The following is a 57,439-nucleotide window of genomic DNA, read 5'->3' on the forward strand; positions in this document are numbered from 1 at the left end:
GCTAAGATCATTATCTCGGGCGGGCGATCGCTGGGTTCGGCCGATGCCTTCAAGCAGTACATCGAGCCGATCGCCGACAAGCTCGGCGCCGCCATGGGCGCCTCGCGCGCCGCGGTCGATGCGGGCTATGCTCCCAACGACTGGCAGGTGGGCCAGACCGGCAAGGTGGTGGCGCCCGACCTCTACATCGCGGTCGGCATTTCAGGCGCCATTCAGCACCTCGCCGGTATGAAGGACTCCAAGGTGATCGTGGCGATCAACAAGGACGAGGAAGCCCCGATCTTCCAGGTGGCCGATTACGGCCTCGTCGGCGATCTCTTCACCATCCTCCCTGAACTCAAGGACGAGTTGACCAAAGCCGGTCACGGGCAAGCGGTGTAAGGCTGGGTGGACAACGAGATGTCCGATCTGCCGGCTCGTGAATCGATGGAGTTCGACGTCGTCGTCGTGGGCGCGGGTCCGGCAGGTTTGGCGACCGCCATCCGGCTCAAGCAGCAGGCTGCCGAGGCGGGCTCGGACATTTCCGTCGTGGTGGTGGAGAAGGGCTCCGAAGTCGGCGCGCATATCCTCTCCGGCGCGGTGATCGACCCGATCGGCCTCGACGGCCTCCTGCCGGAATGGCGCTCCGATCCCGACCGTCCGCTGAAGACCGAAGTGACGGCCGACGAGTTCATGTATCTGGGCCATGCCGGCGGTGTGACGCTGCCCAACATGTTCATGCCCAAGCTTATGAACAACCACGGCAACTTCGTGGGCTCCCTGGGCAACGTCGCCCGCTATCTCGGCCGCAAGGCCGAGGAGCTCGGCGTCGAGATCTATCCCGGCTTCCCGGCGGCCGAGGTGCTGATCGAGGACGGCAAGGTGGTGGGTGTGGCGACCGGCGACATGGGGATCAGCCGCAACGGCGAGCCCAACGCCAACTTCACCCGCGGCATGGAGCTGCGCGCCAAGTACACAATCTTCGGCGAGGGCGCCCGCGGCAACCTGACGAAGCAGATGGTCGAGCGCTTCGGGCTCAACCAGGGCCGCGACCACCAGAAATACGGCATCGGCATCAAGGAGCTGTGGCAGGTCAGACCTGAGCACTTCCGGCCGGGCCTCGTGCGCCATTCCATGGGCTGGCCGCTGCCGAACAATTCCGGCGGCGGCTCCTGGCTCTACCATTTCGACGACAACCTGGTGTCGGTCGGCTTCGTGGTGCATCTCAACTACAAGAACCCGACCCTGTCGCCCTTCGACGAGTTCCAGCGCTTCAAGACGCACCCGATGGTGCGCGACGTGTTCGAGGGCGCAAAGCGCATCGGCTACGGGGCCCGGGCCATCATCGAAGGCGGCTGGCAGTCGGTGCCGCGCCTCTCGTTCCCGGGCGGCTGCCTCGTGGGCGACTCGGCCGGCTTCGTGAACGTGCCGCGCATCAAAGGCAGCCACAACGCGATCCTGTCGGGCATGCTCTGCGCCGACCATGTGTTCGCGGCGCTCCAGGCGGGCCGGGCCCATGACGAGGTCGCCGCTTACGAAGAGTCCTGGCGCTCCTCGCCCATCGGCTACGACCTCAAGCGCGTGCGCAACGTGAAGCCACTCTGGTCGAGATACGGCACGGCGGCAGGCGTGGCGCTCGGCGGGCTCGACATGTGGCTGACCGAGATCTTCAACTGGTCGCCCTTCGGCACCATGAGCCACGGCAAGCCCGACCACAGGTGCCTGCTGCCGGTCTCCCAGGTGAAGCCGATCCGGTACGACAAGCCCGACGGCGTGCTCACCTTCGACAAGCTCTCCTCGGTGTTCCTGTCCAACACCAACCACGAGGAGGACCAGCCGGCCCATCTCAAGGTCAAGGACATGAGCCTGCAGAAGGGCTCCGAGCACGATGTCTTCGGCGGTCCCTCGCAGCGCTACTGCCCTGCCGGTGTCTATACGTAGCCTGATACAGAATTCTTCTTGGAGTGACCTAAATGACCCTCTCGTTTGACCTGTTTTGGTCTTTTCGAAGCTCCTATTGCTACTTGGCCTTAGATCGCATTTTGGATATGACGGCGACGTACGATCTCGAAGTGAACGTGCGTCCGGTCTGGCCGCTCGCGATCAGGAATCCGGAGTTCTTCACACAGGTGCATCCAAATCACCTGCGCTATCACCTCCTAGACAGCAAACGTATTGCCGAATCTCTGGGCATTCCTTACCGACGGCCGAATCCAGATCCGATCATTCAGGACATGGAGACCGGTCGAATTGCACCGGATCAGCCCTACATTTTCCGCCTGACGCGGCTGGGGATGGCCGCAGTGCTGGCGGGGCGCGGACTGCCCTTTATCGACCAAGTCTCCCGCATTCTATGGGATGGCTCCACCGATGGCTGGAATGAAGGCCCGCATCTTATCGCTGCGGCCGCACGTGCTGGATTGGATCTAGGCAGGCTGGAGCAAGTAATCGCGTCCGATCCATCCCGATTTGATGCACTGATCGAGGCCAACCAGAAGGCATTGGAGGCGGCCGGACACTGGGGCGTGCCGACCATGGTCTTCGATGGCGAGCCGTTCTTCGGTCAGGATCGCCTCAATGTGCTCACCTGGCGGATGCGACAGAATGGGCTCCGGGAGCGAGTCCTGGCCTGACGGACCGGAACTTTGCAAACTTTTCAGTAACTCAGTTCAGCATACGCCTCCGATAACCTCCAGAGGTGCATGATGTTCAAAGGTCGCCATTTTGATCTATCAGTGATCCTGCTGCGCGTGCGGTGGTACCTAGCCTATGGTCTCAGCCTGCGGAACTTGGAAGAGATGATGGCCGAGCGGGGCATCTCTGCCACCCGCGCCACTATCCATCGTTGGACCGTCTACTATGCTCTGGCACTTGGACGGGGCAGTCATCAGCATCGCTGGCAAGAAACATTAGCTGCGGCGGGCCGTCCCGACCAGGATGGGTCCGTGCTCAACGAGTTAGTCAAAGCCACCGCAACGCCAATGCGGCTAAGCGTCTGCTGGGTAGGCTAATGAAGATGCAAGGTATGGCGCCCACACACAACATCACGGACAAACTACCCTCGTCCAGTGCCGCCAGGACCGGTCCTACAAGGACCTGAACATCAGGGCCGTGAACTCGCATGTGCCACTGAGGAAGCGGGAGCGGACGATGCAGGCATTCGGTCCCTGGGAGGCCTGCAGCGATTCACCTCTGTCTTTTCAGCCGTCAGAAACTTGCTCGTTCCGCCCCGCTCGCACCGGATTGCCCTCGCCACGCACCTTCACCGCCCCAAGCCATGGCGGAATGGTAGGCTGCATCAGGCTCACACGTATCAAAGAACCACGACAGGGCTGACTGCCGCCTTCTCAGGTTAACGTAACTTCCCTCATTTGAGGGATCATGGATCCGAGCGCCCGACAAGTTCATTCAGCAGTTCCTGACGCCGCGCGCGGCCGACAATCCAGCGGTGAAACTCCCGCGCGCCCTTCTTGCTGAACACAGGACCGTTCCAAGCAAGGAAGTAGGGCGAGGATAGCCGAAGCTTTTGGGAGAATGGCGCGACGAGACGTCCCGCGCGCAGATCTTCGGCAATCATCGCACACTGGCCCAGGGTAATGCCTCGCCCCTCGACGGCCGCCTCGATGGCGACGCTGGAGAGCGAGAACACGAACGAATGGCGGAGGTCGTTGCAGTCGACGCCGAATTGCTTCAGCCAATCCTTCCATGTCGGCGGGGACTGGAACTGAGGCTGCCAATCGATGCTCAAAAGAGGGTAGGCCAGGAGATCTGCCGGAGCCCTCAGTGGTGGGCCGGATTCCAATAGTTTCGGGCTACAGACGGGAATCACGCTGTCGGTGAACAGCATAACCGAGCTGTCGTAACTCCTCACCCGATCCCCATAGGTGATACGGAAATCCGTACAATCCTCCTCTAAACGGGGTTCGAGGTGGGTCCCCTCGAGGTGAACGCTCAGATCAGGGTGCTCGTGTTGCCACTCAAAAATAAGGGTAGCCAACCACTTGCTGGCAAGCGACGGCAGGGCACTGATAACCAGTCCGCTGGACCAGCGCGCCCGTTCCATCTCGGCCTGGGCCCGGCGGAACTCCTCAAACCCCTTCGTAATCGTTCTATAGTAGCGCCTCCCGACGTCGGTCAGCGCCAGACTGGTGGTGCTCCGGACGACAAGCTGCAGACCAAGCTTTTCTTCAAGAAGGCGGATCTGCTGGCTGATGGCGCCGGGAGAAACGTTCAGCTCACGGGAAGCCTTGGTCATGTTCCCGCAACGGCCGACAGCCTCGAAAGCCTGGAGGGCACGAAGAGGGGGCAATTCAACCATTCGCATCACCGGATTCTAGTTCCGCCTGGCGCGGCTTCCTTCAGGTTAATGTTTAATTTTTCTAAAAACAATCACAGCAGGCGCCCGATTGCTGGCGGGTCTCCTCACGTTCATTCTCTGCGACATAGCAAGGGTTCAGCACAAAGGGATGACGCCGCGATGTTTCTTAGGAATTCTTGGTACGTTGCCGCATGGGACCATGAGGTAGCCCGCTCGTTGCAGCGGGTCGAGATGCTCGGCGTGAAGATCGTTCTCTACCGCAAGGAGAATGGAAAGCCGGCCGCGCTTGAAGATGCCCGCCGTCAATTGTAGCTTCCATTGTCCATGGCCCGGATGAGGGCGATCAGGCTGATTGCGGCTATCACCGCTTGACCTTGGGCTACACTTGCACCAGCGCGCCCGGCGCCGAACGCATTCCGTACGTTGCACAGGTCTGCAGCCGCTGGACCGTCGAGCGCTAAGGATTGCTCTGGGCAGGCGCAGAATAGAGAAGAACATTACTTCACGCCAGACAGGGTCGCTTTCTGAACCTTCCACTGTCTATATGGTCCGTTCTTCTTTACAGAGGGCGGATAATCTTGCTCGTATCTTTATTGCAGCGACACGTCACAAGGAGTTTGCATGCCTAGGATCAACGGAGATCGCATGCTGCGAGATCTGCGCCGGCTCGCCGAGTTTGATGGATACAAAACGGGCGTGCATCGGCCCACGTTTTCGCAACCTGATCTAGAAAGCCGTCGGTGGCTTGCTGACCAGTTCGCATCCATAGGCCTCGATCCGATGATCGACGGGGTCGGCAATGTGTTTGGACGTAGCAGTGCACCCGGGCCGAAGCTGCTGATCGGTTCTCACTCTGAGTCTCAGAACTATGCCGGATGGCTCGACGGAGCTCTTGGCGTGATCTATGGCCTTGAGATCGCCCGCGCGTTTCGTGAGAGCCCGGATTGCGGGGGGCACGTTATCGAGCCTGTTGCCTGGTCGGATGAGGAAAGCCATTTTACCCCGTTTCTCGGGAGCCGCTCCTTTATTGGTGATGTCACGGATGCTGAGATCGATGCCGCGGCGGACAGCACAACCGGGCAGCCGCTGCGCGAGGCAATCCGACAGGCAGGTCTCATCGGTTGCCCGCGAGCGGAGATCGATCCGAGACGCTATATTGGCTACCTTGAGGCACATATAGAACAGGGCGACTCGCTGGAAGCATCTGGTCTTCGCATCGGTGTTGTCACCAGCATCGTCGCAATCTGGCAATATCGCATCACTTTCAAAGGTGTACAGAACCATGCGGGTACAACTCGTATGGCGATCCGTAAGGATGCCGGTGTGGCGCTCGTTGATCTCTGCTCTGCCATCAAGCGTGAGTTCCCCGCTGTTGCTGGCCCGCGTTCAGTTTGGACGACTGGCCGAATTGTGCTTGACCCAGGTGCCCCGAGCATTGTGCCAGGTGGTGCCGAGATGCTTTTTCAGTTTCGTGATGATGACCCAGAACGCCTGAGCGCAATAGAGGCTAGGCTAAAGGAGCTCGTTGAGGCGGCGAACCGCTCCGGGTTGTGCGAGGTTGAGCTTGAAGTCCTCGCAAAGTCTACACCATCCATGATGGACAGCGCGTTCCAAGCGGCGATTGAAGCGGCGGCAGAGCGTCACGCGCCCCATAGCCATGTCCGAATGCCGAGCGGGGCCGGCCATGACGCCCAAATTATCGCCCAGAGGGTCAGGGCAGGGATGCTATTCGTGCCGAGCATTGGCGGAATCAGCCATCATTGGACTGAGAATACGCTCGATGCTGACATTGTATTGGGGTGCCAAGTTCTTGCCGATGCGGCGGAAGTCATACTCCAACAGGTATCCGCACAATAGGCCTTGGGGTCGGCAATTGCCGCACCTCATTGGCGGCATTCGGGCTCCCTTTCGATGATCGCTGTTTCCAAGTGGCGACAAAAGGGCTGGTAGGCCTCCTCGACCCAGTCGACCATCTCCCATTCCGCCTGGCGATTACCTTGTAGTTGTAGGCCGCTGCTGTCAGGAACGAGGTTGCAATCGTTCTTTGATCGCGATGCTTATCGCGAGCGCAACAAGGTCAAGCGGCTAATCAGCTCGCCGCGTCGCGACTTGTATTGAACTCTCTCATCGCTGGTCGTGAAGGCGTGCGGCATCGTAAATGATCCGAGCGCGCCTGAGCTTTGGAACATGCGAGCAGGAGTAGACCTGTGCATCGGCTTGACTTTGGGTGGCAAAAAACTAGCCTTACCGCACCATGTTTGGACACTGGTTGCATCATCGGCGGGAGTTCCCGTTCATCAAACCGGGACTGTAGCCCGGACACGACGCATGCTCTCGGCTCCGCGTCCGGGACGGTTGTATGTCTCCGAGACCATCTCTTCACCTTTTCGTTCAGCGGCAGCGATCAGCCCTGCATGTGCTCGATCATGCGGAACGCGGACCAACACTGACTTCAGTTTCCGAAAGGCGCTCAAACCATGTCCACAGGCATGTCCTATGCTCGAGTCCCAGCTCACCCGTCATACGTCTCCAGTCAAGATACAGCGGCTTGGGACATGTTCTTGGAGCAGGTCACCCGAGTTGAGCCCCACCTTGGCCCACTAGCCCGCTGGGCCGAAACGCTTCGCCGGCCAAGGCGGATTCTGACGGTTGATGTACCGATCCACATGGATAACGGCCAGATCATGCATTTTGAGGGCTTCAGGGTCCACCATAATACGAGCCGGGGCCCGGCAAAGGGTGGCATACGCTTTCATCCCGAGGCGACAATGGCGGAAGTGATGGCGCTCAGCGCGTGGATGACAATCAAGACGGCCCTCGTGAATGTTCCGTTCGGTGGAGGCAAAGGAGCTGTTCGCGTAGATCCAAGCCAACTGTCAATGTCAGAGCTTGAGCGCTTAACGCGTCGCTACACTGCGGAAATCAGCTTGATCCTCGGTCCTGACCGTGACATCCCCGCGCCTGATGTGAATACCAACCCGCAGATTATGGCTTGGATCATGGACACCTACTCGATGACTGTAGGGTCTCTTACCACCGGCGTCGTAACAGGAAAGCCGGTCAATCTCGGCGGCTCCCTGGGCCGAGCCGATGCGACAGGACAAGGCGTCTTCATTGTGGCGAGCCGGACTGCCCAGAAACTCGGAATGGACATAGCTGGTGCCCGCGTTGCGGTGCAAGGGTTTGGCAACGTCGGTGGATCCGCTGCTCGCTTTCTCCACTCTGCAGGAGCCCGGATTGTGGCCGTGCAGGATGTGGGTGGCACATTGTACTGTGAGAAAGGAATAAATCCATTTGCTCTCACGCAGCATCTGAAAGCAGGTTTGAGCCTCACCGATTTCCGAGGTCCTGGCGTTCTGGGAAGAGCTGACTTCTGGGACATCGAATCGGACATTCTCGTACCGGCGGCCCTTGAGAACCAGATCGACGATGTGGTGGCGCGGCGGCTTCGGACGCGGATCATTGTCGAGGGCGCCAACGGCCCGACGACTCCGGCCGGTGATGACGTTTTGCGCGAGCGCAATATCGTCGTTGTCCCGGATGTGCTGGCCAATGCTGGCGGCGTCATCGTATCGTACTTCGAATGGGTCCAAGATATCAGCGCGCTATTCTGGGACGAGCATGAGGTCAGTGTGCGACTGAGGAGACTTCTCGAAGCGGCCTTTGAGGCGACCTGGGACACACATCTCGAGAAGCGGATTGACTTGCGCCGGGCGGCATATGTGTTGGCCTGTCGGCGGGTGCTGGAGGCGCGAGAGCTACGCGGCCTTTATCCGTGAACTGCATTGCACGGAGGGCCGGCGAGCTACGGTTGGCTTTGCAGCGCTAATTAGGCAAGCAATTTTAATGCTCGCACGGGAGTTGCGACCAAGGAGCGGGCAGGCACTGCGGCAAGGCGGTTGCGATCCGGCTCGTCAAGCCACGTCCTAGGAGAGTGACTATATCGTCGCATGCTCCCGAGGGAGCACCCGCAGCTCTCGCCTTCCTTACGGCGATCCCTTGAGTATTTAGTTTTTCTAAAAACAATCGCAGCGGGCGCCTAATTGCTAGTCGGTCCTCTCATGTCCATCCTCTGCGGTGCAGCAAGGGTTCAGCACAAAGGGATGACCTCGCGATGTTTCTTAGGAATTCTTGGTACGTTGCCGCATGGGACCATGAGGTAACCCGCTCGTTGCAGCAGGTCGAGATGCTCGGCGAGAAGATCGTTCTCTACCGCAAGGAGAATGGAGAGCCGGTCGCGCTTGAGGATGCTTGTCCTCACCGGAAGCTTCCGCTCTCGATGGGGCGCTTGAAAGGTGACCAGGTCGAGTGCGGGTATCACGGGCTCACCTTCGATTGCACCGGCACCTGCACGCGCGTACCGGGCGCGGAGCGTGTCCCTCACGTCGCCCAGGTCAGCAGCTACCCGATCGTCGAGCGCTACGGGCTGCTCTGGGTCTGGATGGGCCAGCCGGAGCTCGCAGATCCGACGACGATCTTCCAGGTTGAGCATTGGGGCGACCTTGCTTGGGGCGTAAACCGTGGTGAGTCCATGGTCATAAACTGCAACTATCTCTACATGACCGATAATCTCCTGGATCCGTCTCACGTCGCCTGGGTCCATCAGTCATCGTTCGGAAGCTCCGCCTGCGAGGAAACACCGCTTCAGACGGAAGTGACCAACGACGGCGTGATCGTCTCCCGCTGGATGACGGACGTGGAGGTTGCTCCCTTCTACGCCAAGTTTGTGAAGTTCAAAGGGAACTGCGACCGCAAGCAACACTACGAAGTCAGATACCCGAGCAACGCCATCATCAGGGCGATCTTCACACCCGCTGGCACGGGTGGCCCGAATGGGCCGCTCCATGAGGACGTGTTCCTGATGGACTCGTACAACTTCATGACCCCCGTCGACGAGAACCGGACGCGTTACTTCTGGTTCCAGATGCGCAACTTCGATGCCGGCAATGAGGAAACCTCGCGGGAGTTCGCCAAGTCCGTGCGTGGCGCCTTCGAAGAGGATCGTGCCGTCCTGACAGCTGTCCACGAAGGCATGGCGAATAAACGCACTCCTAACCTTGACCTCAAAATCGACGTAGGGCCGCTGCGCTTCCGCAAGCGCCTCGATCAGCTAATCAGCGCCGAGGCGGTACAACCAATGGCCGCTGAGTAGAGATCCACAAGCATTCTGACCACGGCGGGTGCATCCGCGCCTTCCGTGGTCGCTCGGCACCTGATCGTTCCTCCACACCTGGCTGACCTGATGATTCCTGACTCGGCAGAGAAGTCCTTCTCCAACTACAAAATCGTTGGCAAGCATCGCGAAAGCGAAACGATCATGTCGCTTGAACTCATGCCTGTGTGCGGATCGGAGGTCACGCCCTTTACCCCCGGGCAGTTCGTCATTTTGCGCTTACCCGACCCAAGCGGCTCGGGGTCCCTGCTTCGCCATTACAGCATCTCCAGCAGTTCCAGGCTCACGCAAAGCCTCCGGATCAGCGTGAAACGTGAGATGCCGCCGCCGCACCTGCCGAACGTACCGGAGGGTGCAGGATCAAGCTATCTCCACAAAGCAGAAGTCGGAACCATCCTATCGCTCCATGGACCACGTGGTGAATTCATCCTGGATCGCACGAGCCCCAGACCGGTGCTCCTGTTGAGCGGTGGCGTCGGTCTGACGCCGCTGGTCAGCATGCTGCACGAGCTTGCGCACGGCACCGAGAGGCGCGTGTTCTTCGTTCACGCGTGCGAGAACGGCAAGGTTCACGCTCTTAGGGATGAGGTGCTCACCCTGGCATCGAGACGCCCGGGGATCACAACTCACTTCTGCTATCGGGTGCCAACCGACGCGGATGAGGACGTCCGCGCCTACGACAGCAAGGGCCTGATCACAAGGGACACGTTACAGGCCCTCCTTCCGCTGGACGACTATGACGTCTACATGTGCGGCCCCACCGGTTTTATGCAGGCAAACTACTCAGTGCTGCGAGGCCTCGGAATTCCAAAGCACCGCATTCACTACGAGTTCTTTGGGCCAGCCACGGTTCTCGTCACCGACGATGATCGTGCCGCCCCAGCCAAGACCATCGTCCAGGAGGCTCCGCCTCTTCCGAAGCCTGAGTCCGTCGAACGCGGCCAAAGTGCGGGAGTGACCGTAAGCTTCAACGGTGCTGCCGCGCCCACAACATGGCCGCATGACGCACGCTCACTCCTAGAACTCGCGGAATCCATGGGGCTTGAGCCGCCTTTCAGCTGCCGTGCGGGCGTCTGTAGTACGTGCACGAGCCGCCTCATAAGCGGGGAGGTGGAGTACTTCGAGGAACCCTTAACCCCCCCCGCGCCCGGGGAGCTTCTCCTGTGCTGCTCCAGACCGAGAACGTCCGTCGAGATCGCTTTCCCTTGACGGAGTTTACTGGCCGCCTGAAAGGCCCGTTATCGAAGTCTCGGTTTCCTACAATCGGAGGATCTAACGCCGACCGCTGCCGTCGGAATACTCAACGAACAACAGACAGTTCGCCTAAAAAGAACTGCGTCAGACTGCAAATGTCTATTCAAATGGGAGGAAAGAGAATGCAAGATCACTGCGGAATCAACAGGCGTGGATTGCTCCTGGGGGCGAGCGCCCTGGGACTGGCAAGCTCATTACCATTACGTGCCAGCGCCCAAACCCCTCGTAAAGGCGGCACCCTGCGCATCGGCATGGCGGACTTCTCGACGTCGGAGACGCTCGATCCAACCCTGATGGACTCACAGTTCCAGCAGAACCTGCATTGGCAGCTTCGGAACAACCTCATCGAAGTCGGGCCTGGGGGCGTCCTAATCCCGGAGCTTGCGGAGAGCTGGGAAGGCTCGAAGGACGCAAAGACCTGGACGTTTAGGCTTCGGAAAGGGGTGACGTTTCACAACGGAAAGCCCTTTACCGCGGATGATGTCATCTACTCGTTCAACCTGCACCTGAAGGAGGGATCCAAGTCGCAGGCCCGACCGCTCCTGGCGCAGGTCGAGTCAATGAAGGCGGACGGCCCCGAGGTTGTGGTCTTCGAACTGAAGGACGCGAACGTCGGGTTTCCGGCGATCACGAGCGCCGTTGGGCTCTACATTGTGCCGAATGGTGAGACGGACTTCGACAAAGGCATTGGTACCGGCGGCTACATTCTTGAGCACTTCCAGCCAGGCGTGAGGTCGGTCGTGAGACGCAATCCAAATTACTGGAAGGCAGGTCGCGCACATTTCGATACGGTCGAGATGATCTGCATGAAGGACGCCACTGCCCGCGCCAACGCGCTTCTGACAGGCCAGATTGACGCGTATAACTCGGTCGATGCGAAAACAGTTTCCTTGCTCCAGCGTGGCAACGCGATCCGGATCAACCGGGTCAAGAGCAAGGCTCATTTCGCATTCCCGATGATGGTGAATCAGGCACCCTTCACGAGCAACGACGTTCGACTAGCGATGAAACTCGCCATTGACCGGGAGGATATCGTCAAGCGCGTTCTCAGCGGCTTCGGCTCAGTCGGCAACGATCATCCGCTGTCTCCGGCTTATCAAATGTATAGCGCGGACATCCCGCAGCGCGCGTACGACCCGGACAAGGCGAAGTTCCACCTGAAGAAGGCTGGCGCTTCGGATCTGAGAGTTCAGCTGCACGTCTCCGATACCCCATTCACGGGCGCGACGGACGCTGCCGTGCTTTACAAGGCCCATGCGGCCAAGGCGGGCATCACGATCGATGTGGTCAAGGAGCCCGAGGACGGATACTGGAGCTCCGTCTGGTCGAAGAAGCCATTCTGCGCGACCCGGTGGAGCGGGCGCGTCAACGAGGATGTCATATTCAGCCTCGTCTATTCGGCAGACGGGATCAAGGCAGGCTGGAACGAGACCAGGCTGAACGATGATCGCGTCAACCGCCTCGTCGCGGATGCCCGCCGCGAGTTCGACACTGAAAAGCGTCGTGCGCTTTATGGGGAGCTCCAGAGGATCGTGCACGACGATGGAGGATCGAACATCTTCGCCTTCTCCGACTTTATTGACGCTGTCAGCAACAAGGTAACACACGGCGAGTTGTCGGGTGAATACATGCTTGATGGCAGCCGGGCCGCCGAGCGCTGGTGGTTCGCCTGACCCGCCGGGTCTTTCGCGCCACCGCGTCGGCTGATGCCTGCGGTGGCGCGATTTCTCGGAACGCAGTCGAGGTGGATGACACCTGCTCCGAAGGGGTGGCGTAGATGCACGTAGTACTGTCTATTTCAGCCAAGCGACTGGCCCTCGGGCTGGCGACGCTGCTGGCTATTTCGCTGATCGTGTTCTTTTCTGTAGAGCTTTTGCCCGGCGACCTCGCTGAGGCCGTCCTTGGGCAGGGTGCGACGCCGGAGGCCGTAGCCGCGCTGCGTCACGAACTCGGCTTGGACCGTCCCGCTGCAGTGCGCTATATGGCATGGGTGCTAGACCTGCTCCACGGTGACCTCGGGCGCTCTCTGGCGACTGGCCGCTCCGTGGCAGAGCTGGTTGCCGACCGACTGGGCAACACAGTCGTGCTCGCCCTTGCCGCTGCGGCCATCGCGATGCCGCTTGGGGTCGGACTCGGCATCCTTTCCACGGTGTATCGCGGCCGTGCCTTCGATCGCGTGGCGTCGACGGCATCGCTGGCCGGCATTTCCTTCCCGGAGTTCTTTACCGCCTACATGCTCGTGGCCATCTTCTCGGTCAAGCTCGGATGGCTGCCGGCTGTCGCATTGGTCGGGACCGGGGAGAGCTGGCTGCAGAGGCTCGTGGTCCTGACCTTGCCGGCCTTGACCTTGGCCCTGGCCGTGGTTGCCTACGTGCTGCGCATGACCCGGGCGGCTATCGTCGGCGTCATGGCTGCGCCGTATATCGAGATGGCCCAACTGAAAGGCATTTCACCGGTTTCCATCGTTATTCGGCATGCCCTGCCGAATGCGCTGTCGCCTATCATCAACGTGGTCATCCTGAACCTGGCCTATCTCGTTGTCGGGGTGGTCGTCGTCGAGGTGGTGTTTGTCTATCCGGGACTGGGACAGCTTCTGGTCGACTCGGTCTCCAAGCGGGACATCCCGGTTGTCCAGGCCTGCTGCATCATCTTTGCGGCGACCTATGTCCTTCTGAATCTGCTCGCCGACGTTCTGTCGGTTCTGTCCAACCCCAGGCTGAAACGGCCCCGACAGCAGGTGTGAGATGAACATTCTTGGCAAGCTCAATCGTGCGCCACTGTCGGCCAAGATCGGCATCGGCATACTAGCGATCAACGTGATATGCGTCCTGTTCGCACCATGGATCGCTCCTTATGCGGAGGGACAGGTCGTGGGCGACCCCTGGGCGCCGGGTCTCGTGGGAGCACCAGAAGGCGATCTGGCTCCGACCACTTTGCTCGGAACCGACCACCTGGGGCGCGATGTGCTGTCCCGGTTGATCTTCGGAGCGCGGAACTCAATCCTGATTGCCCTTCTGACGACAACGATCTCGTTTTCGATCGGCATCACCTGTGGCCTTCTCGCGGCAACGATGCGCGGCACCGTCGATCAGGTACTCAGTCGGATCGTCGACGTGATGATGGGCTTCCCGACGCTGATCTTCGCCTTGATGGTTCTGGCGATCCTTGGATCGTCGATCCCGGTCCTCATCGGGGTCATCGCCCTTCTTGACGCCACGCGTGTCTTTCGGATCACTCGGGCCGTCGCCATGGATCTCGAGGCTCAGGACTTCGTCGAGGTCGCCAGACTTCGCGGCGAGAGCATCGGCTGGATCATGCGCCGGGAGTTGCTGCCAAACGCTGTTTCTCCACTGGCGGCGGAATTCGGCCTGCGGTTCTGCTTCGTGTTCCTCTTCATTGCGACGCTGAGCTTCGTCGGATTGGGGATTCAGCCGCCCACGGCGGATTGGGGATCCATGGTGCGGGAGAATGCGGCCGCGATCTCGTTCGGCATCCTCATGCCGCTGTTTCCAGCGTCCGCCATCGCGCTGCTGACAGTCGCCGTCAACATGATCGTGGATTGGGCCGTGGCGTCGACGAGTGGAGTGCGCAATGACAATTGAACAACGAGTCATTTCGATGCACCCAGCCGTGAATCGCGAAGTCATTCTCGATATCCGTGGACTCGAGATGGAAGGCTTCAGCGGCGGCTCCTGGCATAAGATCGTGCATGGGCTCGACCTGACGCTACAACGGGGCGAAGTCCTCGGGCTTATCGGCGAGTCGGGCGCCGGCAAGTCGACGGTTGGCTTAGCCGCCATGGGTTACGCCCGTTCCGGCTGCCGTGTCACCGGTGGAACGGTCCTCTTCAAAGGGCAAGACCTCCTGCGCATGCCCGCCGCGGAACGGCGTAGGCTGAGAGGCTTAAAGATAGCGTACGTCGCGCAAAGCGCGGCTGCGTCCTTCAATCCCGCACGGCGGCTCATGGATCAGGTTATCGAGGTCGCCGTGACCCGGGGAGGGCGCTCCCGGGACGAGGCCGTCCGGGACGCCCAGGACCTGTTCCACCGCCTGGCCCTCCCGAATCCCGAAACAATCGGCTTCCGGTATCCTCACGAGGTGTCAGGCGGCCAGCTCCAGCGGGTCATGACCGCCATGGCAATGGCATGCCGCCCCGACATCATTATTTTCGATGAACCGACGACGGCCCTCGACGTCACGACACAGGTGGAGGTCTTGGCCGCGATCCGCAGGATCGTGGAGGAGTTCCAGACCGCAGCGATCTATATTACCCATGATCTTGCCGTCGTCGCCCAGCTCGCCCACAGGATCATGGTGCTGCGGCACGGCCGCCTGATCGAAGAGGCTCCCACGCGGGTGATGCTGGCGCATCCGCAGCATGAGTATACCCGGTCCCTGTGGGCCGTGAGGAAGCTCGCGAAGGATCCCGAGCCGAGAGGCGACGAGCTTCTGAAGGTGAGGGGGCTCCTGGCTCATTACGGCACGGTTCCTGTCCTCGAGGACGTCACGGTGGAGGTCGAACGCGGCCGAACGGTCGCCGTCGTTGGGGAGTCCGGCTCCGGAAAGTCGACACTTGCCCGGGTCATCACCGGTCTCCTCAAGCCCGCCTCGGGCGAGATTACGTTCTTCGGCGAACAGCTCCCGCGTGCTGTCAAGGACCGGAGCAAGGAGCAGCTGCGCCGCCTGCAGATGATCCATCAGAGCCCGGACGCCTCACTCAATCCCCGCCATACCGTCCGCGAGGTCATCGGCCGGCCTCTTGAGTTCTATTTCGGGCTGAGCGGACAAAGGCGCGAGCAGCGCATCGTCCAACTGCTCGACATGATCGAACTGAGCTCGAAGTACCTCGATCGCTTGCCTTCTGCGCTTTCCGGCGGGCAGAAGCAGCGTGTTTGCATTGCCCGCGCGCTCGCAGCGAATCCGGAGTTGATCATCTGCGACGAGGTGACCTCTGCGCTCGATCAACTCGTCCAAGAGGAAATCCTGAAGCTCCTGCTGAGACTGCAGGGTGAGCTGTCGCTCTCTTACCTTTTCATCACTCATGACATTGCGACCGTCAAAGCCATCGCGGACCGGGTTGTCGTGATGCACAAGGGAAGGGTCGTTCAGCAAGGCACGAAGGCTGAGGTCCTCACCCCGCCTCATCCTGCCTATACGAAGCTCCTGCTATCGTCGGTTCCGGACGTCGATCCGGATTGGCTGAACCGACTTCTGGCCGCGCGTCAGCCCGCAGTCTCCAGTGTCGCATCATGACAAGGCATTCTCATAACCAAACAACCGGGGCCCTCGCATGACGCGCGCACAAGACATCGTTGAATTGCGACGCATGACCGGCTTACGCTCTGTCCAAGGACGATGTGAATTTGCCGAGCGGGATCCGGGATGGGATGCTGGAAACCTTGAGGCATTTGCTGCCGTTCGGCCCGATTCGCCTGCTGCTGTTGCGGCACTCCTACGCTGGTGCCATTCGAGGGGTATTCCGGTGGTCCCACAGGGCGGGCGAACAGGCTTGGTCGGCGGCGCCATCACGGACCCAGACTCGCTGATCTGCGACCTGGGCGCACTCGACCGGATCGAAGAGATCGATCCTGTAACGGGCGTCGCTGTTGTCCAAGCAGGCGTAACGCTGAGCGCGCTGCAAGAAGCCGCACGGGCGTTCGGGCTGGATCCCGCCATTGACCTCGCAGCGCGCGGCTCGGCGACGGTCGGCGGCCTCATCTCGACCAATGCCGGGGGCATCATGGCATTCCGAGCCGGCGTCATGCGTCACCGCGTGCTTGGGCTTGAGGTCGTGCTCCCGGATGGAAGTATCTTCTGCGATCTGACACGGGTTATGAAGACGAGCGCCGGATACGATCTCAAACACCTGTTCATCGGCGCGGAGGGAACGCTGGGAATAGCGACCCGTGCGGTTATTAAGCTGGAGCCGTTGGTCCCCGCGCGCGCAACCGCTCTGGTGGGCGTGGACAACGCGGCTGCAGCCCAGAGGGTGGTGCAATACTTCTTGTCGCGCGGCGGCATGAGCCTGCGAGCCGCGGAAATCATGTGGCGCAGGTACGCGCAGACGACCAGCGCGGCGCTGGGATTCGATCACGACCAGCTCCCTCTCGGCGCCAACTGCCTTCTGGCGCTCGAAGTCGGAGGGGATACTTTCGAGGCCGCTTCCGCGGCATTGGAAAGCGGATTGGCGGAGATTTACGACGAAGACGGGCTCAAAGACGGCGTTGTTGCCAGCTCCATGCAACAGGCTGATCGGATCTGGCGGGTTCGCGAGGACACCGAAATCCTCTACCGCCTCCACCCGCAGGCGCCGTCGTTCGACGTCTCCGTCCCAGGAGGAGCGATCGACGGCTATGTCGAGCGTCTCGGACCAACGCTCAAGGCCATCGACCCGCAACTGGATCCGTACATCTTCGGGCACCTCGCGGATGGCAATCTCCACATCGTTCTCAATGTCCAAGGTCCGTTGCCGACGCCTGTCCAGCAGCGCGTCGAGGACGTACTGTATGCACCTCTCGGAGAGCTCGGAGGGTGCTTCTCGGCGGAGCATGGAATTGGGCTCAAAAAACGGGCGGCCTTCGAACGTTATGCGGATCCCGTCAAGCAGACGCTCTCACGTGCCGTCAAAGGCCTTCTCGATCCGAAAGGCTTGCTCAACCCCGGGAAGGTGGTCGATCCGTTCTGAAACCGGCTCATTTCGGTGCGTCTTCCGTCATGCGGGCTTCGATTGGTCCGGAAACTGGCCTGCCCCGGCAGGTGAGAACCGTCCGACAAGCCGGTGGCGCTCGCCGGGGTAGCTGATGCGGGCCTCCGTCATGAAGATGCCAGCCTGCCATGTCCGGCGTTCCAGGAGCAGGCACGCCGTACCGGAAGGGACTTGAAGATGCTTGTGAAGCTTGGCGTCGGCGCTCACCGCCCGGATGACATGCTCCGCGTCCGTCCAAGGCACCCGATTCAGCAGCCATGTTCCCGGGGGCATCTGCTTGAACGGCTCCTTGCGGGCTTCCGGCACGGCCGCGAGATTGATGATGCGCTCCTCGTATGCTTCCGGCTGTCCCTCCACGAGGTGCAAGGTCGTGACGCAGAGGACCTTCGATCCAGTTCGGGCGCCGGTCCGGGTTGCGGTGGCGGCATCAATCGCCTCGACGGCCCGGTGCAAGACGCGGTGCTGGTAGGTCTTGCCGGCACGCTTGGCTTCGAGCGCGAAGTCCTGGATTTCGAGAACGGCGCGATCGGCCCTTGGGGCGGCGACAACGGAACCGGCGCGACGCTTCCTGATGATCAGTCCTTGGTTGGCGAGGGCAGAGAGGACCTTATTGACGGTCATGCGTGAGCAGCCGTACTGCTCCGCCAGTTCCGTTTCGAAGGGCACGCGGTCTCCCGGCGCCCATTCACCTGACATGATCCGACTTTCGATATCGTCCCGGATCCGCTCATAGATATGCATAACAAACTCGTCCCGTACGCCGGATTGTCCTTGTGGGACCTTCTTTACTCGCGAATCCGGCATCGGGATATAGTGTCCGACCGCGTAGCCCAGATCAGGAGCCTAATGTCTCCCGCGGTCGGGTGGCTATCCGCATGGGCGGCTTAGACTGGAGGAGCCGTGCCGACCGTCAGGGTCCGCAAGGCAAGGAGCAGCCGATCGTTTTCGTCGGGATGACCGATCGTGACACGCAGGAAGCGCTCGTAACCCTCTTCCCGCCACGGCTTGACGACGACACCCTCTTTCAGAAGGCGATCGGCGGCGATGGTGCTGTCGCAATGACACTGGAAGAACAAGAAGTTGGTCTGCGACGCCGCAGGCCCATAGCCCATGTCCCGCAGGGATGACGCGACCCGCTCTCGCTCGGCACGGGTGCGCGCCACCGACGCCTTCATCCATGCTTGGTCGCCCAACGCGGCGATTGCGGCCGTTTGAGCGGCAACGTTGACGTTGAAAGGTGTCTTCGCCTTCCGGATTCCGTCCGCAATCTGGAGATCGGAGCAGACGGCATACCCGACCCTGAGCCCCGCCAAGCCATAGGCCTTCGAGAAAGTCCGGAGCACGACGTAACGGACATCCGTCGCGGCGAGGGTCGCAACGCCGTCCACACGCGTTGCCTCGTCGGCGTATTCGAAATACGCCTCATCGAACACGAGCACGGTTTCGCGTCCCATGGTTGCGAGAATGGCGTCCAAACCCGCAGGGGACAAAGCGGGGCCGACAGGGTTCCAGGGAGAGCTGAGCATCAGGAGCTTTGGTCGCCGGGACAGGGCTTCGAGGATCGCAGGCAGGTCGAAGTTCAGATCCGAGGTCATGGGGATTTTTAGCACCGGCGCTCCCATCGCACGCGGCTCGATCTCGTGGAGGCCGAAGCTTGGCGTTACGGTCACCACGTGCTCCCCCGGCAGCAAAAGGGCGCGCGAAAGGGCCCCGATCATCTCCTCCGACCCATTCCCGACGACGATACGGTGGGGATCGGTCGCAAGATGCTCGCCCAATGCCTCGCGGAGAACGGTGCACGCCGGGTCCGAGTACCGCCACGGCTCCAGCATGGCCGGGGCAAGGGCAGCCAGAACCGCGGGGGAACAGCCGTCAGGATTCTCGTTGCTGGCCAGTCGGGCGATAGAGTGATGGCCGCTGGCACGGCGTGCCGCACCAATACTCATGCCGGCATTGTACGGCGGCAGCGCAACAATGTGAGGGTTAAGGCTGATCGAGTCTGTCACGTTAAGTCCGCCATATGTCAATGATGTTGAGATTCAGAATTCCCTGCGGAGTGACGCGGAGGAACGCTGCCTCCGCTGCGTCAGGGGCGATGATCGTGTCACCGTTCCTGGCTTCGATCGTCACGTCGGTCGCACACACCGTCGCGTCGGACCCGGTCACGAGCATGAGCGTGATGTCACCACGTCTGATCACATCGGCTTGCTCTGTGATTCTCATCCGCGTCATGGCATGCCCATAACGCCCCCGCCGGGTCATCACGTTCAAATCCATAACAGGGTCATCCACCAAGCTCGCCTCGGCCGGGACATCGCCCGGGAACGCAACGGGACCAGTGTCACGGCTGACGAGAGCCTCAGCCCTCCCTGCGATAGAAAGTCGGATCCCGTTGCCGTCGAGCACGGCGAGCGTACGGTCAATCTCCGGGAACATAGAGAAGGGGCCGGATGATGCGACCTTGGCCATGCTGACCCGCCACTCGAAGGTGTCGAGGGTGGAGCCCTCGGGCGAGACGAGGATCTCGATGGTCTCGCCACCGCCGTTTTTCCACGGCATGCGGCGATAGCTGGTCGAGGGTACGACGCGCATTGCCGTCGGCCTAGCCGAGGCTCGGGAGGTTGAGCCCGTGTTCGCGGGCGCAGTCAATGGCGATGTCGTAACCGGCATCCGCGTGGCGCATCACGCCGGTCGCCGGGTCGTTCCAGAGCACGCGCTCGATGCGCTTGGCCGCTTCCGGCGTGCCGTCGCATACGATCACCATGCCCGAATGCTGCGAGAAGCCCATGCCGACGCCACCGCCATGGTGGAGCGAGACCCAGGTGGCGCCGGACGCGCAGTTGAGGAGCGCGTTCAGCAGCGGCCAGTCCGAGACTGCATCCGAACCATCCTTCATCGCCTCCGTCTCGCGGTTGGGCGACGAGACAGAGCCTGAGTCAAGGTGATCGCGGCCGATGACGATGGGCGCCTTGAGTTCGCCTTTGGCAACCATTTCGTTGAAGGCGAGGCCGAGGCGGTGGCGGTCGCCCAAGCCCACCCAGCAGATGCGGGCGGGCAGGCCTTGGAACTTGATGCGCTCCTTCGCCATGTCGAGCCAGTTGTGTAGGTGCTTGTTGTCCGGCAGCAGCTCCTTCACCTTGGCGTCGGTCTTAAAAATGTCCTCCGGGTCGCCCGAGAGCGCGCACCAGCGGAACGGCCCGATGCCGCGGCAGAATAGCGGGCGGATATAGGCCGGCACGAACCCGGGGAAAGCGAAAGCATCGGCAACCCCTTCCTCCAGCGCCATCTGGCGAATGTTGTTGCCGTAATCCACAGTGGGAATGCCCATCTTGTGGAAGTCCAGCAGGGCGCGCACGTGCTCCGCCATGGATTGCTTGGCCGCCTTCGCGACAGCCTTGGGGTCGGCCTCACGCTTGGCTTCCCAATCGCCGACACTCCAGCCCTTCGGCAGATAGCCGTTGACGGGATCGTGCGCCGACGTCTGGTCGGTCACGCAGTCAGGGCGGACGCCGCGCCTGACCAGCTCCGGAAAGATTTCCGCTGCATTGCCGAGCAGCGCGACAGAGATCGCCTTCTTCTCCTTGCAGGCTTTGTCGATGATCGCCAGAGCGTCATCGAGGTCTTTGGCCTGAACGTCCACATAGCCGGTGCGCAGGCGGAACTCGATGCGGCTTGCCTGGCACTCGACCGCAAGGCACGAAGCACCCGCCATGGTTGCGGCGAGCGGCTGGGCGCCGCCCATGCCGCCAAGCCCTGCGGTGAGGATCCAGCGGCCCGAGAGATCGCCGTCGTAGTGCTGGCGGCCCATCTCCACGAAGGTCTCATAGGTGCCCTGCACGATGCCTTGGGTGCCGATATAGATCCAGGAACCAGCCGTCATTTGGCCGTACATCATGAGCCCCTTGCGGTCGAGCTCGTTGAAGTGATCCCAAGTGGCCCAGTGCGGCACCAGGTTGGAATTGGCGATCAGCACCCGCGGCGCATCGGCATGGGTGCGGAACACGCCGACCGGCTTGCCGGATTGCACGAGCAAGGTCTCGTCGTCATTCAGGTTCTTCAGCGCCGCCACGATGCGGTCGAAGCTGTCCCAATCGCGGGCGGCACGACCGATGCCGCCATAGACGACGAGCTCGCCCGGTCTTTCGGCCACGTCCGGATCAAGGTTGTTCATCAGCATGCGCAGGGGCGCCTCCGTCAGCCAGCTCTTGGCGGACAGCTCGGTGCCGTGGGCGGCGCGGATCACGCGGGTGTTGTCGATGCGGGTCATAGGACGGATCCTCAAGCTTTGGATTGGGCGAAGGTGAGACAAGTCTGTAGAATGAGGCTGAGCGCAGAACGCATGGGCGCCGCATAGTCCTCGTCGTAAGGTGTCGGCCACTGGCCTTTCGAGACTGGGCCGAGCGGCTCGCGCATGTAGCCGCGGCAGGCGAGTTCCATCTGGACGGCATGGACGCCTGCCTCGGGCTTGCCGAGGCTGCGCGTGATGTAGCCGCCCTTGAAGCGTCCGTTAATCACATGGCTGAAGCCGCTGCCGATGAAGATCTTCTCGATGGCATCGCTCAAAGGTTGAGCGCAGGTCGCGCCGCCGTTGGTGCCGATGTTGAAGTGGGGCAGGGTGCCGTCGAACAGGCGCGGAATGACAGAGCGGATCGAGTGGCAGTCATAGACCACTACATTGGAGTGCTTTGACCGCAGCCGCTCGATTTCGGCACGGAGCGCCGCGTGATAGGGATCGAAGAAGTGGGTGCGGCGCTCGGCGATCTCCGCCGTCGTGGGCTCCGTGCCCGGCTCGTAGAGCGGCTCGCCGTCGAAGGTGGTTGTGGGGCAAAGCTCCGTCGTCGCCTGTCCGGGATAGAGCGACACGCCGGACGGGTCGCGGTTCACGTCGATTACCGTGCGGGAGACGGTCGTGCGGATCACGGTCGCGCCGAGACCGGCGGAGAAGTCGTAAAGCTGCTCGATCCACCAATCGGCGTCCTTGCGCGCGAGCCAGGGCGATACGAGGCCGCGTTCGTACTCGGTCGGGATGTCGATGCCGGTATGCGGCAGGCTCACCACGAGCGGCGCATCCCCCCGGATGATCGTGAGCCATTCCGGCAGCTTCGTGCTCATTACCTCGCCTCATCCGTGACAAGCGGCAGCACATCGTCGCCAACGGCATCCGCCAGAGCGCCCGTGGCGACGAGAGCCGTGGCCACCTCCATCTCGGGGGCCATGTGCCGGTCGTCGTCAAGGTGCGGAATCTGGGCACGCAGCAAGGCCCGGGCGCGTTCCAGGCGCTCGCTCGACGTCATGGGCGCGTGGAAGTCACAGCCCTGGACGGCGGCCAGGTATTCGATGCCGATGACGTTAGCGGTGTTCATCGCCATGGGCAGGAGCCTGCGGGCGCCATGGGTGGCCATGGACACATGGTCCTCTTGGTTGGCGGAAGTCGGGATTGAGTCGACGCTCGCCGGATAGGCGCGCTGCTTGTTCTCAGACACGAGGGCTGCGGCCGTCACCTGCGGGATCATGAAGCCGGAGTTGAGCCCTGGCTTTGGTGTAAGAAACGCGGGCAGGCCAGAGAGCGTTGGATCGACCAGCATGGCGATGCGCCGCTCGGCCAGCGAGCCGATCTCGCACAGCGCCATGGCGATCATGTCGGCGGCGAAGGCCACGGGTTCGGCATGGAAGTTGCCGCCGGAGATGACCTCGCCCGTATCCGCGAACACGAGCGGATTGTCGGAGACGCCGTTCGCTTCGGTGGCGAGGGTCTCACCCGCCTGCCGCAGCAGGTCGAGCACCGCGCCCATCACCTGCGGCTGGCAGCGCAGGCAGTAGGGGTCCTGCACGCGGTCGTCGTTGGTCAGATGCGAGGCGCGGATCGCGCTTCCCGCCATCAGAGTGCGTAAGGAGGCCGCCACCTCGATCTGCCCACGATGACGGCGCAGTTTCTGGATGCGCTCGTCGAACGGGCCGTCCGAACCTTTCGCGGCATCCGTCGCCAACGCTCCGGTGACAAGGGCCGCCTGGAACACGCGCTCGGCCTCGAACAGGCCTGCGAGCGCGAGCGCAGTCGACACCTGCGTGCCGTTGAGAAGTGCGAGACCCTCCTTGGGGCCGAGGACAAGTGGTGTGAGACCGGCGCGAGCAAGGGCCGCCTCCGCCTTCACCCGCACGCCATCGACGAAGAACTCGCCGACGCCCATGAGGGCGGCCGTCATGTGTGCCAGCGGCGCGAGATCGCCCGAGGCTCCCACTGACCCCTGGCCTGGAATGACCGGAACCAGGTTCGCCTTCACGCAGGCCGTGAGATGCTCGATGGTGGACCAGCGCACCCCGGATGCGCCCTGTGCGAGGCTCGCAAGCTTCAGCGCCATCACCAGACGAACCACGGAAACAGGCAGCGGCTCGCCGACGCCAGCGGCGTGCGAGAGCACGATATTACGCTGGAGCGTCGCAAGATCGGCAGCGCCGATGCGCACGCTGGCGAGTTTTCCGAAGCCGGTGTTGATGCCATAGACCGGATCGCCCTTGGCGACGATGTCATCGATGGTTTTCGCGCTCGCCTCGATGGCGGAGCGGCAATCCTGATCAAGCGCAATATCGGCACCGAAATAGACGCGGCGCCAATCGGCGAGCGCAACGGAGCCGGGGTGAAGCATGATGATTTGTGTCATTGTCCTCTCCAGACACGGGCGTGAAGCGGGTTGAAGCCGATGCGGTAGACGAGCTCCGCCGGCCGTTCGATGTTCCAGATGGCGAGATCACAGCACTTGCCGGGTTCCAGCGTGCCGATCTCGTTGAGCTTTCCGAGTGCACGGGCCGCTTCACGGGTTACGCCCGCGATGCATTCCTCGACAGTCAGGCGGAACAGGGTCGCGCCCATGTTCATGGTGAGCAGGAGCGAAGTCAGCGGCGAGGTGCCGGGATTGCAGTCGGTGGCCAGGGCCATGCGCGTGCCGTGCTGGCGAAAGGAGGCGACCGGCGGCACCTTTGTCTCACGCAGCATGTAGAAGGCACCCGGCAGCAGCACGGCTACTGTGCCGGCCTTCGCCATGGCAGCCGCACCCTCTTCGTCCGTGTGTTCGAGATGATCGGCGGAGAGCGCGCCGTAATCGGCAGCGAGCTTCGCGCCGTGCAGGTTGGAGAGCTGGTCGGCATGGAGCTTGATCTTGAGACCCAACGCTTTGGCGGTGTCGAACACGCGGGCGGTCTGCTCAGGCGAGAACGCGATGCCCTCGCAGAAGGCGTCCACTGCATCGGCCAGCCCCTCGCGGGCGAGCACCGGCAGCATCTCCCGGCAGACCTTCTCGATAAAGGCATCCTTGTCGCCGTTCGCCTCCGGCGGCAGGGCATGGGCACCGAGGAAGGTGGTGACGACGGAAATGGGGCGTTCACGCCCCAACCGCCGTGCAGCGCGCAGGGAGCGGGCCTCCGTCTCCCGGTCGAGACCGTAACCCGACTTGATCTCGACGGTCGTGCAGCCCTCGGCGATGAGATGGTCGAGCCGGGGCAGGGCGCTCGCAACGAGGTCATCTTCGCTCGCCGCGCGAGTCGCCTTTACGGTGGAGACGATGCCGCCTCCGGCCCGGGCGATCTCCTCATAGCTCGCGCCCGTGAGGCGCAGCTCGAACTCGTGCGCCCGGTCGCCGCCATAGACGAGATGAGTGTGGCAGTCGATGAGGCCAGGCGTGATCCAGCGCCCGTCGCAGTCAGTGCGCTCGGCGGCATCCCAGCCGGTCGGGAGGTCCTCAATCGATCCAGCAAAGGCAATCCGACCGTTCTTCGCCGCGATAACGCCGTCGTACACGACACCGAGACCGCTTACGGCTGGGTCCAATGTAACGAGGCGTGCGTTGTGCCAGACAGCATCGAAAAGCATGGGTCTACCCCGCTCAGTCCGCAGTTTTCATGACGGCATATACGTCTATACATATTCGGTATAAGATGTCTATACATATTCGTGGTTCTATGTCTATACATAATCTTCAAAGTCGGTATTATCCTGTTGGAGTTGGGCGACTCGGCGAGCGCAGAGAGCAACCGCTCCGTGGCTTGGTGAAGAGTCTCCGGCCGATTTGAAGACAGTAACGCGCTCGCTCCTCGCCGGCGTCCTCTCCGGTCGGGTTCGATCGAACTACCCTGTGGTGGCAAGACGATGGTATCATCAACACGCAAACTAACATTCGACCACGCACTGCTCCCTACTGGATGGGCGACGGATGTCGGGATCGACATCACCGATGGGAGCATCCGCGCCGTCCAGGCAAATGCTCCATCCGAAGGCCGTGAGCGCATAAACGGGATTGCGTTGCCAGGTTTGCCGAATTTGCACAGTCACACTTTTCAGCGCGGCATGGGGGGGCTTGCAGAGACACGGGGGCCACGAGGCGACAGCTTCTGGACATGGCGCCAGGTCATGTATCGATTTCTCGGAAGCCTTACACCTGATGACGTCGAGGTGATCGCCGCAGCGGCGATGGTGGAGATGCTGGAAGGAGGATTTACGGCATTGGCCGAGTTCCACTACGTGCATCATGACGTCGATGGAAAGCCCTACGACAACCCTGCCGAGCTATCGGCGCGTATAGCCGCGGCCGCGCATGAGACAGGCATGGGGCTCACACTCCTTCCGGTGCTGTATTCTTCCGGGGGCTTCGGAGGGGTGGCGCCCACCGACGGCCAAGTCCGATTCGTCAACGATGTTGCGAAGTACGCCACATTATACGACAGGGCGAAGGACGCGGTCGCAAATCTCGACGACGCTGCGATTGGCATCGCGCCCCACAGTCTACGGGCCGTTTCGCCGGAAGCCCTGAAGGAACTACTGGCAATTGCTCCATTAGGGCCTGTCCATATCCACGTCGCGGAGCAGGTCAAAGAGGTCGAGGACTGTCTTGCCTGGTCGGGGCAGCGCCCCGTTGAATGGCTGCTCGACCACGCTCCCGTGGATGAGCGGTGGTGTCTCGTGCACGCGACCCATCTGACGCCGGAGGAAACCCAACGATTGGCCCGGAGCGGCGCCGTGGCCGGTCTTTGCCCGATCACCGAAGCCAATCTCGGGGACGGGATCTTCGACGGAGTGGACTTCCTCAGGGCAGGGGGAGTGTTCGGAGTTGGATCCGACTCCAACATCGAACTCACCGCCCCGGGTGAATTGAAGCAGCTGGAGTACAGCCAGCGTCTCAAGCACAAGGCACGGAATGTGTTGCCAGGTGATGAGGGAGAGTCGACGGGCCGCGTGCTCTACGATGGAGCAGTCGCCGGAGGCGCACGAGCGGTCGGTCGCCGCGTCGGCGCCATCGACACTGGTTATAGAGCCGACTTTGTCATACTTGATCCCAAACACCCTCATCTCTCGATGGTCTCCGGTGATCGCTGGCTCGACTGCTATGTCTTCACGGCCGGGACAGCAGCCATCGACAGTGTCATCGTTGCAGGTCAAACCGTCGTATCGAAGGGCCGTCATCAGAAACGGGAAGCCATCATGGACAAATACGTGGCTACCATGAGGCGGATCCTAGGCTGAAAATCAAGAATCCAATGTAGGGGCCAATCGGCCCGCCTCGGGTCGATGGAACCGAACTTGGTGACTGTCGGCGCTTGTCAGAATGCAACTCATGCCCGGAGGAAACAAATTGATCAATACTCGAGCTGCTGTAGCGTGGGAGGCTGGCAAGCCGCTCACCATCGAGACCATCCGCATCGAGGGCCCCAAGGCCGGCGAGGTGCTCGTGGAGGTGATGGCGACAGGCGTTTGCCACACCGATGCTTATACCCTCTCGGGCCTCGATTCCGAGGGCAAGTTCCCGGCGATCCTCGGCCATGAGGGTGCGGGCATCGTGCGCGAGATCGGCCCCGGCGTGACCACGCTGAAAGTCGGCGACCACGTGATCCCGCTCTACACACCCGAGTGCCGCAACTGCAAATCCTGCCTGTCGCGCCGCACCAATCTCTGCACCGCCATCCGCTCGACTCAAGGTCAGGGCGTGATGCCGGACGGAACCTCACGCTTCCGCTGCGACGGCGAGACCGTGTTCCACTACATGGGCTGCTCGACATTTGCGAACTTCACCGTGCTGCCCGAGATCGCGCTCGCCAAGGTGCGCGAAGACGCGCCGTTCGATAAGATCTGCTACATCGGTTGCGGCGTCACCACCGGCATCGGTGCTGTGATCTACACCGCCAAGGTGTGGCCTGGCGCGAACGTGGTGGTGTTCGGCCTCGGCGGCATCGGCCTCAACGTGATCCAGGGCGCACGCATGGTGGGTGCCGACAAGATCATCGGCGTCGACATCAACCCGGCCAAGATGGAGATGGCGAAGAGATTCGGCATGACCGACTTCATCAACCCGAAGGAGGTCGGCAACGACAAGGTCGTGCAGGCCATCGTCGATCTCACGGGCGGCGGCGCCGACTTTTCGTTCGATGCCACCGGCAACACAGACGTGATGCGCCAAGCGCTCGAATGCTGCCACCGCGGCTGGGGCGAGAGCATCATCATCGGCGTGGCGGAAGCAGGCCGAGAAATCGCCGCCCGGCCGTTCCAGCTCGTCACCGGCCGCGTCTGGAAGGGCACGGCTTTCGGCGGCGCGCGCGGGCGCACGGACGTGCCCAAGATCGTGGACTGGTACATGGAGGGCAAGATCAACATCGACGACCTGATCACCCATAAGATGCCGCTCGACGAGATCAACACGGCCTTCGACCTCATGCACGAGGGCAAGTCGATCCGCTCGGTCATCGTGTACTGATCGGGAGAAGGATGTTGAGCTTCGAGACCGTCTCGCAATCGCGCTGCTTCGGCGGCACACAGTTCGTCTATCGCCATGTTTCCCGTGAAACATCCACGCCCATGCGGCTGGCGGCCTTCGTGCCGCCACAGGCGAAGGACGGCAAGGTGCCGGTGGTGTGGTTCCTCTCCGGCCTCACCTGCACGGAGGAGAACTTCACCGTGAAGGCGGGCGCGCAGCGGGTCGCCTCGGAGCTCGGCCTGATGCTGATCGCGCCCGACACCAGCCCCCGCGGCGAGGGCGTGCCGGATGATCCCGAGGGCGCGTACGACTTCGGCCTCGGGGCCGGCTTCTATGTGGATGCCGTGCAGGAGCCGTGGGCGAAGCATTACCGAATGCGCTCTTATATCGAGCAGGAACTGCCGACGCTCGTGGCCGAGAACCTCCCGGCGGACATGAGCCGCCAGGGCATCACCGGCCATTCTATGGGCGGGCACGGGGCGCTGACCATCGCCTTGCGCAATCCGGATCGCTTCAAGGCCGTTTCGGTCTTCGCGCCCATTGCCTCACCCATGAACTGCCCCTGGGGCGAGAAGGCCCTGTCGGGCTACATCGGCGCCAACCGTTCGGCCTGGCGCGACTACGATGCTTGCGCGCTGATCGAGGGCGGCGCCCGCCTGTCCGACCTTCTGGTCGACCAGGGCACCGCCGACAGTTTTCTCGATACCCAGCTCAAGCCTAGGCTGCTGGAACAAGCCTGCGCCAAGGCAGGTCAGCCCCTGACCCTGCGGATGCAGGAGGGCTACGACCATTCCTACTTCTTCATCGCGACCTTCATTGAGGATCACCTGCGATGGCATGCTCAGCGTCTCGGCGTGTCGAACCGTTCTGAATAGGGGAGGAACGATGATTAGAACTACTGGATCAGGCCTCACGTATTTGATGGATTCCGCAATGTTGAAAGTACCCGTGAGACGCAATAAAGCGCATATCTGCCGCTTTAACCCAAATGTCGGTTGCGATCCTCGCGGCAGAGTTCTTAACTCGTATGGCGCAGAATCTGCAGCCTGATCAACCGAGCGCTTCCGAGCAATATTTGGGTGAGGACATGACCACATACATCCAGTGGAACAACGACCGCGCAAGGGAGATCATAGCAGCTCACGCATTGTTCGACGGCGCTGCACTGCCAATTCTCCACGCACTGCAGTTTGAGTTCGGATTCATCCATGAGGAAGCGATCCCTCTGATAGCGGACGCGCTTAACCTTTCCCGGGCAGAAGTCCACGGAATAGTTACATTCTACCATGATTTCCGCCGTGATCCGGCGGGGCGCCACGTGCTCAAGCTTTGCCGTGCGGAAGCGTGCCAGTCTATGAATGGCACCGGGGTCGCGCAGGACCTCCTCGCAACACTCGGCATCAGCTGGGGTGAGACGACACCGGATGGCAGTCTGACGGTTGAGGGTGTCTACTGCCTGGGTCTTTGCGCTTGCGCCCCGTCGGCCCTTTATGACGGCGAGCCGATCGGGCGGCTTACCCTAGATACCCTCGCTGATGTCGTGCGGGAGGCGAGGGCGCCATGACCAAGGTACTCATCTCCACCGATGCCATGTCGCTTGCGCTTGGCTCTCGTCGGATCTGCGCTCTCCTTGCCGAGGAGGCCTTCCGCCGTGGGCTGGCGCTCGACATTGTCATGATCGGATCCCGGGGCTTGTTCTGGCTCGAGCCACTGGTCGAGGTTGAAACATCCAGTGGGCGGGTCGCCTATGGTCCGCTCAAGCCAAGCGACGTCGGTGGGCTGTTCGAGGCCGGGTTCCTAGAGGGCAAGGATCACCCGCTTCGCCTTGGCCTGTTGAAAGATCAGCCTTATCTCGCACGGCAGACCCGGCTGACTTTTGCCCGTTGCGGCATCGTCGATCCCTTGTCGATCGAGGATTACCGGACCTATGGTGGCTATGTTGGCCTTGAGCGCGCGCTTGGCTCGCAGCCTCAGGAAGTTGTGGACGAGGTCAAGCTCTCTGGTCTGCGCGGTCGCGGCGGAGCAGGCTTTCCGACCGGCATCAAGTGGGACACGGTTCTCCACGCGGAGGCGGACCAGAAGTACATCGTCTGCAACGCGGATGAGGGCGACAGCGGCACCTTTGCCGACCGCATGCTGATGGAGGGCGACCCTTTCACTCTGATTGAAGGCATGACGATCGCGGGCTTGGCGGTGGGGGCCACTAAGGGTTTCATCTATATCCGCTCCGAATACCCGCACGCCTACCACACGATGTCGAAGGCCATCGAGGTGGCCTCGAACGCAGGATACCTGGGTTCGTCCGTCATGGGCTCCGTCCGCGCCTTCACGCTGGAGACCCGCCTTGGCGCGGGGGCCTATATCTGCGGCGAGGAAACCTCTCTTCTGGAAAGCCTCGAGGGCAAGCGCGGAATGGTGCGGGCCAAGCCGCCCTTGCCGGCCCTGAAGGGGCTGTTCGGCAGGCCGACAGTCGTCAACAATGTGCTGTCACTCGCTACCGTCCCGTGGATCTTGGCCAATGGCGGACAGGCCTACGCCGATTTCGGCATGGGCCGCTCGCGGGGAACCCTGCCGATCCAGCTTGCCGGTAACGTCAGGCGTGGAGGCCTCATCGAACTCGCCTTCGGCACGACTCTGCGCGACATCATTGAGGATTTCGGCGGCGGGACAGCGACGGGGCGGCCAGTGAAGGCGGTTCAGATCGGCGGGCCGCTCGGAGCTTATTTCCCGGCGTCGATGCTGGACATCCCATTGGATTACGAGGCGCTCGCCGCCGCCAAAGGCATGCTCGGACACGGCGGCATCGTGGTGTTCGACGACAGCGTCGACCTATCGCGTCAAGCCCGCTTCGCATTCGAGTTCTGCGCGGCGGAGAGCTGCGGCAAGTGCACGCCTTGCCGTGTCGGCGCGGTGCGGGGCGTCGAGGTGATGGATCGGATCATCGCCGGAATCGAGCCGCAAAAGAACTTCGACGTGCTTGAGGATCTCTGCACTCTCATGACCGACGCGTCGCTTTGCGCTATGGGCGGCCTGACGCCTCTGCCGGTGATGAGCGCCCTAACTCACTTCCCCGAAGATTTCGACAAGTCCCCGCGCGTTGCCGCGGCGGCAGAGTGAGGGAGAAGCGGCATGCCTATGATCCAGGAGATCGACTACGGCACTCCCGTTCCGGTTACAGACAAGACAGTGTCTCTGACCATCGACGGCGATCCGGTCACTGTGCCCGCCGGCACCTCGGTCATGGCGGCGGCCATGATGATGGGAACGGCAATCCCGAAGCTCTGTGCCACGGACGCCCTTGACGCTTTCGGCTCCTGTCGGCTCTGTCTCGTGGAGATCGAGGGTCGGCGTGGGACACCTGCTTCCTGCACAACGCCCGTGGAAGAGGGAATGGTCGTTCACACGCAGACGCAGCGCCTTGCTGATCTGCGTCGCGGCGTGATGGAGCTCTACATCTCGGATCACCCCCTCGATTGCCTGACCTGCTCAGCCAACGGTGACTGCGAGTTGCAGGACATGGCGGGCGCAGTCGGGCTGCGTGAGGTGCGATATGGCTATGCGGGCGAGAACCACCTCGAGGCTCCGAAGGACACTTCGAACCCGTACTTCACCTTTGAAGACTCAAAGTGCATCGTCTGCTCGCGCTGTGTGCGGGCCTGCGAGGAGGTCCAGGGTACCTTCGCGCTGACGATCGAGGGCAGGGGATTCGACTCCCGCGTATCGCCAGGCGGCCTGGATTTCTTCGGCTCGGAATGCGTCTCCTGCGGCGCCTGCGTGCAGGCTTGCCCCACGGCGGCACTGAACGAAAACAGCATCATCGAAATGGGCCAGCCGGAGCACTCCGTTGTCACGACTTGTGCCTATTGTGGCGTGGGCTGCTCGTTCAAGGCGGAGATGAAGGGCAGCACGGTGGTGCGAATGGTGCCCTACAAGGGAGGCAAGGCCAACGAGGGCCATTCCTGCGTCAAGGGGCGGTTTGCCTGGGGCTACGCCACGCACAAGGACCGCATCACCAAGCCCATGATCCGCAAGACCATCACGGATCCGTGGCGCGAGGTGTCGTGGAAGGAGGCGCTGGACTACGCCGCGAGCGAGTTCAAGCGCATCCAGGCATCGTATGGCCGCGACGCTATCGGCGGCCTTACGTCCTCTCGCTGCACGAACGAAGAGACGTTTCTGGTCCAGAAGCTCGTTCGCGCGGGTTTCGGCAACAACAATGTCGATACATGCGCCCGCGTCTGCCACTCGCCCACCGGCTATGGTCTAAAGACGACGCTTGGCACCTCGGCGGGCACGCAGGACTTCGCCTCCGTAGACGATACGGATGTAGTCGTCGTCATCGGTGCGAACCCCACCGACGGGCATCCGGTCTTTGCCTCCCGCATGAAGCGGCGGCTGCGCCAAGGCGCCCGCCTCATCGTCATCGATCCGCGCCGGATCGATCTCGTGAAGTCACCCCATATTCAAGCAGATTACCATCTGCCGCTGAAGCCCGGCACGAACGTGGCTATGATCAACGCCCTCGCCCATGTGATCGTCACGGAAGGGCTGGTGGACGAGGACTACGTGCGCGAGCGTTGTGACCTCGGTGACTTCGAGAGCTGGGCCCGCTTCATCGCCGACGAGCGCCATTCGCCAGAAGCCGTGGAGGATTTGACCGGCGTTCCGGCTGCGGATGTGCGTGGCGCCGCTCGGCTCTATGCCACGGGCGGCAACGCGGCGATCTACTATGGGCTGGGCGTCACCGAACACAGCCAGGGTTCCACAATGGTCATGGGCATGGCCAACCTTGCCATGGTGACCGGCAATATCGGCAAAGCCGGCGCCGGGGTAAACCCGCTGCGCGGGCAGAACAATGTGCAGGGCTCCTGCGACATGGGTTCCTTCCCGCACGAGTTCTCCGGCTACCGGCATGTCTCGGACGACGCCACCCGGGAGATGTTCGAGACGTTCTGGGGTGTCCCGCTGCAGAACGAGCCAGGCCTGCGTATTCCCAACATGCTGGATGAAGCTGTGGCCGGAACCTTTAAGGGCTTGTACATCCAAGGTGAGGACATCGCCCAGTCCGATCCCGATACCCAGCATGTGACAGCAGGCCTGAAGGCCATGGAGTGCGTCGTCATCCAGGACATCTTCCTGAATGAGACGGCCAAATACGCCCATGTGTTCCTGCCAGGGGCCTCGTTCCTGGAGAAGGACGGCACCTTCACCAATGCGGAGCGGCGCATCAACCGGGTGCGCAAGGTGATGCCGCCGCTGGGCGGCATGGCGGATTGGGAGGTCACCATCGCGCTCGCGAATGCGCTCGGCTTCCCCATGAACTACGAGCACCCGAGCGAGATCATGGACGAGATTGCCCGGCTCACGCCAAGCTTTGCGGGCGTGTCGTACGAGAAGCTGGAGGTGCTCGGCTCAATCCAGTGGCCGTGCAACGAGGCCGCTCCCACCGGAACGCCGATGATGCACGTGGATCGCTTCGTGCGCGGCAAGGGCAAGTTCATGATCACGGAGTTTGTGCCGACCGAGGAGCGTACGGGACCGCGCTTTCCGTTGATCCTCACAACGGGCCGTATCCTGTCGCAGTACAATGTCGGGGCGCAGACAAGGCGTACGGAGAACAGCCGCTGGCACGAGGAGGACGTGCTGGAGATCCACCCGTTCGATGCGGAGAACCGCGGTATTCTGGATGGCGACCTTGTCTCGCTGGAGAGTCGCTCAGGCGACATCGCCCTGCGGGCCCTGATCAGCGAACGGATGCAGCCGGGGGTGGTCTACACCACCTTCCACCATGCCAAGACCGGCGCCAACGTGATCACGACCGACTACTCCGACTGGGCGACGAACTGTCCGGAGTACAAGGTGACAGCCGTGCAGGTGCGCCGCACGAACCGGCCTTCCGATTGGCAGGCCCGGTTCTATGAGGAAGATGTAGCCCTCAAGCGTATCGAAACCCATGTCAACGCAGCTGAATAGGGGCGCGCCATGCATCTCTGACGCGGAGGATGCACCCGCCACTGTCCTGCCCTTTGCTGGAGGCCAACCTGCCGAAGCGGTGCGGGCCGTGCCGGCCGAGGTGCCGGTGAACCTCACCTATGGCGGGATCCCGTTTGCCGTCATGATGGCGACACCGGCTGACCTGGAAGATTTCGCAATAGGCTTCAGCCTGACCGAGGGCGTGATCCAACGGGCAGCGGACATTCGCAGTGTGCGCCTTGAGACCGATGTCAGGGGATTGAGACTCGCCATTGACTTGACCCCTGACCGGCTCCACGAACATCTAGCGCGCCGGCGGGTCTTGTCGGGTCGTACAGGCTGCGGCGTGTGCGGCATTGACGATCTGAAGGCTCTGCCGCAGGCCTGCCAGACCAGTGAGGCTGCACCGAACATCCCGCTGGCGGCGGTTCACCGGGCACTGACCGCACTTGAAGACCGGCAACCCCTGAACAGGCTCACGCATGCAGTCCATGCGGCGGCTTGGGCAGGCCTCGATGGCACGATCACTGACGTGCGCGAGGATGTCGGTCGCCACAATGCACTCGACAAGCTGATCGGAGCCCTTTGCAGGGCTGGCGCGAGCCCAAATAATGGCTTTGCCATCGTCACGAGCCGCTGCTCGTTCGAGCTTGTCGAAAAGGTTGCCGCATTCGGAGTAAAGACATTGATTGCGATCTCGGCACCGACGTCGCTGGCGCTTGAGCGGGCACGCCATCTTGATATCACCCTCATTGGTGTCGCACGCCACGACAGTATCACTGTGTTTCATGGCTTAGAGCGAATTTGCAGACAGGATGTATCAGCATGAGTACCGAGAAGCTGGTCCGCATGGCCAACCAGATTGCATCCTTCTTCCGGTCCTACCCGGACGATCAGGCGATCCATGGCATTCACGACCACCTAGTTGCATTCTGGACGCCGAACATGCGGGCATCGCTTCTCGCGCTCGTCGATCACGGCAACCAAGAACTTGACCCGCTTGTGACGAAGGCGCTGCTAAGTGTTCCAGGGGGCAAGAGCCCGATCGAGAAGGAAGTCGCTGGTCCTGAGCAGGTTGGCGATCTGGGTAGCGATGCTGGCTAAGGACCTCAAGCGCAAAAATGTTCAGCACCACGGGGTGGTACGGATAGTTCCTCGCGAAGGGACAAGCCATTTGACATTTGAGCCGAACTGAATCATGAACCAGACATCATGCTGAGCTTTGCAACCTTCCGCCGTGGCCTGCACCGAGCAGGGAATCTGATCGCGGGCAATTAGCCCCGAGCTCAACACGCCGTTGCGTCCCGAGCTCGGGGCCAAAGATAACCTGATCCTCACGTCTGTCCGGCACCAATCGTCGCCGAGCGTCCAGCTCGCAAAGATACCCGGCTGCGGTTCGACCCAATCGACATCCCACGTCCGGCGATGAACGTTGCGGCTCCCGAACCGAGCTGACGGTCGATTCCAGAGCGCTCGGTGCTGCGGCACCCTAAAGCGGGGATCTGGTGGCGTATGCCGAAATGGCGATCCAACAAACCATGCCCCGGATGCCCAAACGCAGTCATCCCGCGTGAAATCCTCTTGCCGCCTCCAACAAGGCGCCACTCATTGCGAATGGATATATCTCAAATGAAGAACGACACCTCGCCCGTTCATGGTCGCATCACCGGCCCAATCGTGATGATCGGCTTCGGCTCGATCGGCAAAGGCATGCTGCCCCTGATCGAGCGGCATTTCGAGTTCGACAAGAACCGCTTCACGGTCATCGATCCGGTCGACACCGACCGCTCCATGCTCGATGTGCGCGGCGTGACCCTCATCAACAAGGCGCTGACGCCGGACAATTATCGCGAGATCCTCACGCCGCTCCTGACGGAAGGCGGCGGGCAGGGCTTCTGCGTGAACGTGTCGGTGGACACCTCCTCCCGCGCTATCATCGAGCTGTGCCGGGAACTCGGCGCGCTCTACATCGACACCGTGGCCGAGCCCTGGGCCGGCTTCTACTTCGACAAGAGCGCAGGCCCGGAGGCCCGCACCAACTACGCGTTGCGTGAGATCATCCTGGACGCCCGTCGCAAGAGCCCCGGTGGCCCCACGGCCGTGAACTGCTGCGGCGCCAATCCGGGCATGGTGTCCTGGTTCGTCAAGCAGGCGCTGCTCAACATCGCCAAGGATAGCGGCATCGCGCACGACGAGCCCAAATCCCGCGAGGATTGGGCGCGCCTCATGCAGCGCGTGGGCGTGAAGGGCATCCACATCGCCGAGCGCGACACCCAGCGCGCCGAGAAACCAAAGCCCATGAACGTCTTCGTGAACACCTGGTCCGTGGAAGGCTTCGTGTCGGAGGGCCTGCAGCCGGCGGAGCTCGGCTGGGGTACTCATGAGAAGTGGATGCCCGAGAACGGCCGCACGCACGACAGGGGCTGCGGTGCCGCAATCTATCTGCTCCAGCCTGGCGCCAACACCCGTGTCCGTTCCTGGACGCCAACGGCCCAAGCCCAGCATGCCTTCCTGGTGACCCACAATGAGGCGATCTCGATTGCCGACTACTTCACAGTGCGAGAGGGCGACAAGGTGGTCTACCGGCCGACCTGCCATTACGCCTATCACCCGGCGAACGATGCCGTTCTCTCCCTGCACGAGATGTTCGGCAAGGCTGGCAAGGCGCAGGATGCATTCCACATCCTCACTGAGGACGAGATCGTCGATGGCATTGATGAGCTCGGCGTGCTGCTCTACGGTCATGGCAAGAACGCCTATTGGTACGGTTCGCAGCTCTCCATCGAGGAGACCCGCAAGCTCGCGCCCTACCAGAACGCCACCGGCCTTCAGGTGACCTCCGCCGTGCTCGCCGGCATGGTATGGGCGCTGGAGAACCCGGAGGCCGGCATTGTGGAGGCGGACGATATCGACTTCCGCCGCTGCCTCGAGGTGCAGACGCCCTATCTCGGCCCGGTTGTCGGTGTCTATACGGATTGGACGCCGCTCGACGACCGTCCCGGCTTCTTCCCGGAGAACATCGACACCTCCGATCCGTGGCAGTTCCGGAACGTCTTGGTTTCCTGACACGCACAGCGTCACTTGGCCACCGCATTCATGATCCGGCAGCCGATTATGTCGGTTGCCGGATTACGCCGTCACGGGAACGGCTAATGGGAAACCCGCACGCATTGTTGGTTGATCGGGAATGGGGCAACGCCCGAACACCCTTAGCTGGATTGGGCCCCAGTACAGCTTGACAATGCGGCTAGGCCTAGCGAGGGCGGCCACTGATGCCGAACTGGCAAAGCCACGGATCAGCCGGTGCTCGGGATTTCCTTTGTGCCCGTTCGTCATAGAGAGGAAAGCGATCCCTACGGGATGGGATAGAACGCCCGTCGCGAGGCATCGTCAGTGGACGCGCAGGCTTATCTGCCAGCCTGCGCCTTAGGATTTTGCCAGTAGGATTCGGCAAAGCAGGATGCCACATCCGCAGGGGCGGGAGCTGTGAGACGCGGGGAACTCTCGCACTCCCGGCAAGTTTCCCAGCATTATGACCGGCCGTGCGAAGGAGCGTCTCTGGTTGTGTCTCCCACTCGGGCTGGCTGGAGACGGTAGAGGAGAAAGCCATGGGAGGGCAGATCCCACTCGACCCATCGGGACGTGCGGATGACCCTGGGCACGAGGCAGCGCGGGATGACAGCACTCACGAGATTGCCCCGGACCTCGCCTATCAACGGCTTGCCATTGCCAATGTGGCATTCTTCGGTAGGCCCGGCGCAGGTGATCGGCATTGGGTGCTGATCGATGCGGGGGTTATGGGCCCCGCGGGCCTGATCACCGCAGGAGAGATGGGCAGCTCGGCAGCGATCACCGCCGCTGCCGAGCAGCGCTTCGGGCCGAACGCACGGCCGGCGGCGATTATCATGACACACGCGCACTTCGACCATGTGGGCGCGCTCGAAGAGCTTGCAGAGCAATGGGAGGCTCCAGTCTACGCTCACGAGCTGGAGCGGCCCTATCTTGACGGCAGCGCGTCCTACCCGCCGCCCGATCCGTCAGTCGGCGGCGGCCTGATAGCCCGGCTGTCGCCCCTTTTCCCGCGCGGGCCAGTGAACGTGGCCCGCTGGCTGAAGACACTGCCGGCGGATGGCAGCGTGCCGGAGATGCCAGGATGGCGTTGGCTCCACACGCCGGGGCACAGCCCCGGGCACGTGTCGCTCTGGCGCGAGGCCGACCGGACCATCATCGCAGGAGACGCGTTCATCACGACACGCCAGGAATCGGCCTACGCCGTGGCGGTTCAGAGCCCGGAGATGCATGGGCCGCCCATGTACCTCACAACGGACTGGCAGAAGGCCCGCACCTCGGTCGAGCTGCTGGCAGGGCTCGAACCCGAGCTCGTGATCACCGGGCATGGCAGGGCCATGCAAGGAGCCGAGATGCGAGCAGCGCTCCATGAACTCGCCCGCGACTTCGACCGCATTGCCGTGCCAAAGCAGGGTGAATACGTCGAGAGACCGGCCCGGGCTGAGGATGGCAGCGCGTACAACGATAGCTGAGCTGTCGCAAACAACGCCAGAGCTCCTTCGGCAGGCGAGGAGAGCATAGCCGGGGGCAGAAGGCTGCTTCCCTCGGTTTCTTTGGCCTCATGCCGAATGGACAGGAACTCTATTCCGGCACGTAGCGCGGGTAGGTGGTCTTGCTGGCCCGTGCAAAGGCGAGGTCGATGGCCACGGTGGCGTAGGGCGCCTCCGGGGTGGTCTCTGCCAGCACGTTGCCCTCCGGGTCCACCACCCAGCCGAGCCCGCCGCAATTGGCCTTGTATCCTTCAGGCGCCCAGAGGTTGGACGACAGGCAATAGGCGCCCGAGCAGACTGCCGCCGCCTGGCCGCCGGCCAGCCACTTGCGGGTGGATCCATGCGGCGTCGCCCGCGGAACGCACAGGAGATCGGCCCGACTCGCCGCGTAATGGCGCGCCCACTCGAAGAACCACATCTCGGTGCAGATCTGCACGCCGATGCGCATGCCCAGCGCCCGTGCGATGTCGAAGGTGCCCGGACCGCGCTCGTACCAGGTATGCTCGTAATAGCCCTCCTCGTCGGGAAGGTAGTATTTCTGGTGCACGGGCACGGCGCCCGTCTCCTCCGTCCAGAGATAGGCCTCGTTGCGCCGGCTGCCGTGCGGCATGACGATGGGCCTCGTGCCCATCACAGCCTTGGAGTTCAACGTGGACATGCGCGCGATGCGCGCCTCATGCAGAGCCACGGCCTTCTGCCACTGGTCCGCATCCGGCTCAGGGTCGGCGGCCAGCCACTCGCCGAAAGACATCTCCGGCACCAGCAGGAAATCCGACGCTTCCTGGGCCACATGCGCGGCCAAGCCCTCCAGGGTGGCGTCCAGATGATCCGGGCGACAATCGATTTGGCAGACGGTGACCTTCATGGCGTCTTAAGCCCCTCATTCTCTGAAAGCGGCTGCAAGCTTGACACTGCTGGCTCTCAGCAGAAAGAACCTCTCACTGGACAAATCGTTCAGAAATGGAGCAATTTGTGCAGCCCTCCTGACGATATGCGCCATGCTGGACCGTACTGACCAAGAGCTGCTCCTTCTCCTCGCCGACAATGCCCGCAAGCCAGCGGTCGAACTGGCGCGCAGGCTCAAGATCTCCCGGGCGACGGTTCAGAGCCGGATCGCCAGGTTGGTCGATCTCGGCATCATCCGCCGCTTCACGGTGGAACTGGGAGCAGAGGAGGCCGAACGGCTGATCGAGGCCTTTGTGCTGGTGCGGCTGACGGCGAAGGACAGTGCTCCAACCATCAACGCGATCCGGAGGATCGAGGCCGTGACCTCCATTCACACCCTCAACGGGCGCTTCGACCTGATTGCCGACATTCGCGTCCGGACCATGAGCGAGCTTGATGCGGTCCTGCTGACGATCCGCAAGCTGCCTGACGTGGTGGAGACCGAGAGCAGCGTCAGGATGACAAGGCGCAAGTGAGGAGGCGCCCGCCGAACTTTCCATGCTGCCTCATGGCTTCGGGCCGAGCCGGCAACCAGGTTCCTACGATGAGCCGCATCACGCGGCGGGGCACGGCGCCACACGGAGCACGGACCCGACTGTTGCCAGGATCAGGGATGGGCTCGGCTAGCGGTAATAGAAGTAGAGCACCCACGCCAGCAAGGCGACAACGATCGCCAAACCTGCGTGCCATCGCACCGCCTTTCTGACGTCTTCCGCAGTCGTCCGGGATTGTCGTCGCAAAGCTCGTGGTAGTGGCCGGTAGAGGATCCGGTACATGGATTTCATGGCAGATTTCCAAGGGTTCAAGAGGGTGCGGGCAGGCCGTGCCAGCCCTATGTGCTCGCTTGCGGAACGATGGTGATGCCGCCGCTGACCTCGACGATGGCGTACTTGATCTGCTCCAGACGCTCGATGCCGTGCATGCGACGCGCGGCCTCCATGACGTCGTCCCGGCTCACGCGGGCTGTGCTCATGCGCTCCTGCATGAGACGGCCATGCTCCACGATGATCGTCGGCACGCCGTCCATGAGCTTTTCCATGGTCTTCCAGCGGTTTTTGACCAGCGACATGCCGATGTTGATGAACAGCAGCGTGATGATCACAAGGGCCGCGTGCACGACCGACGGATCATCGCCGAGCAGCACCGGCTCGGTCGCTTCGCCGATGATCAGCAGCAGGACGAAGTCGAACGTCGTCATCTCGGAGAGCGTGCGGCGGCCCGCGATGCGGAACACGACCAGCAGGAAGAAATAGATGAAGGCGGCTCTGAGCACCGAGTCCATGATCGTGGCTCCAGGGCTAAGGATAGATGAACTGGGAGAGGCGGGCCGGCTCGCGCCCACTCAGACGAATCTCGGCGGAGTGGGAGCCGACCTCCCGCAGCTTCAGCGCGAAGCGGATCGTGACCGGCTGGCCCGGTTGCGCCAGCGGGAACACGTACTCGACGTCACCGCCGAGGCTCCTGGCCTCCCGGGGTTCGGGCGCGATCCCCTTCACCTCGACCGCATCGAGGAAAGTGCCGCTCACGCGAAGCGGGATGGCGTTCTCGGCCGTCGCTTCAGGCGCGACGTCCACCCGCAAGGTGAATTCGGAGCCTTGACGCTGGAAGCGCTCGTATTCGATCCTCACCAAGCCGACCGGGTCGCTCGCCTCCTGCCAGCTTACCGGGCCGTAGCCAAAGACGCCGGTCAACGCGGTCAGGACAAGGCCACCCATGGCGAACCAGCCGAAGCGCTGGATGGTCCATGTCCTCCGCTGCCAGGCCATATCCTCGTCAACCTCAATCGAGCGTGGATCTTCTCCGGGCTGACGGCGTGCGTTCTCAGGCTTTGCGTTCCGATTCACGGCGCTTACACGCGCGTTGTCGCTGGCCAGTGAGGCCAGTTCATCATGGCGAGGTTTCATCTGACCCTCACATGGCCTCGCATCGTGCCCGCACGGAAGCGCCGTTAATCAACGACGGCTACCGTACGCCTATGGCGAGGCGCTGGATCAATCGCGGTTGTTGGGGAGAGCATGTCCGCCCGACTGGGAGGGGCCTGTGAGGCGCGCCTCCCCAGCCGGGCTATGAGCCCGTTTGGAGGCTCCCGGCGCGGGTCAGGTATCGTTTCTGCGACAAGGGTCCGAACATGATCCTGATAACATGGAGCCGCGCCCCTGGGTTTCAATCGGAATTGGGGATGGGCTGGCCTTTGGCCGCACGTCGACACCCATGCTATTCCGGCTGCGGCCTTCTTCCTTCGAATTCAGTTGATCTATGTGAATGCTGGCCCTTCCGTCTGGGGGTATGGCCCGATCCATGCTGGACAAGCCCATTCTCTGGCCGCTTTCCTGAATCGATCCCCGGATAATCACTGAGCCTGTCAGCTGTTCCGGGTCTCCAGGGACGAGATCGATGGCGACGCAAACCTCGTAACCCTCCTGCACATGGTCTTGACGGGCAGGGCCAAGGCGGCCGAATGAAGACGTCACCACGTGATCGATGGCATGGGCCGGATGGCGGCGGAGGCTCCAACCACCAAACAGCAAGAATGGGTGAAATGCACCACAGCCAGGATGCAGGCGATACACCGAGCTTCCTCTCCGGGGGCGGAGCTATGGGCGCTCTCATGCGGGCGCACGACTGGTCGGCGACGCCGCTCGGAAACGCCGCCCGATGGCCGCGGGAGCTCAAGGCGCTTGTCGGGGTCGTGCTGAGCTCCAGGCAGCCCATGTATATCGTTTGGGGACCCGAGCGCACATTGCTCTACAACGATGACTTTGCCTACATTCTTGCACGAAAGCATCCTGCCGCGCTGGGCATGCCGATCCTGGAGGCATGGTCCGAGATCCGCGACGTCCTCCTGCCGCTCATTGAGCGGGCCTATGCGGGCGAGCCGGTTCACATTGAGGACCTCGCCCTCAGCCTGGAGCGGCGGGGCTATCCGGAGGAGACACATTTTTCGCTCTCCTACACACCCGTGCGTGACGAGACCGGAGCCGTCGCCGGGTTCTTCTGCCTCTGCACCGAGATCACCGGCCAGGTCATGGCCGAGCAGCGGCTGGCGGCCGAGACCGCGCGGCAGCGGCGCCTGTTCGAGCAGGCGCCGGGCTTCATCGCGATCCTAAGCGGGCCCGAGCATGTGTTCGAGTTCGCCAACCACGCTTATAGGCGCCTGTCCGGCGATCGTGAGCTTGTCGGCAGGACTGCCCTGGAGATTTTTCCAGAGGCTACTGGCCAGGCCTTTCTCGAATGGCTCGACCAGGTCTATGCGAGCGGCGAGCGGGTCGTGGCCCACGATGTTCCGGTCCGCCTGCACCGCTCCGCCGGCGCTATGACGGAGGTGCGATTCCTCAACTTCATCTACGAACCGGTGACCGATAGGGCCGGACGGGTGACCGGAATCTTCGTCCAGGGCCACGACGTCACCGAGACGCATCAGGCCCAAGCCGCCCTTGCGGCGAGCAACGCACGCTACACGAGCGTGCTGGCGGCCATGAGCGAGGGCTTCATCATTCTCGACCAGGACTTCCGCATCACCGAGATCAATGCCGAAGGGTTGCGGCTCGACGGCCGTCCCGCCCGCGAGATCCTCGGGCGCAGCCACTGGGAGGTCTTCCCTGCCGTGGTTGGCACCCCGGTCGAGGCCGCCTACCGCCGCGCCATGAGCGAACGCGTGCCGGTCGAGCTCGAGCACCGCTACGGGGACGAGGCAGGCGGGCAGGAACTCTGGCTGGCGCTGCGGATCTACCCGGTCCCGGGCGGCGTCGCCGCCTTCTACCGGGACATCTGTGACCGCAAGCGGGCCGAGGCGGCCCAGGCCGAGGCCCTGCGCCGGGCCGAGGAGTCATTACGTCAGGCGCAGAAGATGGAGGCGGTGGGCCAGCTCACCGGCGGCATCGCCCATGACTTCAACAACCTGCTCACCGGCATCATCGGCGCGCTCGACCTGATGCAGACCCGCATCAGCCAAGGCCGGATGGAGACGGTCGGACGTTATGCGAACGCGGCGATGGATTCCGCCCGACGCGCTGCGGCACTGACCCATCGCCTGCTCGCTTTCTCGCGCCGCCAGCCGCTCGACCCGAAGCCGGTCGATGCCAACGAGCTCGTTGGGTCGATGGAGGATTTGCTGCGCCGGACCCTCGGCCCGCTCCATGCCCTGGAGATCGTCAGGGCGGACGGGCTCTGGACGACCCGGTGCGATCCCAACCAGCTCGAAACTGCGATCCTCAACCTGGCCATTAATGCCCGGGACGCCATGCCGGACGGCGGCCGGCTGACCATCGAGACCGCGAACGCGCTGGTCGACGGCGCCTCTGCGGCCTCCCTTGGGATCACCCCAGGGCAGTACGTGGCAGTCTCCGTCGCCGACACAGGAACCGGCATGCCGCCGGACGTGATCGCCCATGTCTTCGAGCCGTTCTTCACCACCAAGCCCGAAGGGCAGGGGACGGGGCTGGGACTGCCGATGGTGTACGGCTTTGCCAGACAGAGCGAGGGGCACCTGAAGATCGAGTCGGAGATCGGCAGGGGCACGACGATCAGGATCTACTTGCCGCGGCACCATGGCGCCGCAGCTGAGGAGGTTCCGGACACAACCCTTGCCGCGGTGCCGAGGGCCGGAGCAGGAGAGACCGTGCTGATCGTCGAAGACGAGCCGGTGATCCGGGATCTGATCATCGAGGTGCTCCAAGACCTCGGCTACCGGACGCTTGCGGCCGTGGACGGGCCGGCGGGCCTCAGAATTCTGCGATCCCAGCAGGGACGCATCGACCTGCTGATCACGGACGTTGGTCTGCCTGGAATCAACGGGCGCGATCTCGCCGACGAGGCACGGGAAGCCCGGCCCGATCTCAAGGTACTGTTCATCACCGGATATGCCGAGACCGCGCCGTTGGCGAGCGGCTTCCTGAAACCGGGAATGGAGCTCGTCACCAAGCCGTTCGCGGTTGAGGCATTGGCGGCCCGGATCAGGAGCATAATCGAGGGCATATGAGCAGTCGGGCCGGAGCGGACCCCTCCGGACTGTGGGTCAGCCAGTTCGCTGCGCCCTTTTGCCCGGAGCCTGGTCTCGAACTGACCATCCTCACGACCGTTAGAGCGGTACCATGAACTCACGCGTATCCCTCCAGCGGCTCTTGATTCACGCAGGTCGCGTTCAGACGGGCGGGTAAGCCCGTGACGGCGCGGCACCGCCGCGTCTGTCCGGGCTCGCGTCGCTTCATCTCTTCCATGAAAGCTGTGTGGCGGCCCAGGACTTGGGCTGCAAAGGATGCGTGACCAATGCCGCGCGTAGAGATCGTGTCAGATCACAGGATCAAGAACAGCCAAGGCCCCCTTATCCTCATCGGAGGTGCGGAGGACAAAGAAGGAGACCGGAAGATCCTGCGGGAGGTGGCCCGTCGCCTGAACGGCGGACGGCTTGTCCTTGCCACCGTCGCATCGCACGAACCGAACGGTTACTTCCAGACCTATCAGAAAGCGTTCCAAGGGCTGGGCGTAACGGACGTCATGGAGCTCTATGTGAACGGCCGCTCCGAGACCTTTGACCCGGACAAGCTGCGGACCATTCGACGGAGCGGCCGGGGTCTTCTTCGAGGGCGGTGGCCTGATCGCCGGCACATCGGCGGGAGCATCGGTCATGAGCGAGACGATGCTGGCACAAGGCAAAAGCAGCCAGTCCTACAGGATCGGCGACTTGCGGATGGCACCGGGCCTGGGCTTCCTCCCAGATGCGATCATCGATCAGCACTTTGCCGAACGTGGACGCTTCGGGCGCCTGTTCGGCGCCGTGGCCCACAATCCGCGGGTCCTTAGGATTGGCCTGGATGAGGATACGGCGCTTGTCGTTGAGGGTGGGAGCTTCGAGGTGGTTGGAAGCGGCTGTGCCTATGTGGTCGACGGTGCCGGAATCACCCACTCCAACACCGCGGGGGCGCGGCCCAGCCGGGCGTTCTCCATGTACGACCTGCGCCTGCACGTCCTGTGCCCCGGCGACACGTTCGATGTCTGCAAACGCCGACCGACCGGGGCGCCGGACATCGAGACAAGCCAAAGACTGGAGATGAAGGCCTCGGATCAACCTTAGCGCACAATGGTCCGAAACTTCATGGTCACTTCATCGTCATCGTCCTGGGGAGGGATCTCCCGCCCTCCAGAAGACGGCCACCGAATGCCGGGCTCTTCGAGATGGAGCCGTCGGAAAAGTCTTCACGTCGGGCATCGTTGCGGTGCGAAGAGGTGACCATGGAACGCCTGCGAACACATTGGGAGTTCCTGCGGACGAGCTTCTGGTTCGTCCCCAGCCTCATGGCGGCTGGCGCTGTCGGATTGGTGGCGCTCACCATCACCATCGAGCGGTCGATGACCGCGGTCGGCCCGGACACGCCCTGGTTTCTCTACGTCGGGGATACGGCGGACGCGCGGGCCGTGCTGTCCACGATCCTGTCGTCGATGATCACCATGGCCACCCTGGTGTTCTCCATCACGATGGTGGTGCTGACCCTGGCGGCAAGCCAGTTCGGACCGCGCCTGATCCGCAGCTTCATGGCCAATCCGCAGACACAGGTTGTGCTCGGCACCTTCGTGATGACGATCGTGTACTGCCTGCTCGTCTTTCCGGTGGTCGGATACCGCGAGAGTTCGGGCAAGTTGCCCTTCGTCAGCGTCAGCATCGCCCTGGCGCTGACGGTCCTCAGCACTGGGCTGCTTGTGCTGTTCCTCCATAGTCTGGCCCGCTCCATCGTGTCGGAGACCGTGATCGAGCGGGTCGGCCTCGAACTGGACGAGCTCCTTGATGAGCTCGCTCCCCTCGACGCGGCCGGGCCGAACGAAGTGCCCACCGAGCAGCTGCTTCCCGCCGACTTTGATCGACGGGCAGCGTTCTTCGGCTCGAGGCAGCCGGGATACGTCGAGGCGATCCAGTTCGAGCGGCTCTTGGCCACCGCCGAACAGGCCGACCTGCTGATCGTCCTGTATTTCCGCGCCGGCCATTACGTCGTGCCTGGTTCCCGCGAGTTTGCCGTGTACCCGGGTGAGCGCCTCAACAAGAAGCTCGTGGCCGAGATCCAGGACGCCATCCTCACCGGGATCTACAGAACCCCGGTTCAGGATCCTGACTTCTCGCTTCGCCATCTTGACGAGATCGCCGACCGGGCGCTGTCGGCGGCGGTCAACGATCCGTACACGGCGGTGGCTGTCATTGACCGGCTCTCGGCCTCCCTGTGCAAGCTCATGGGAAGGGCGCTGCCGGAGGGCGTGTTCAGGGGCAAGGACGGGGCCGTACGTCTTGCCTGCACCCAGCCAACCTATGCCGGGCTGATCGCGGCCGGCTTCAACCAGATCCGGCAGAACGGCGCCGGCATGCCCATCATTGTCCTGCACCTCCTGGAGGCTGTCGAGCGGATTGCCGAGCACGTCCGGCTGCCGGAGCAGCAGGAGGCGCTGGCCGAACAGGCCCGGGTGATCGTGGAGGCGGCCCGCTCCCGCATCAGGGATGAATTCGACCGTCAGAAGATTGAGGAGCGCTATACCACCGTTGAGCGCACGCTCGATCGGACGGCCATGGGCCGATCGCGGCGGACGGGCAGCGTCTCGTCCACAGCGCCTGCACCATGATGGTTATCTTGGGCATTCACCGCCAGGAGACCGGACACAGGATCACTTCCGGCTTCGCTTCATTGGACCTGCTCCAGGTCGAAAGCCCCGTTTCAGGCAGCAGGCGAGGGCGCCCCGCCGCTCACGACTCGCCCCAGCACCACTACGTCGATCTATCCGCCTCGCCTGACGGATGATCGCGTCTTTTGGAGAACACCATGGCCGCAACAAGCCCAGCGATGGCAGCGATCAGAGCGGCCGGGCCCGACACCGCCATGAAGCCGAATGCGTCGTACAGAAAGGCTCCCACCGCGGCGCCAGCGGAAAAGGCGCACCACAGCAGGGCATGCGGAGACCAGCCCCGGAGCCCGCCACGTCCGAGAAGGACCCTGCCGAGGCCCTGACCGAGGCTGACGAGGGTGCCGGTCATGAAGGTCACGCCCAAGCGCACGCCGTTGACGGGCCGCAAGGCCGTGTTCTGAACCCCCATGGCCGCCGCAACGGGAAGAATGGCGACGGAGGCGCCCCATCCGGTCCCGGCAAGAACAGCCGCGCCGGCAAGAAGGCTCCCTTCCAGCAACAGCACGGCCGGCAGCGCCCAAATCCCGGTGACATCAGCCAGGATGGTTGCCATGGTCGTGCCTGCAAGAAAGACGGCGATCAGAACAGCCCCCTTGTACACGGCGTCCCAATGGCCCTCGCTGATGCCAACCCCGAGCGAGATGCTGGCGCCGCTCATGAACGAGGCAAAGAGGCCGCCGAGTTCGATGTAGCCGATGGCATCGACATATCCTGCAACGGCGATCAGCACGACACCCAAGCCAACCTGCGCATCTGGACCGATCAACGGCTGGACGATACCGCGCGGCAAAGCCTTCGCCCCGGGGCCGGACGCTCCCTTGACGGGTTCAGGCGTGCTGGTTTTCGGCTCAGGCATGATGTTCCCAGCAAGATGAATTCCTCTAACTCCGAAACCCGCAGCGTGGTTTGCTTCAATCCTCGGGGCTGCTCTTTGAGAGCCCCATACTCGGAACGGCGTCTCGTGCCCGGGATTGGAGGGATATTGAAGGAGTGAAGGAGCAGGGCCTTCGATCTTGCTCCCGCAACATCCTGACGGAGAAGCACCGATGCCGCTCATCCACATCAAGGCCGGCCCCTTCGATTTTGAAGCGAAGCTTGAGCAGGAAGCTGCACCGGAGACCTGCGAACGGTTCCTGAGCCTGCTGCCCTACAACCAGCGGATCATCCACGTGCGCTGGAGCGGGGAAGCCTGCTGGATTCCCCTTGGCAGTACGGATTTCGGCCTCGGCTCCGAGAACGCGACAAGCTATCCGGCGCCTGGTCAGTTCCTGCTCTATCCCGGCGGGTTCAGCGAAACCGAACTGCTTCTGGCCTACGGCGGGGTCCGTTTCGCGAGCAAGATGGGCCAGCTCGCGGGCAACCATTTCCTGACGATCAGCAAGGGGCAGGACAATCTCCTGGCACTCGGCACGAAGACCCTTTGGGAAGGCGCACAGGATATCCTGTTCGAACGTCTAGAATGAATTCTTTTCCTATGGCCGATCTGCGCCCGTGACAGGCACAGCCAGGCGACCTTGTAGTGCTCACCCTTACCGACAACTGCGAAGGAACTCGCTTGCCTCCTGAAGCAGACGTGCTTGCGCCATGAGGTCCGCCAGGGGCCTGTCTCACCGACTTGTTCAGGCCGAGGGAATTCATTGTTTACGCGGCTGTCTCCTGCACCATGATGGCCCGGATGGCGCTCAGGTGGTCGAACATCGCCTGTCGGGCGGCCGCCGGATCCCGGGCTGCGATGGCGTCCACGATGGCCAGATGCATGCGCCCCTGCTGCGCCGCGTATTCCTTCTTGCGTGCTCGGCGAAAGGCGAGGTCATGCTGCCGCTGCCAGCGGGCGCGCCCCCGCACCGATGACAGGACATCAAGAAAGGCGATCAGCAGCGGATTGCCCGTGATCCGCGCGATCCCTTTGTGGAAGGCGTCGTCCGCCTGCTCGTAGGCCTGCCAGTCGGGCGCTACGCTGCTCTGGATCGCATACCTGCGGAGGAGGGTAATCTCGTCGACTGACGCACGGATCGCAGCCTCACCGGCAATTGGGGGCTCGATCAGCAGCCGAGCGGCAAGCACGTCGGCGGGGGAGGCCATCTCGGCCAGCACAGAGGGGCGGATCGGCTCCTGAGCGGGGCGCGGTCCTACGAAGGTGCCCTGGCCGACATGCCGCCAGATCAGGCCTTCCTTCTCCAGCACATCGAGCGCCGCCCGTAGTGTCTCCCGGCTACAGCCGATCTTGGGTGCCAGGACCCGCTCTGGCTCCAACCTGTCCTGCGGACCATAGGCCCATTGCCGCAGATGGGCGCGAAGGCGGCGGATAGCCTCGTGCGCCGTCAGCCGTTCGTGCGGCATCTATCCAGACCAATTTATAGACCAATCGTTGACGGAGGTATGTATCAGGTCTGTGCCCGACACGGAAGCTGTGGGAGCGGCAGGAGAGGAAGGAGAACGTCTGATGAGAGTTACGATGGTCTATCGGCTTTTTGGTGATGGGCCCACTCATGACACGGCTGTCCGCATGGGCCGGCTCATCGGCACCAGCATCGGGCTCGCCCTGTATCCGATGTTCGTCTGGATCGTTCTTGATGGTCTCTTTCGCGTCCTGTGAGCCATGCCAGACAAAGGCGAGCATCAAACCTCGGTCACGTTGCCGGAAGCGATTGTACGGGGAACGCTTCTCACCGGAGTGGCTGGATTTGTTGTCGAAGGCGACGTTCCGGAGATCAAGATCGGCCGTTGGTGCGACCGTACTCCTGACTGCATCCGCACGCACTTCATCACACCGGAATCACCTATGCCTAAGATAGACCTATTTCTCCTGCTGATCACGGCGGCCGTTGCCGTGGCCAGTTTCATCCCGGCTCAAGGCACCAGTGCCGAGGTCCTCGACACTCTGGGGGGCGTCGGCATCGCGCTGCTGTTCTTCGTGCATGGCGCAGCTCTTCCGCGAGAGGTGGTGCTTCAGGGGCTTGTGCAATGGCGCCTGCACCTCTTCATCTTTGCCATTACGTTCGTGGTGTTCCCGATTGTCGTGATGCCATTCGGAGTACTGCCAGCGGCATGGATGCCGGCCGATCTGCTCCTGGGCTTCCTTTACTTGGCGGCGCTGCCCTCGGCGGTGTCGTCTTCCATTGCCTTCACCGCCATGGCGAGGGGCAACGTGCCGGCCGCCATCTGCAGCTCGGCGGCGTCCAACGTCTTTGGCCTGCTGCTGACGCCCGTGCTGCTGTCTCTGATGACCCGAACCTCGGTCGAGGGCGGCTTCGACCTCACCCGGGCCTTGGGCGACGTGGTTCTCCAGCTTCTGGTTCCGTTCGTGGCCGGCCACATCGCCCGTCCGGGGTTAGCGGGGATCATGGCCAAGCACGAGCGCCGGATCGGCCAAATTGATCAAGGGATTATCCTGCTGATCGTCTACACGGCGTTCTCGCAGTCGGTGGTCGACGGCCTCTGGTCCCGGCTCCCGCCCGCCAGCGTAGCCTTAACGGCCGTTCTGTGCCTGGTGCTGCTGGCGGTCGTGCTGGCCGTGACCGCCTTCATTGCTCGCCGCTTTGGCTTCTCCCGAGGAGATGAGATCGCCGCGGTGTTCTGCGGCTCGAAGAAGAGCCTGGCATCCGGCCTGCCGCTGGCCAAGGTGCTGTTCGCGGCCGCGCCAAGTTTCGGGATGATTGTGCTGCCGATCATGTTCTACAACCAGATCCAGATCCTAGTCGGCGCGGTGCTCGCCCGCCGTTATGCCCGGATCGGGACAATGCCGGCTGTTGCCGGATAAGGGGCTGCTTTGACTGCTGTGTCCTGAACTTACCTCGGGTGGCTCTGTTATCCCCGTTTTGTGTGCTCCCTGAGGTAAAGAGAATGGACCAGATTTACGAGAACGTGCGTGTGGCGCTGGGCCTGGGGCTGGAGAGCAAGGATATCAGCGTGCTGCAGATGGGGCTGCGCGCGGCCATTGTGTACGTTGTCACCGTCCTCATGGTCCGGCTCGCCAAGAAGCGCTTCATGGGGCGGGCCACCGCCTTCGACGTGATCCTCGGCATCATGGTCGGGTCTATCGTCAGCCGCGCGGTGACCGGGAACGCGCCCTTCCTACCCGCCCTTGCGGCAACCGCGGTGCTGCTCGCCATGCATTGGCTGTTTTCAGGCATCGCCCTGCGCTGGCATGGGTTCGGGACTATGGTCAAAGGCAAGCCCTGCGTCCTGGTCAGCAAAGGTGGGGTCGATACCTCGGCGTTGCGGGTGACGCACATGACCGAGCATGACCTCTGGGAGGACTTGCGGGCCAAAGGCATCTCGCGCCTGGAGCAGGTGGAAGAGGCTCGCCTGGAGCGCAGCGGCAATCTCAGTGTCATCAAAGCGCATGCGGAGCCTAAGGTGTTGGACGTAACGGTGCAGGATGGCGTGCAGACGGTCCGGATCCAGATCGGCACCTCATGATCGTCGTCCGGTCTGGAGCGGTCGTCGGCTCTTGCCTTGCGACCGAGGAATCCGCCAGAGGGTCAGCAGCACGGCCGCATAGCCCCCATCTCAGCGGCAAAGGTCCCGAAGCGGCTCTGGCGCTAGGCTCAGGACTCGTTAATTGAAGTAGAAGGCGACGGCCGCTGCGATGCAGATGGGTAAGAAGAAGTTGTGGGCGCAGCGGTCATAGCGCGTCGCGATCCGGCGCTAGTTCTTGAGCTTGGCGAACATGTTCTCGACCTTGTGCCGTTGCCGATGCAGCGTCTTGTCATAGGCAACCGGCACCTTGCGGCTCCTGGTCGGCGGAATGCACGGCGTGATGTTCTTCTCGGCAAGAGCCTCCCGGAATCAGTTGCTGTCGTAGCCCGGGCAGCAATCAGCGCTGCGCCCGCTGGCAGCGCCTCCAGGACGAGCCGAGCGCCTTATGGTCGCTCATCTGGCCTTCGGATAAGAGCAGGATGATGGGTCGACCCACCTCGTCGCAGACGGCATGGAGCTTGGAGTTCAGGCCGCCCTTCGGTTGTCTCTTCTGTAAGCCGACAACCGGAACGCGATATTGAGGAGCCCCGGCTTGTCAGCGGGGGCTTCGTCGGGTGTAGACGTCAGATCAACGCACACCCATCCACCCCACCAGGGTCGGTGGCGGCGGCATGGGCCTGATTTTGATTGATCTTGACCATCACCAGCCTGTCAGAGCACATACAATCCAGCTTGTGAATACATTCATTTCGGTATTCTCCGCCGACGACAATGCCAATGGCCGATTCTGGCACTCCTGAGACGTAAGCGGTCGGTTCGCTTTGGATCGGAACATCGGACTTTCCCGTCAGTGAGCAAAGTTCACTACCTGACCCAGACCTAACAAGCATGCTACGGTGCTGAACCCGGCCACTCCGCCAAAGAGTCCTGACCGATTTTCCCTATAAGGGCACCCTGCATCTGATGTGATGACCCGGTCTGCCCGACGACATCCCAGGAAATCGACCATCGTTATGACGAACTCACAGAACATGGATGCGGCCCTGACCTCTCCATCGGTGGCGCGGAACCGGGATCCAATCCTGGCCGCCCTGCAGCCGGTTCTTCCAGCCAGCGGACTGGTTCTGGAGATTGCCAGCGGGACCGGCGAGCACGCTCTTTATTTCGCCTCCGCTCTGCCGCACCTGATGTGGCAGCCCACCGATCAGGACGAGCAGGCCCTGAACAGCATCGCCGCTCATCGCGCAGCTTCAGGGCTGCCCAATCTTCTTGCGCCGTTGAGGCTCGATGCCTCTGCCCCGGACTGGCCCGTCGAGCGGGCTGACGCTCTCGTCGCCATCAACATGGTCCATATCTCCCCCTGGCGGGCGACGCACGGGCTCATGGCCGGGGCGGGACGGGTGCTTCCGCCCGGCGGCGTGCTCTTTCTCTACGGGGCCTACAAGGAGAAAGGCGCCCACACGGCTCCCAGCAATGAGGCCTTTGACCAGGACATCAGACGCCGGAATCCGGAGTGGGGCGTCCGTGACCTGGAAGAGGTGGCTGACCTCGCAAGGGCGCATGGGCTGGACCTCGCCGAGCGCATCGCAATGCCCGCCAACAATCTCAGCCTCGTGTTCCGAAGGTAGGCGGGCTCGGACCGAAGTTGCCCTGCAGCGCCCTCTCGCTCATTCAGCGCACCGAGTCCGATGCAGGGCAGCAATCCCCTTGCGAAAACATAAGCATATACTAAATTAGATTTGACTTATAGATTGCAGGTATGCGTATGCCCCGTCTGAAACTCGACCTGGAGACCTTCGAGAAGCAGGCGACGGAGGTCGCGGACATCCTGCGGGCGCTCGCCAACGAGCGGCGGCTGATGATCCTGTGCAAGCTGGTGGAGTGGGGCGAGGCCAATGTCACCGCGCTGGCCGAAGCCGTGGGCCTGTCGCAATCGGCCCTGTCGCAGCATCTGGCCAAGATGCGGGATGAAGGCATCGTCGCCACCCGGCGCGAGAGCCAGACGATCTGGTACCGCATCGCCGACCCGCGCATCGAGCAGCTGTTCGCAACCCTGTACAGCCTGTTCTGCAAGCAGGCGAAGGAGGGCGGGTCTGCCTGACGTTGGGTTGGTGCCACCTCAACCGGCCCGTCACGACCTCCAGCCACACGCAGGTTTTGCAACGCGCGATTTGCATTGTGGCCGGGAGCAGGGGCACGGCCTTCGATCTTCCTATGCGAGGGTGAAGACAAGGCGGAGGAGCAGGGGAGGCTGCGGCGCAAGGCGCCTCTTGGGCGGTGAGGGGCTGGCGCCAGCCCACCATCGCAACTCAGCTATTCCGTCAGCAACCGGTTCAGCGTGCCCGTCAATGCCTCACGAGAAATCTCGCCAACGTGGATGGATCGGAGCTTTCCGTCCGCGCCGATGAAGAGGGTGACCGGCAAACCTGGCGTGGCGTAGTGGCGAGGCACGTCCATGCGCGTGTCGAGCAACACGTTCGACAGTGTGAGCTTCTCATTGTTCAGGTAGCCCTCAATCGTTGTGCGCCTCTCGCCCTGGTTCACGAACAGGAACGTGATGTCGTCTCCCGCTGCTGCCATCTCGGCCATCATCGGCATCTCCCGCCGGCACGGCGGACACCAACTCGCCCAGAGGTTCAGGACGACGGGTTTTCCCGTGAACGCCGTCAGGGATGTGCTGCCTCCCCTGATGTTCTCCAAGGCGACGTCCGGCATCGGCGTCGCAGGCGTGGCGTTGGTCAGTTGCCACACGACGTTCCACGCGAACAGCGCTATGGCGAGACTGACCACTGCACCAATGGCGGCGCGGCGCGTGCGCGCCAGGGCCACGGACATAGCGATGATGGAGCCGGCTGCCCATGGCCAGGAGAAGCCTCCCTGCCAGACGGCCAGGATGCGCCAAGGCTCAGTAGCGAAACTGGAGGCGTTCTCGATCACGTGCCCGAGACGCGCCGTGATCAGGCCTGCGATAAGGGACCAGGTCGACCATCGCCCGATGTAGGGATCCAGGCGGGAGGACAGGACCGACGTTACGGCCATGAAGACACCGATGCCAACGATGGCCGCGAGGCGATCACCGGCGAAGATGAAGGGACCAATTGAAACGGCTTGCATGCGTCGCTGGTCCGGGATCCAGCTTAAGGCAGCCTTAAGAGTTCAGGATCGGTCGCAATGAGATGAAGCATCCCTGCGCTTGCTGTTGATGATCCAGCTTCAGCCATCCACCACCCCGGGATCGTTGCTTTTTAACCATGCATCCTGGGTGCGGAGGAGAATTGCGGCGCGTTGGGATCTGCATCGATCATCCGATCAACCAGACCCTGATGACCAGGCTCACCGCTCCGGTCGTGCCGACGCCGGCGGCCCAGAGACCGACGAACCACAGCCAGCGGCTCGCGGCGGAGCCTTGTTCGAGATCGCCGCCCATCAGTGATACCCCTCGTGACCTGTCTTGCCGCGGAACACCCAGTACGAGTACCCGGTATAGACAAGGATGATCGGGATCAGCACGCTCGCGCCAACCAGCATGAATTGGAGGCTCACGTTCGGGGCAGCAGCTTGGTGAATGGTGACGGCGTTCGGCACTACGTAGGGGAACATGCTCACCCCCAAGCCAAGCAGGCAAAGGCCGAACAGCCCCAGCGTCAGCAGGAACGGCCAGTACTCCCAGCGTCGCATCAGGCTCACCAGCAGCGCCCCGGAGGTGATGCCCACGAGCAAGGGCACCTGTGCGGTGAACAGCACCTGCGGCCAGGCAAACCAGCGCTCGTAGTAGGCGCCACTCAGGAACGGCGTCGCCGCACTGACCGCACCGATACAGACAATCAAACCGATGGCGAGCTTACCGGCGAGACGGAAGCTGTGGTCCTGAACCGCACCTTCAGTCTTCATCACGAGCCATGTTGCGCCGAGCAGGGCGTAGCCGACCACGAGGCTGACCCCGACCAGGAGGCTGAAGGGCGTGATCCAGTCCCACCAGCCGCCGGCGTAGGAGCGTCCCTCGACCGCAATGCCCTGGAGCAGGGCGCCGAGCGTGATGCCCTGCGCCAGGGTGGCGACGATGGATCCCATCGTGAATGCGAAGTCCCAGTAGCGGCGATGGCCAGGATCGCGCCAGCGGAACTCGAAGGCGACCCCGCGGAAGATCAGCGCCAGCACCATGGCGATGATCGGCGCGTAAAGAGCCGGCAGGATGATGGCGTAGGCCAGCGGGAAGGCCGCCATGAGACCGCCGCCGCCGAGCACCAGCCAGGTCTCGTTGCCATCCCAGACCGGGGCGACGGAGTTCATGGCGCTGTCGCGTTCCGGTCCCGGCGCGAAGAACGGGAACAGGATGCCAATGCCGAGATCGAAGCCGTCCATCACGACGTAAGCGAAGACCGCAAACGCGATGACAAAGGCCCAGAGGGTCGGGAGATCAAAGACAGAGATCATGGTTCAGGCCTTCGCGCCGATGGTGCGGGCAGGGTCGACCGAGGGTGCCGGGGTGATGCCGGCAGTCCGGATCGGCTCGCGTCCGGCCTCGGGCCCGGTCTCGCCCGGATGCGGGGCCTTGCCCATGAGCTTGAGAATGTATCCGGTGCCCGCGCCGAACACGATGAAGTAGACGACGATGAAAGTCAGCAGCGACGCGGCAACCGCTGGAGCCTCAAGAGGTGAGGCCGACTGTGCTGTTCTAAGCAGACCATAAACGGTGAACGGCTGTCGCCCGACCTCGGTGGTCACCCAGCCGGCGATCACGGCGACGAAGCCTGCAGGCCCCATGGCCAGCGCGAGCCAGTGCAGCGGGCGCCAGTCGTAGAGCCGGCCGCGGAAGCCCGCCCACAGGCTGAGCAAGCCAAGAGCCAGCATCGCGAAGCCCAGACCCACCATGATGCGGAACGACCAGAACACCACCGGCACATAGGGCCAGTTGGCGCGGTCGACGGTGTCGAGTCCGTCCATGGGCGCGTTCAGGTCATGCTTGAGGATGAGCGAGGACGCCTTCGGGATTGCGATGGCGTTGCGCACCGTGCCGGCCTCCTGATCGGGAATGCCGAACAGGATCAGGGGTGCGCCCTCCGGGTGGCTTTCAAAATGCCCTTCCATGGCCATGACCTTGGCGGGCTGGTGCTCAAGCGTATTGAGGCCGTGCATGTCGCCGGCGAAGATCTGGAGCGGGGCGACAACGGCCACCATGCCCATGGCCATCGAGAACATCACCTGGGCACCCTTGTTGGTACGCTCCCGCAGCAGGTGCCAGGCACCGACGCCGCCCACGACCAGAGCGGTCGTGAGATAGGCCGCCATCACCGTGTGCACCAAGCGGTAAGGAAAGGACGGGTTGAAGATGATCGCCCACCAATCCTCCGGCACGAACTGCCCGGCCTCGTTGATGCCGTAGCCGACCGGCGTCTGCATCCACGAGTTGGCGGACAGGATCCAGAAAGCCGAGATGAAGGTGCCGACCGCAACCGCAAGCGTCGCGGCGAAATGCAGCTTGCGGCCGACCCGGCCCATGCCGAACAGCATGATGCCGAGAAAGCCGGCCTCCAAGAAGAACGCGGTCATGACCTCGTAGGCCATGAGCGGCCCGATAACCGGCCCGGCCTTGTCGGAGAACACCGACCAGTTGGTGCCGAACTGGTAGGACATGACGATGCCCGAGACCACGCCCATGGCGAACGCTAGGGCGAAGATCTTGAGCCAGTACTTGAACAGGTTGAGATAGACCTC

49 protein-coding genes and 4 pseudogenes (1 of these 53 cut by a window edge) are annotated in these 57,439 nt (G+C 62.6%); 35 read left to right on the forward strand and 18 right to left on the reverse strand.

Annotated features, from left to right (window positions below):
• The 4 genes and pseudogenes from JQC81_RS11015 to JQC81_RS34615 all read left to right on the forward strand — a co-directional run.
• Nucleotides 1–381: electron transfer flavoprotein subunit alpha/FixB family protein (locus JQC81_RS11015; RefSeq protein ID WP_203271862.1), on the forward strand; the 381-nt coding region annotated here is incomplete at its 5' end.
• A gap of 18 nt (nt 382–399) precedes the next feature.
• Nucleotides 400–1,914 (forward strand): annotated as a pseudogene (locus JQC81_RS11020) (electron transfer flavoprotein-ubiquinone oxidoreductase); the annotation flags it as partial.
• A 38-nt stretch (nt 1,915–1,952) separates the two neighbouring features.
• Entirely contained in the window at nt 1,953–2,612 is a 660-nt protein-coding gene (locus JQC81_RS11025; protein WP_203271863.1) for a 2-hydroxychromene-2-carboxylate isomerase, read from the forward strand.
• 72 nt (nt 2,613–2,684) lie between these two features.
• Nucleotides 2,685–3,271 (forward strand): annotated as a pseudogene (locus tag JQC81_RS34615) (IS6 family transposase).
• 87 nt (nt 3,272–3,358) lie between these two features.
• On the opposite strand, the gene JQC81_RS11035 reads toward JQC81_RS34615, so the two are convergent.
• The gene (locus JQC81_RS11035; RefSeq protein ID WP_312887502.1) at nt 3,359–4,303 is read right to left on the reverse strand and encodes a LysR substrate-binding domain-containing protein; all 945 of its coding nucleotides are present in this window, start codon (nt 4,301–4,303) and stop codon (nt 3,359–3,361) included.
• Nucleotides 4,304–4,456: 153 nt separating this feature from the next.
• Between JQC81_RS11035 and JQC81_RS11040 the strand changes: the two genes are divergently transcribed.
• The 10 genes from JQC81_RS11040 to JQC81_RS11085 all read left to right on the forward strand — a co-directional run bounded on the left by JQC81_RS11040 (nt 4,457) and on the right by JQC81_RS11085 (nt 17,409).
• Nucleotides 4,457–4,609, forward strand: coding sequence for a Rieske (2Fe-2S) protein (locus JQC81_RS11040; RefSeq protein WP_203271865.1), 153 nt, complete (start codon nt 4,457–4,459; stop codon nt 4,607–4,609).
• A 333-nt stretch (nt 4,610–4,942) separates the two neighbouring features.
• On the forward strand, nt 4,943–6,154 hold the full coding sequence (locus JQC81_RS11045) for a hydantoinase/carbamoylase family amidase (protein WP_376772391.1): 1,212 nt from the start codon (nt 4,943–4,945) through the stop codon (nt 6,152–6,154).
• Between the two features lie 698 nt (nt 6,155–6,852).
• On the forward strand, nt 6,853–8,076 hold the full coding sequence (locus tag JQC81_RS11050) for a Glu/Leu/Phe/Val family dehydrogenase (protein WP_246520350.1): 1,224 nt from the start codon (nt 6,853–6,855) through the stop codon (nt 8,074–8,076).
• 335 nt (nt 8,077–8,411) lie between these two features.
• Nucleotides 8,412–9,449 (forward strand): aromatic ring-hydroxylating dioxygenase subunit alpha, encoded by a 1,038-nt coding sequence (locus tag JQC81_RS11055; RefSeq protein WP_203271867.1) that lies wholly within the window; start codon nt 8,412–8,414, stop codon nt 9,447–9,449.
• 165 nt (nt 9,450–9,614) lie between these two features.
• Nucleotides 9,615–10,679 (forward strand): 2Fe-2S iron-sulfur cluster-binding protein, encoded by a 1,065-nt coding sequence (locus tag JQC81_RS11060; protein WP_512699540.1) that lies wholly within the window; start codon nt 9,615–9,617, stop codon nt 10,677–10,679.
• Complete coding sequence (locus tag JQC81_RS11065; RefSeq protein ID WP_312887503.1) at nt 10,634–12,397, forward strand: ABC transporter substrate-binding protein; 1,764 nt, start codon at nt 10,634–10,636, stop codon at nt 12,395–12,397. The genes JQC81_RS11060 and JQC81_RS11065 overlap by 46 nt, the downstream gene beginning before the upstream one ends.
• A 104-nt stretch (nt 12,398–12,501) precedes the next feature.
• Complete coding sequence (locus tag JQC81_RS11070; RefSeq protein WP_203271868.1) at nt 12,502–13,467, forward strand: ABC transporter permease; 966 nt, start codon at nt 12,502–12,504, stop codon at nt 13,465–13,467.
• Between the two features lies 1 nt (nt 13,468).
• Nucleotides 13,469–14,326 (forward strand): ABC transporter permease, encoded by an 858-nt coding sequence (locus JQC81_RS11075; RefSeq protein WP_203271869.1) that lies wholly within the window; start codon nt 13,469–13,471, stop codon nt 14,324–14,326.
• A 16-nt stretch (nt 14,327–14,342) separates the two neighbouring features.
• Nucleotides 14,343–15,977, forward strand: coding sequence for an ABC transporter ATP-binding protein (locus JQC81_RS11080; RefSeq protein WP_203271870.1), 1,635 nt, complete (start codon nt 14,343–14,345; stop codon nt 15,975–15,977).
• Nucleotides 15,978–16,014: 37 nt separating this feature from the next.
• Complete coding sequence (locus JQC81_RS11085; protein WP_203271871.1) at nt 16,015–17,409, forward strand: FAD-binding oxidoreductase; 1,395 nt, start codon at nt 16,015–16,017, stop codon at nt 17,407–17,409.
• Nucleotides 17,410–17,436: 27 nt separating this feature from the next.
• Here the strand turns inward: JQC81_RS11085 and hutC are convergent, their stop codons facing one another.
• From hutC to hutI, 7 genes are all read right to left on the reverse strand, one after another.
• Nucleotides 17,437–18,171 (reverse strand): histidine utilization transcriptional repressor HutC, encoded by a 735-nt coding sequence (gene hutC / locus JQC81_RS11090; RefSeq protein WP_203271872.1) that lies wholly within the window; start codon nt 18,169–18,171, stop codon nt 17,437–17,439.
• Between the two features lie 143 nt (nt 18,172–18,314).
• On the reverse strand, nt 18,315–19,436 hold the full coding sequence (locus JQC81_RS11095; RefSeq protein WP_203271873.1) for an aminotransferase class I/II-fold pyridoxal phosphate-dependent enzyme: 1,122 nt from the start codon (nt 19,434–19,436) through the stop codon (nt 18,315–18,317).
• Between the two features lies 1 nt (nt 19,437).
• The gene (locus JQC81_RS11100) at nt 19,438–20,022 is read right to left on the reverse strand and encodes a HutD/Ves family protein (RefSeq protein ID WP_203271874.1); all 585 of its coding nucleotides are present in this window, start codon (nt 20,020–20,022) and stop codon (nt 19,438–19,440) included.
• A 10-nt stretch (nt 20,023–20,032) separates the two neighbouring features.
• Entirely contained in the window at nt 20,033–21,697 is a 1,665-nt protein-coding gene (hutU, locus tag JQC81_RS11105) for a urocanate hydratase (RefSeq protein WP_203271875.1), read from the reverse strand.
• A gap of 11 nt (nt 21,698–21,708) precedes the next feature.
• Nucleotides 21,709–22,542, reverse strand: a complete 834-nt coding sequence (hutG, locus tag JQC81_RS11110; RefSeq protein WP_203271876.1) for an N-formylglutamate deformylase — start codon at nt 22,540–22,542, stop codon at nt 21,709–21,711.
• On the reverse strand, nt 22,542–24,089 hold the full coding sequence (gene hutH / locus JQC81_RS11115) for a histidine ammonia-lyase (RefSeq protein WP_203271877.1): 1,548 nt from the start codon (nt 24,087–24,089) through the stop codon (nt 22,542–22,544). Before hutH ends, hutG begins: the two co-directional genes overlap by 1 nt.
• Nucleotides 24,086–25,294, reverse strand: coding sequence for an imidazolonepropionase (hutI, locus tag JQC81_RS11120; RefSeq protein WP_203271878.1), 1,209 nt, complete (start codon nt 25,292–25,294; stop codon nt 24,086–24,088). Before hutI ends, hutH begins: the two co-directional genes overlap by 4 nt.
• Before the next feature lie 276 nt (nt 25,295–25,570).
• Here hutI and JQC81_RS11125 point away from each other — a divergent pair, with 276 nt between their 5' ends.
• From JQC81_RS11125 to JQC81_RS11170, 10 genes are all read left to right on the forward strand, one after another.
• Nucleotides 25,571–26,941 carry a formimidoylglutamate deiminase gene (locus JQC81_RS11125; protein ID WP_203271879.1) on the forward strand — a complete coding sequence of 457 codons (1,371 nt, stop codon included), beginning with the start codon at nt 25,571–25,573 and terminating at the stop codon, nt 26,939–26,941.
• A gap of 112 nt (nt 26,942–27,053) precedes the next feature.
• Entirely contained in the window at nt 27,054–28,166 is a 1,113-nt protein-coding gene (locus tag JQC81_RS11130) for an S-(hydroxymethyl)glutathione dehydrogenase/class III alcohol dehydrogenase (RefSeq protein ID WP_203271943.1), read from the forward strand.
• Nucleotides 28,167–28,180: 14 nt separating this feature from the next.
• The gene (gene fghA, locus JQC81_RS11135; RefSeq protein ID WP_246520351.1) at nt 28,181–29,041 is read left to right on the forward strand and encodes an S-formylglutathione hydrolase; all 861 of its coding nucleotides are present in this window, start codon (nt 28,181–28,183) and stop codon (nt 29,039–29,041) included.
• 212 nt (nt 29,042–29,253) lie between these two features.
• Nucleotides 29,254–29,730: a formate dehydrogenase subunit gamma gene (locus JQC81_RS11140; RefSeq protein ID WP_203271944.1), complete on the forward strand. Its 477-nt coding sequence runs from the start codon at nt 29,254–29,256 to the stop codon at nt 29,728–29,730.
• Nucleotides 29,727–31,283: a formate dehydrogenase beta subunit gene (locus tag JQC81_RS11145; RefSeq protein ID WP_203271881.1), complete on the forward strand. Its 1,557-nt coding sequence runs from the start codon at nt 29,727–29,729 to the stop codon at nt 31,281–31,283. The genes JQC81_RS11140 and JQC81_RS11145 overlap by 4 nt, the downstream gene beginning before the upstream one ends.
• A gap of 12 nt (nt 31,284–31,295) precedes the next feature.
• Nucleotides 31,296–34,139: a formate dehydrogenase subunit alpha gene (gene fdhF / locus JQC81_RS11150; protein WP_203271882.1), complete on the forward strand. Its 2,844-nt coding sequence runs from the start codon at nt 31,296–31,298 to the stop codon at nt 34,137–34,139.
• Nucleotides 34,120–34,968 (forward strand): formate dehydrogenase accessory sulfurtransferase FdhD, encoded by an 849-nt coding sequence (fdhD, locus tag JQC81_RS11155; protein WP_203271883.1) that lies wholly within the window; start codon nt 34,120–34,122, stop codon nt 34,966–34,968. Before fdhF ends, fdhD begins: the two co-directional genes overlap by 20 nt.
• Nucleotides 34,965–35,243 carry a formate dehydrogenase subunit delta gene (locus JQC81_RS11160; protein WP_203271884.1) on the forward strand — a complete coding sequence of 93 codons (279 nt, stop codon included), beginning with the start codon at nt 34,965–34,967 and terminating at the stop codon, nt 35,241–35,243. Before fdhD ends, JQC81_RS11160 begins: the two co-directional genes overlap by 4 nt.
• Nucleotides 35,244–35,768: 525 nt before the next feature.
• Nucleotides 35,769–37,205, forward strand: coding sequence for a homospermidine synthase (locus JQC81_RS11165; RefSeq protein ID WP_246520352.1), 1,437 nt, complete (start codon nt 35,769–35,771; stop codon nt 37,203–37,205).
• Nucleotides 37,206–37,747: 542 nt separating this feature from the next.
• The gene (locus JQC81_RS11170) at nt 37,748–38,680 is read left to right on the forward strand and encodes an MBL fold metallo-hydrolase (RefSeq protein WP_203271886.1); all 933 of its coding nucleotides are present in this window, start codon (nt 37,748–37,750) and stop codon (nt 38,678–38,680) included.
• 109 nt (nt 38,681–38,789) lie between these two features.
• Here the strand turns inward: JQC81_RS11170 and JQC81_RS11175 are convergent, their stop codons facing one another.
• Entirely contained in the window at nt 38,790–39,563 is a 774-nt protein-coding gene (locus tag JQC81_RS11175) for a carbon-nitrogen hydrolase family protein (RefSeq protein WP_203271887.1), read from the reverse strand.
• Nucleotides 39,564–39,696: 133 nt separating this feature from the next.
• Here JQC81_RS11175 and JQC81_RS11180 point away from each other — a divergent pair, with 133 nt between their 5' ends.
• A complete protein-coding gene (locus tag JQC81_RS11180) occupies nt 39,697–40,119 on the forward strand; it encodes an Lrp/AsnC family transcriptional regulator (protein WP_203271888.1) in 423 nt (140 codons plus the stop codon).
• A 356-nt stretch (nt 40,120–40,475) separates the two neighbouring features.
• On the opposite strand, the gene JQC81_RS11185 is transcribed toward JQC81_RS11180, so the two are convergent.
• Together JQC81_RS11185 and JQC81_RS11190 are read right to left on the reverse strand one after the other, a co-directional pair.
• On the reverse strand, nt 40,476–40,925 hold the full coding sequence (locus tag JQC81_RS11185) for a DUF421 domain-containing protein (protein ID WP_203271889.1): 450 nt from the start codon (nt 40,923–40,925) through the stop codon (nt 40,476–40,478).
• Nucleotides 40,926–40,941: 16 nt separating this feature from the next.
• Nucleotides 40,942–41,547 carry a hypothetical protein gene (locus JQC81_RS11190; protein ID WP_203271890.1) on the reverse strand — a complete coding sequence of 202 codons (606 nt, stop codon included), beginning with the start codon at nt 41,545–41,547 and terminating at the stop codon, nt 40,942–40,944.
• Nucleotides 41,548–42,353: 806 nt separating this feature from the next.
• Between JQC81_RS11190 and JQC81_RS34620 the strand changes: the two are divergent.
• Together JQC81_RS34620 and JQC81_RS34625 are read left to right on the forward strand one after the other, a co-directional pair.
• A pseudogene (locus tag JQC81_RS34620) lies at nt 42,354–43,067 on the forward strand (PAS domain-containing protein); the annotation flags it as partial.
• A 27-nt stretch (nt 43,068–43,094) separates the two neighbouring features.
• A pseudogene (locus JQC81_RS34625) lies at nt 43,095–44,621 on the forward strand (ATP-binding protein); the annotation flags it as partial.
• Nucleotides 44,622–44,929: 308 nt separating this feature from the next.
• On the opposite strand, the gene JQC81_RS33070 reads toward JQC81_RS34625, so the two are convergent.
• Entirely contained in the window at nt 44,930–45,268 is a 339-nt protein-coding gene (locus tag JQC81_RS33070; protein ID WP_246520354.1) for a hypothetical protein, read from the reverse strand.
• On the opposite strand from JQC81_RS33070, the gene JQC81_RS33075 reads away from it, so the two are divergent.
• Nucleotides 45,267–45,713 carry a cyanophycinase gene (locus tag JQC81_RS33075; protein WP_246520355.1) on the forward strand — a complete coding sequence of 149 codons (447 nt, stop codon included), beginning with the start codon at nt 45,267–45,269 and terminating at the stop codon, nt 45,711–45,713. The two genes, JQC81_RS33070 and JQC81_RS33075, sit on opposite strands and share 2 nt — an antisense overlap.
• 158 nt (nt 45,714–45,871) lie before the next feature.
• Nucleotides 45,872–47,242 carry a DUF2254 domain-containing protein gene (locus tag JQC81_RS11205; protein WP_203271891.1) on the forward strand — a complete coding sequence of 457 codons (1,371 nt, stop codon included), beginning with the start codon at nt 45,872–45,874 and terminating at the stop codon, nt 47,240–47,242.
• A 142-nt stretch (nt 47,243–47,384) separates the two neighbouring features.
• On the opposite strand, the gene JQC81_RS11210 is transcribed toward JQC81_RS11205, so the two are convergent.
• A complete protein-coding gene (locus JQC81_RS11210) occupies nt 47,385–48,158 on the reverse strand; it encodes a YoaK family protein (protein ID WP_203271892.1) in 774 nt (257 codons plus the stop codon).
• 190 nt (nt 48,159–48,348) lie between these two features.
• On the opposite strand from JQC81_RS11210, the gene JQC81_RS11215 reads away from it, so the two are divergent.
• A complete protein-coding gene (locus JQC81_RS11215; RefSeq protein WP_203271893.1) occupies nt 48,349–48,765 on the forward strand; it encodes a DUF3830 family protein in 417 nt (138 codons plus the stop codon).
• Nucleotides 48,766–48,943: 178 nt separating this feature from the next.
• Here the strand turns inward: JQC81_RS11215 and JQC81_RS11220 are convergent, their stop codons facing one another.
• The gene (locus JQC81_RS11220) at nt 48,944–49,642 is read right to left on the reverse strand and encodes a FadR/GntR family transcriptional regulator (protein WP_203271894.1); all 699 of its coding nucleotides are present in this window, start codon (nt 49,640–49,642) and stop codon (nt 48,944–48,946) included.
• Nucleotides 49,643–49,745: 103 nt separating this feature from the next.
• Between JQC81_RS11220 and JQC81_RS11225 the strand changes: the two genes are divergently transcribed.
• The 5 genes from JQC81_RS11225 to JQC81_RS11245 all read left to right on the forward strand — a co-directional run bounded on the left by JQC81_RS11225 (nt 49,746) and on the right by JQC81_RS11245 (nt 53,825).
• Nucleotides 49,746–49,898 (forward strand): hypothetical protein, encoded by a 153-nt coding sequence (locus JQC81_RS11225; RefSeq protein ID WP_203271895.1) that lies wholly within the window; start codon nt 49,746–49,748, stop codon nt 49,896–49,898.
• A gap of 186 nt (nt 49,899–50,084) precedes the next feature.
• Entirely contained in the window at nt 50,085–51,062 is a 978-nt protein-coding gene (locus JQC81_RS11230; RefSeq protein WP_203271896.1) for a bile acid:sodium symporter family protein, read from the forward strand.
• An 83-nt stretch (nt 51,063–51,145) separates the two neighbouring features.
• Complete coding sequence (locus JQC81_RS11235; protein WP_203271897.1) at nt 51,146–51,724, forward strand: DUF421 domain-containing protein; 579 nt, start codon at nt 51,146–51,148, stop codon at nt 51,722–51,724.
• A 1,013-nt stretch (nt 51,725–52,737) separates the two neighbouring features.
• Nucleotides 52,738–53,352, forward strand: a complete 615-nt coding sequence (locus tag JQC81_RS11240; protein ID WP_246520356.1) for a DUF938 domain-containing protein — start codon at nt 52,738–52,740, stop codon at nt 53,350–53,352.
• A gap of 137 nt (nt 53,353–53,489) precedes the next feature.
• Nucleotides 53,490–53,825, forward strand: a complete 336-nt coding sequence (locus JQC81_RS11245; protein WP_203271898.1) for an ArsR/SmtB family transcription factor — start codon at nt 53,490–53,492, stop codon at nt 53,823–53,825.
• 212 nt (nt 53,826–54,037) lie between these two features.
• Here JQC81_RS11245 and JQC81_RS11250 read toward each other — a convergent pair whose 3' ends face one another.
• From JQC81_RS11250 to JQC81_RS11265, 4 genes are all read right to left on the reverse strand, one after another.
• Nucleotides 54,038–54,838: a TlpA disulfide reductase family protein gene (locus JQC81_RS11250; RefSeq protein ID WP_203271899.1), complete on the reverse strand. Its 801-nt coding sequence runs from the start codon at nt 54,836–54,838 to the stop codon at nt 54,038–54,040.
• Between the two features lie 187 nt (nt 54,839–55,025).
• A complete protein-coding gene (locus JQC81_RS11255; protein ID WP_203271900.1) occupies nt 55,026–55,151 on the reverse strand; it encodes a DUF2474 domain-containing protein in 126 nt (41 codons plus the stop codon).
• Nucleotides 55,151–56,158 (reverse strand): cytochrome d ubiquinol oxidase subunit II, encoded by a 1,008-nt coding sequence (gene cydB, locus JQC81_RS11260; protein WP_203271901.1) that lies wholly within the window; start codon nt 56,156–56,158, stop codon nt 55,151–55,153. Before cydB ends, JQC81_RS11255 begins: the two co-directional genes overlap by 1 nt.
• A gap of 3 nt (nt 56,159–56,161) precedes the next feature.
• On the reverse strand, nt 56,162–57,439 hold the 3' portion of the coding sequence (locus JQC81_RS11265) for a cytochrome ubiquinol oxidase subunit I (RefSeq protein ID WP_203271902.1). 144 nt of this gene lie beyond the right edge of the window; the window shows 1,278 of its 1,422 coding nt (coding positions 145–1,422); its start codon lies beyond the right edge, outside the window; its stop codon occupies nt 56,162–56,164.

Origin of the sequence: Microvirga arabica, from assembly GCF_016811235.1 — a bacterium.
Classification (GTDB): Bacteria; Pseudomonadota; Alphaproteobacteria; order Rhizobiales; family Beijerinckiaceae; genus Microvirga; species Microvirga arabica.

Bases quoted from the DNA above. Each gene is read 5' to 3' on its own strand.
- JQC81_RS11025 (WP_203271863.1), top strand. From the start codon at position 1,953: ATGACCCTCTCGTTTGACCTGTTTTGGTCTTTTCGAAGCTCCTATTGC.
- JQC81_RS11035 (WP_312887502.1), bottom strand. From the start codon at position 4,303: ATGCGAATGGTTGAATTGCCCCCTCTTCGTGCCCTCCAGGCTTTCGAG.
- JQC81_RS11040 (WP_203271865.1), top strand. From the start codon at position 4,457: ATGTTTCTTAGGAATTCTTGGTACGTTGCCGCATGGGACCATGAGGTA.
- JQC81_RS11045 (WP_376772391.1), top strand. From the start codon at position 4,943: ATGCTGCGAGATCTGCGCCGGCTCGCCGAGTTTGATGGATACAAAACG.
- JQC81_RS11050 (WP_246520350.1), top strand. From the start codon at position 6,853: ATGTTCTTGGAGCAGGTCACCCGAGTTGAGCCCCACCTTGGCCCACTA.
- JQC81_RS11055 (WP_203271867.1), top strand. From the start codon at position 8,412: ATGTTTCTTAGGAATTCTTGGTACGTTGCCGCATGGGACCATGAGGTA.
- JQC81_RS11060 (WP_512699540.1), top strand. From the start codon at position 9,615: ATGTCGCTTGAACTCATGCCTGTGTGCGGATCGGAGGTCACGCCCTTT.
- JQC81_RS11070 (WP_203271868.1), top strand. From the start codon at position 12,502: ATGCACGTAGTACTGTCTATTTCAGCCAAGCGACTGGCCCTCGGGCTG.
- JQC81_RS11075 (WP_203271869.1), top strand. From the start codon at position 13,469: ATGAACATTCTTGGCAAGCTCAATCGTGCGCCACTGTCGGCCAAGATC.
- JQC81_RS11080 (WP_203271870.1), top strand. From the start codon at position 14,343: ATGCACCCAGCCGTGAATCGCGAAGTCATTCTCGATATCCGTGGACTC.
- JQC81_RS11085 (WP_203271871.1), top strand. From the start codon at position 16,015: ATGACGCGCGCACAAGACATCGTTGAATTGCGACGCATGACCGGCTTA.
- hutC (WP_203271872.1), bottom strand. From the start codon at position 18,171: ATGCATATCTATGAGCGGATCCGGGACGATATCGAAAGTCGGATCATG.
- JQC81_RS11100 (WP_203271874.1), bottom strand. From the start codon at position 20,022: ATGCGCGTCGTACCCTCGACCAGCTATCGCCGCATGCCGTGGAAAAAC.
- hutU (WP_203271875.1), bottom strand. From the start codon at position 21,697: ATGACCCGCATCGACAACACCCGCGTGATCCGCGCCGCCCACGGCACC.
- hutG (WP_203271876.1), bottom strand. From the start codon at position 22,542: ATGAGCACGAAGCTGCCGGAATGGCTCACGATCATCCGGGGGGATGCG.
- hutH (WP_203271877.1), bottom strand. From the start codon at position 24,089: ATGACACAAATCATCATGCTTCACCCCGGCTCCGTTGCGCTCGCCGAT.
- hutI (WP_203271878.1), bottom strand. From the start codon at position 25,294: ATGCTTTTCGATGCTGTCTGGCACAACGCACGCCTCGTTACATTGGAC.
- JQC81_RS11125 (WP_203271879.1), top strand. From the start codon at position 25,571: ATGGTATCATCAACACGCAAACTAACATTCGACCACGCACTGCTCCCT.
- JQC81_RS11140 (WP_203271944.1), top strand. From the start codon at position 29,254: ATGACCACATACATCCAGTGGAACAACGACCGCGCAAGGGAGATCATA.
- JQC81_RS11145 (WP_203271881.1), top strand. From the start codon at position 29,727: ATGACCAAGGTACTCATCTCCACCGATGCCATGTCGCTTGCGCTTGGC.
- fdhF (WP_203271882.1), top strand. From the start codon at position 31,296: ATGCCTATGATCCAGGAGATCGACTACGGCACTCCCGTTCCGGTTACA.
- fdhD (WP_203271883.1), top strand. From the start codon at position 34,120: ATGTCAACGCAGCTGAATAGGGGCGCGCCATGCATCTCTGACGCGGAG.
- JQC81_RS11160 (WP_203271884.1), top strand. From the start codon at position 34,965: ATGAGTACCGAGAAGCTGGTCCGCATGGCCAACCAGATTGCATCCTTC.
- JQC81_RS11165 (WP_246520352.1), top strand. From the start codon at position 35,769: ATGAAGAACGACACCTCGCCCGTTCATGGTCGCATCACCGGCCCAATC.
- JQC81_RS11170 (WP_203271886.1), top strand. From the start codon at position 37,748: ATGGGAGGGCAGATCCCACTCGACCCATCGGGACGTGCGGATGACCCT.
- JQC81_RS11175 (WP_203271887.1), bottom strand. From the start codon at position 39,563: ATGAAGGTCACCGTCTGCCAAATCGATTGTCGCCCGGATCATCTGGAC.
- JQC81_RS11180 (WP_203271888.1), top strand. From the start codon at position 39,697: ATGCTGGACCGTACTGACCAAGAGCTGCTCCTTCTCCTCGCCGACAAT.
- JQC81_RS11185 (WP_203271889.1), bottom strand. From the start codon at position 40,925: ATGGACTCGGTGCTCAGAGCCGCCTTCATCTATTTCTTCCTGCTGGTC.
- JQC81_RS11190 (WP_203271890.1), bottom strand. From the start codon at position 41,547: ATGAAACCTCGCCATGATGAACTGGCCTCACTGGCCAGCGACAACGCG.
- JQC81_RS33075 (WP_246520355.1), top strand. From the start codon at position 45,267: ATGAGCGAGACGATGCTGGCACAAGGCAAAAGCAGCCAGTCCTACAGG.
- JQC81_RS33070 (WP_246520354.1), bottom strand. From the start codon at position 45,268: ATGACCGATGCTCCCGCCGATGTGCCGGCGATCAGGCCACCGCCCTCG.
- JQC81_RS11205 (WP_203271891.1), top strand. From the start codon at position 45,872: ATGGAACGCCTGCGAACACATTGGGAGTTCCTGCGGACGAGCTTCTGG.
- JQC81_RS11210 (WP_203271892.1), bottom strand. From the start codon at position 48,158: ATGCCTGAGCCGAAAACCAGCACGCCTGAACCCGTCAAGGGAGCGTCC.
- JQC81_RS11215 (WP_203271893.1), top strand. From the start codon at position 48,349: ATGCCGCTCATCCACATCAAGGCCGGCCCCTTCGATTTTGAAGCGAAG.
- JQC81_RS11220 (WP_203271894.1), bottom strand. From the start codon at position 49,642: ATGCCGCACGAACGGCTGACGGCGCACGAGGCTATCCGCCGCCTTCGC.
- JQC81_RS11225 (WP_203271895.1), top strand. From the start codon at position 49,746: ATGAGAGTTACGATGGTCTATCGGCTTTTTGGTGATGGGCCCACTCAT.
- JQC81_RS11230 (WP_203271896.1), top strand. From the start codon at position 50,085: ATGCCTAAGATAGACCTATTTCTCCTGCTGATCACGGCGGCCGTTGCC.
- JQC81_RS11235 (WP_203271897.1), top strand. From the start codon at position 51,146: ATGGACCAGATTTACGAGAACGTGCGTGTGGCGCTGGGCCTGGGGCTG.
- JQC81_RS11240 (WP_246520356.1), top strand. From the start codon at position 52,738: ATGACGAACTCACAGAACATGGATGCGGCCCTGACCTCTCCATCGGTG.
- JQC81_RS11245 (WP_203271898.1), top strand. From the start codon at position 53,490: ATGCCCCGTCTGAAACTCGACCTGGAGACCTTCGAGAAGCAGGCGACG.
- JQC81_RS11250 (WP_203271899.1), bottom strand. From the start codon at position 54,838: ATGCAAGCCGTTTCAATTGGTCCCTTCATCTTCGCCGGTGATCGCCTC.
- JQC81_RS11255 (WP_203271900.1), bottom strand. From the start codon at position 55,151: ATGGGCGGCGATCTCGAACAAGGCTCCGCCGCGAGCCGCTGGCTGTGG.
- cydB (WP_203271901.1), bottom strand. From the start codon at position 56,158: ATGATCTCTGTCTTTGATCTCCCGACCCTCTGGGCCTTTGTCATCGCG.